Here is a 54,331-nt window from a genome sequence, read left to right on the forward strand (position 1 = left end):
GGCCCCCCGGTTCCCCCCCCCCGCGGGGGGGGGGGGGGGGGGCCCCCGGGGGGGGGGGGGGGCCCGAGACTGGGCGCTGTGCCGGCCATCGCCCCCTCCGTCACGGCGCTGATAGCGCCGCGCCACCTCCCCCGTTGCACGGGGGAGGAGCCGCCAGGCGGCTCTTAGGCAATAATATCCGGGGTCACCTGGTCTTCCAGGCGCACGATCTCGTCCTTCAGGGCCAGCTTGCGGCGCTTGAGGCGGGCGATCTGCAGCATGTCGGGCTGGGGGCGTTCCTCCAGGGCCGAGACGGCGTCGGACAGGTCCTGGTGCTCCTCGCGCAGCGTCGCCAGGCGACGCTCCACCGCGATGATGGTGTCTTCCGAAGGATCGTCGTCATTCATGGACGTTCCTCCCGTGGGCCCCTGTCCGAAGGCGGTGATAGATAGCAAAGCCTGACGGCCGGTAAAGGTCCCTCGCGGCTCTTCAGGCGAGGGCGTCGGCAAGTCGCGCCAGGGCCGCCTCGCGCGGCGGGTCGCCGGTGGCGCGGGCCGCCGCCAGCAGGGCGCCGTAGACGTCGCGCGTGGCGTCGACCGGGCCGCAGGTCGTCTCCAGGCTTTCCATCAGCACCTTCTCGCCCGCCAGTTCGGCCGCCTTGATCTGCTCGCGGAAGGCGTCGCGGGCGGTGTCGTCCACGTCGCGACGCGTAGGCTTCAGCGCCCGGCGCACGCCGCGCAACGGCGCGCCGACCTCTGCGTCCCAGGCGCGCACCAGGGCGGCGGCGCGCGGCAGGTCGACGGGGCGTCCCTCCAGCGACGCCCAGGCGGCCCACAGCAGGAACGGCACGTTCTGGCCGTGGGCGTCCTGCAGGTGCAGGCACGCGGCTGCGACAGGCTGTCGCGCATAGACGGAAAGAGCCCAGTCCCAGAACCGCATGGCCGTTAATTTTCGTCCGCTTGATTGACGGTTGGCAGATCCTCGCCCCAGCGCTTCACCGGCCCCCAGGTGAGGCCGAAGAGATCGAGGGCGCGGCCGACCGACTGGTCGACCATTTCCTCGATCGAGGCGGGCTTGGCATAGAACGCGGGAACCGGCGGGGCGATCACCGCGCCCATCTCGGCAAGGCGCGTCAGGGTGCGCAGGTGGCCAAGATGCAGCGGGCTTTCGCGCACCATCAGCACCAGCGGCCGGCGCTCCTTCAGCACCACGTCGGCGGCGCGGGTCAGCAGGGACGAGGTCACGCCGGTGGCGATCTCGCTCATGGTCCGCACCGAGCAGGGGGCGACGATCATGCCCAGAGTGCGGAACGAACCCGAGGCGATCGAGGCGCCGACGTCGCCGACGCGATGCACGACGTCGGCCATGGCGGCGACGTCGCCGACCGCAAGGCCGGTCTCCTGGGTCAGGGTCAGGGCCGCCGACTTGCTCATCACGAGGTGGCTCTCGACGCCCAGTTCGCGGCAGGCGGCCAGGGCGCGCAGGCCGTAAAGGGCTCCCGAGGCGCCGGAGACGCCGACGACCAGGCGCGGCTTGGAAACGGGGGCTGCGGCGTCCGTCATGGTGAATTTTCGTCCGTCACGGGATTAAGCGGCGCCACGTCAAGCGCTGCTGGTTGCAATCATATGTGATCTGACAGTCCGGGCCAGCGGGTGTTCACTCCCTCGGTCAACAGCCCAAAAGGAGGCCTCACCGATGGCCATCGAATCCCGTATCCGCGAGCTGGGGTCCCGTCACGAGAACCTCGACCGCACGATCCAGGAGGAGACCAACCGTCCGGGTAGCGACGCCACCAGGCTCCGAGAGCTCAAGCGGCAGAAGCTCAGGCTCAAGGAGGAGATAGAGGGGCTTCGAGCCCGGCTCCATTAGAGCCTGCCCGTTTCCGTCGGAAACGGAAAAGCAGGCTTACAAAAGAACATTTGGAGCGTGGTCAGTCGCGCTCCGGCCCTGAAGGGCAAAGAAAAGGCCCATCCGAGCGTCGGATGGGCCTTTTTGCTGTCCGTTTCGGACGAGGATCAGTCCTCGTCATCCTCGTCGTCGACATTGCCCGAGAACGAGCCGAACACGTCCTCGGCCTTGGGTTCGGCGCGCGAGGCGCGGATGTCGCGCTCTTCCTGCTCTTCCTCGGTGAGGTAGGCGGTTTCGGCCGCCGGGCGCAGGGTCGGATCTTCGGCGACGATGCCCTTCTTGGCGTCGTCCTTGGCCTTCTTCTCGGCCGCCTTCTTGACGAGGGCGTCCAGTTCCAGCTGGCCGACGAGGCCCAGGGTCACCGGGTCGACCGGCTTGATGTTGGCCGCGTTCCAGTGGGTGCGGTTGCGCACCTGCTCGATGGTGGCCTTGGTCGTGCCGAGGATCTTGGAGATCTGGGCGTCGGTCACTTCCGGGTGGTGGCGAATGAACCAGGCGATGGCGTCCGGACGGTCCTGGCGGCGCGACACCGGGGTGTAGCGCGGCGCCTTCTTGGCCGGCTTCAGCAGCTCGGCGTGACGGCTGACCTGCGCCTTCATGCGGTAGTTCGGGTTGCCCTGGGCCTTGTCCAGCTCTTCGCGGGTCAGCTGGCCGTTGCCGATGGGATCGGCGCCGCGGATGTCGCGCGCCACTTCGCCGTCGGCGATGCCGCGAACTTCCAGCGGGTGCAGGCCGCAGAAGTCGGCGATCTGCTCGAAGCTCAGCGAGGTGTTGTCCACGAGCCAGACGGCGGTCGCCTTGGGCATCAGGATGTCGGACATGCGGTCCTCCAGAAATGACGGCGCCCGACCTTTCGGCCGGGCGGGGTTGTTCAACACCGAGCTATAATGCGGTTCCGAGCGAAAGGGAACGGGGATCGATCATCTGTCGTCGGCTTGGCCGTTGGTCGGGCTGAACGCGATGTTCGCTTCTTCGGGCGTTCCCTTCTTCTCCGCACAATCCCCGCGAAAGCGGGGGCCCAGGCTTTTTCTGAAACGCGTGGCGCTCGACGATAAAACACCTGGGTCCCCGCTTTCGCGGGGATTTTACGGAAGTAGAGAGAGCCTTAGGTGGTGAGCACCACCTTGCCCACATGCTCGCCCGCTTCCAGGTGCGCATGCGCCTTGGCGGCGTCGGCCAACGGGAAGGTCGCATCGACGATCGGCGTCAGCTTGCCGGCCGCGATCCACGGCCACACCGTGCGCTCGACCTCGGCGGCCAGGCGGGCCTTCTCGTCGGCGGGGCGGGGGCGCAGGGTCGAGCCGGTGATCACCGCGCGCTTCTGCATCACCTTCATCACCGGCACTTCCAGCGTCCCGCCGGCCAGGGCGGCGATGTAGACGATGCGGCCGCCGGTCTTCAGGGCGTCCAGGTTCTTGTCGAAATAGGCCGCGCCGACCATGTCGAGCACCACGTCGACGCCGCCGGCCGCCTTGGCGACTTCGGCGAAGTCCTCGGTCTTGGCGTCGACGGCCAGATCGGCCCCGAGTTCGAGGGCCTTGGCCTTCTTGTCGGCCCCGCGGCCGGTGGCGATGACGGTGGCGCCAGCCGCCTTGGCCATGGCGATCGCCGTTGTCCCGATACCGGACGTGCCACCATGAATCAAAATGGTCTCGCCAGGCTTCAGCGCGCCATGTTCGAACACGTTGGCGAAGACGGTGAAGACCGTCTCGGGCAGGGCCGCGGCCTGGACGAAGTCGAAGCCTTCGGGGATCGGCAGGGCCTGGCGGGCGTCGACCACGGCGTACTGCGCGTAGCCGCCGCCGCCCAGCAGGGCGCAGACCTTGTCGCCGACCTTCCAGCGTCCCGCGGCGACCTCGACCTCGCCGGCGACCTCAAGGCCCAGCGTGCTCGGCGCGCCGGGGGGCGGAGGGTAGAAACCCAGGCGCTGCAAGAGATCCGGGCGGTTGACGCCGGCCGCGCGCACTCGGATCAGGATCTCGCCGGGGCCCGGCTGCGGGCGTTCGACCTGCGCGGGGCGCAGGGCGTCGGCCGCCCCTTTTCCGCCCTCGATCTCGATCGCGGTCATGGTCTGGGACATCGGCCTGTCGCTCCGTCGCGCTTGCGTTGCGCCCTAGGTAGGCGTCTCATGGCCGGTCGGAAAGGGAGGTCACCCATGATCGAAGAGCCGGTCGAGCCGCGCGCGTTCCGCGGCGACGCGCTGAACACGGCCACGCACGAGGATCTCGAGAGCTACGGCGTGCGCGAACTGGAAGAGCGGATCGAGGCCTTGGAAGCCGAGGTCGCCCGCACCAAGGCCCAGCTCAGCAAGAAGAAAGCGGGACGCGCGGCGGCCGATGCGCTGTTTGGTCGCCTAGACTAACGAAAGGTTTACGCTAGCAGTGGACGCTGACGTGCGCCTGCCGGTCGCACCGAGTCGGGCGGTCGCGAAACGGGACGTTAAGACTTGGCACGGGGGTTGCAGTCTTCCCCGACAAGCGAGACGTCCTCGCGGCCTTTGGGGCATTGAGTAGACATGACCGATCCGAACGCGTCCACGGCCCCCTGGCGGGCGGGAGTCATCCAGGACTTCGCCCGCTCGGAATTGTTCGACCGCACCTTCGACGAGGGCATGCTGCTGGTCGAGGAGACCGCGGCCTATCTCGACGGGGCCGGCCGGCACGACAGCAAGATCCTCTCGCGCAACGCCGCCCTGGCCTATGCGAGCGAGAGCATGCGTCTGACCACCCGCCTGATGCAGGTGGCCTCGTGGCTCCTGGTGCAGCGCGCGGTGAAGGAGGGCGAGATGGCCCCCGAGGCCGCCTGCGCCGAGAACTACCGCCTGGCCTTGGAGGCCGGCGAACAGCAGGCCGCCGTCGAGGACCTGCCCTTCGGCCTGGTCAGCCTGCTGCAGCGTTCCGAGCGCCTGTACGAGCGCGTCCGTCACCTGGACCAGCGCATGTATGTCGAGGCCGCCACCGTCGACGAGGCTCCGCGGCCCGTCCAGGCCCAGTTCGACCGCCTGACCGCCGCTTTCGGCGCGGCCTGAATTTTCTTGACGCGCGCCCGGGACGCGCGCTCGGGCGGGTTAGCCGCTCACACTTAAACCCTGGCGCGCTCGCCCCGTTCAACTGATCCCGAAAGCGGGTTAGGAGAAGCGCGTGACCCAAGCGCCTTCCTCCGACTCGCCGTTGTTCCTGGGCCGCGTGCTCGTCCTGGCCGGATCCGATTCCGGTGGAGGCGCCGGCATCCAGGCAGACATCAAGACCATCACCGCCCTGGGCGGCTACGCGGCCACGGCCATCACCGCCGTCACGGTGCAGAACACCCTGGGCGTCACCGGCGTGCATCCGATTCCGCTCGAGGTGATCGAGGCCCAGGCCCGGGCCGTGCTCGACGACATCGGCGCCGACGCCTTCAAGACCGGCATGCTGGGCGACGTGGGCGTGGTCGAGACCGTGGCCCGGGTGCTGGCCAGCGCGCCGGACGTTCCGGCCGTGGTCGATCCGGTGATGATCGCCAAGGGCGGCGCGCCCCTGCTGGCCGACCGGGCGATCGACGCGGTGAAATCGCTGATGATCCCGCGCGCGGCCCTGCTGACCCCCAACGCTCCCGAGGCCTCGGCCCTGACCGGCTTGCCGGTCGAGACCCTCGACGACCAGCGCCGCGCCGGCGAGGCCCTGCTGGCCCTGGGCGCCCAGGCCGTGCTGATGAAGGGCGGCCATGTCGCGGGGGAACGGGTCGTCGACCTCCTGATCACCCCGCAGGGCGAAACCAGCTTCGAGGGCGAGCGGATCGACACCCGCCACACCCACGGCACCGGCTGCACCCTGGCCAGCGCGATCGCCACGGGCCTTTCGCAAGGCCTGCCGCTGACGCAGGCCGTCGCCCGGGCGTGGAACTACGTCCACGAGGCCATGCTGCGCGCGCCGGGCCTCGGGCAGGGCCACGGCCCGCTGGACCACGCCTGGCCGGTGCGCGGATGAGGCGCGCCGGGCTCGCGGTGGGCCTAGTCGTCGCGAGCCTGGGCCTGTGCGGCTGCATCCGGGTCGATGGCGTGGACATCACCAAGGCCCCGGGCGAAGTGTCGCTGGCCAAGGTGTTCGGCGACGACGCCGACGTGGTCTGCGTGCACGATCCCGCCCCGCCGTGGTTGCTGGACGTGGAGCCCGCCGTCGATCTCAAGGGCTCGCTGCGACGCTCGAACCTGGCGGCCGAACTGAAGCCCTACTGTTCACGCCTGGGCGGCCTCTGGTGGCGGGGCCGCTGGGTCGCCCCTTACGAAACGCTGGTGCTGCGGATCCGCGACTGCAAGGTGATCGGCGTGCGCAGGGTGACCGTCGAGGGCTCGTATCCGATCGACGGCGCCCCCGACGAGTTCTGCACCAAGCCCGATCGCCTGGCCGCCATCCGCCCGGCCTGGTCGCCGACCCAAACCGTCCTGATCGACACCCAGAGAAGACCCGATGCCGTTGGAAGAACGCCTCGTTGAAATCGTCCGCGCCACGCCGACGACCATGCAGGTGCTGCGCACCGTCCGTGCTCTCGACCTGCCTGACTGGATGATCTTTTCCGGGGCGGTCTACCAGCCGGTGTTCAACTCCCTGACCGGCCGGCCGCTGGACTACGGCATCAAGGACTACGACGTCGCCTATCACGACGACAGCGACACCTCCTACGAGGCCGAGGACGTGGTGATCCGGCGCGTGGCCGCCGCCTTCGAGCCGCCGCTGCGCGAGCTGGTCGAGGTGCGCAACCAGGCCCGGGTGCATCTATGGTTCGAGAAGAAGTTCGGCGCCGACGAGCCCTATCCGGCCCTGCGTTCCAGCGCCGACGCCCTGGAGCGGTTCGTGGCCACGGCCTTCTGCGTCGGGGTGCGGCTGGAGGCAGACGAGACCCTGCGGGTCTGGGCGCCGTTCGGCCTGGACGACCTCTTCGCCATGCGCCTGCGGCCCAATCCCCTGCGGGTTAAGGGCGCGGGCGGCTGGGAACGCACCACCGGCTCGGCCAAGGCCCGCTGGCCGGAGATCAGCGTCGAGGGGTGAGCGCTCTGGACGCGGCGGTCGCCGCCCTCTACGGGAATTGATAGCGCTATCATTTTCGTGAGCGACCCCATGGCCCTGCCGCGCCGCACCCTGTTCAAAGGCCTCCTGGCGGGCGCCGCCGCCGCGCCGGCGCTAGCCGCGCAGGCCGCCGAGACCAAGCCGGCGCGGAACCCCGCGCCGACCTGGGGCAAGGGTCCCGACGGCCGCCGCGTCGCCGACCGGGGCGACGGGACGTACCTGAACCCGATCATCAGCGGCGATCACCCCGATCCCACGATCCTGAAGGACGGCGAGGTCTACTACATGACCTTCTCGTCGTTCCTGGCCTATCCCGGCCTGGTGATCTGGAAGTCGACGGATCTCGTGAACTGGACGCCGGTCGGCCCGGCTCTGCGCAAGCCGCTGGGCACGATCTGGGCCGTCGACCTCGTCAGGCACGAGGGTCGCTACTTCATCTACATCCCGGCCGATCCGACGGGGCAGGGCTGGTCGATCTTCGCCATCTGGGCCGACAGCATCGAGGGGCCGTGGAGCGATCCGGTCGACCTGAAGATCAGCGGCTGCATCGATCCGGGCCACGTCGTCGGCGAGGACGGCAAGCGCTATCTGTTCGTCAACGGCGTGCGCAAGATCCGCCTGACCGACGATGGCCTGGCCACCGACGGCCCGCTGGAGAAGGCCTACGACCCCTGGCGCTATCCCGACGACTGGATCGTCGAGAACTTCGCGCCCGAGGGCCCCAAGCTGCTGCGCCACAAGGGCTGGTTCTACCTGATCACCGCCGTCGGCGGCACGGCGGGCCCGGTGACCGGCCACATGGTCATCGCCGCCCGCTCGCGCTCGGTGCACGGCCCCTGGGAGCACTGCCCGCACAATCCGCTGGTGCGCACCCGAAGCAAGGACGAGCCCTGGTGGTCGCGCGGCCACGCCAGCCTGGTCGAGGGACCCGCCGGCGACTGGTGGATGGTCTATCACGGCTACGAGAACGGCTACTGGACGCTGGGCCGCCAGACCCTGCTGGAGCCGATCGAATGGACCGCCGACGGCTGGTTCCGGCCGCTGGGCGGGGATCTCTCCAAGCCGATAAGGAAGCCGGGCGGCGGCAAGGCCGGGCCGTCGGGCATGTCGCTGAGCGACGACTTCTCGGTTGATCGCATGGGCGTGCAGTGGGCCTTCCATGAGCCCAAGCCCGACGAGGCGTCCCGCGCCACCTATGGCGGCAAGGCGCTGACGCTGAAGGGCAGGGGAACCTCGCCGATCGACAGCTCGCCGCTGACCTGCATCGTCGGCGACCGGTCGTACGAGGCCGAGATCTCGCTCGAACTGACCGGCGAGGCCGAGGCCGGCATCCTGCTGTTCTACAATCACAAGGCCTTCGTGGGCCTGGGCTTCACGCCGACCGACCTGAAGACCTTCCAGTACGCCGAGGAGCTGGCCTGGGCGCGGATCAAGCACGACGCCCGCCGCCTGCGCCTGAAGATCCGCAACGACGAGCACGTCGTCACCTACTGGTATTCCCACGACGATGGACGCACCTGGACCCGTCACGGCACGCGGATGGAGGTGTCGGGCATGCATCACAACGTGTTCGGCGGCTTCATCAGTTTGAAGCTGGGAATCTACGCTGCCGGAAGCGGGCAGGTGCGGCTGCGCGACTTCGTCTACCGGGCCAATCCGCCGAAGGTGGTCGAGAGCGCCTGACGGCTCGCTCAGGGAGTATTGTCATAGTGGCAATACTCCTTTTGCCTCATGGATCATTGCCCGTTACCGCTGTGGCCTCGCCCTGATGAGGAGGCTTTGGTGCGGATCGCGGTCCTGACGTTCGACGGCTACAACGAGCTCGACTCGTTCATCGCCGCCGCGATCCTCAATCGCATGAAGGCGCATGGCTGGGCGGCCTACATCACCGCGCCGACGCCGCAGGTGACCTCGCTGAACGGGGTGACCGTGCAGCGACAGCAGCCCTTGGAATTCGCCGCCGAGGCCGACGCCGTGCTGATCGGCAGCGGCTCGAAGACCCGACAGGTCGCTTCCGACGAAAGCCTGCTGTCGCGGATCCGTCTCGATCCGTCGCGCCAGCTGATCGGCGCGCAGTGCTCGGGAACCCTGCTGCTGGCCAGGCTCGGCCTGGTCGGCGACCTGCCGGCCTGCACCGACCTGACGACCAGGCCCTGGGTGGTCGAGGCCGGGGTTAAGGTGCTGGACGCGCCGTTCGTCGCCCACGGCAATGTCGCCACCGCCGGCGGTTGCCTGGCCTCGCAGTACCTGGCCGCCTGGACCATCGCCCGCCTGGCGGGCCTGGCCGAAGCCGAGGCCGCCATCCACTACGTCGCGCCGGTGGGGGAGAAGCAGGCCTATGTCGCCCGCGCCCTGGCCGCGATCACGCCCTATCTGCCCGCCGCCGACGCCGCCTGACTGAAGGAGCTCCCATGCGCCAGTGGACCATCGACGCCTTCGCGTCCGCCCCCTTCAAGGGCAACCCGGCCTGCGTGGTCGAGCCCTTCGACCTCTGGCCGTCCGACGCCTGGATGCAGGCCCTGGCGGCCGAGAACAACCAGGCCGAGACGGCCTTCCTGCTGAAGACCGCCGACCCGGCGCGCTTTGGCCTGCGCTGGTTCACCCCGGCCATCGAGGCGCCGCTGTGCGGCCACGCCACCCTGGCGGCGGCCCACGCCCTGTTCGCCGAGCTGGACGTCGAGGTCGGGGAACTGGCCTTCGACACCCTGTCGGGCGAACTGCGGGTCAAGCGCGACGGCGAGCGGCTGGAGATGGACTTCCCGGCCGATCCGCCCCGCCGGGTCGAGACGCCGGAGGGCCTGGCCGAGGCGCTGGGCGCGGATGTGGTCGAGACCTGGGCCGGGGCCTATCTGGTCGCCGTGATGCGGGACGAGGCGACAGTGCGCGGGCTCAAGCCCGACTTCGGCGCCCTCAACCGGCTGGACGGCGGCGCCAGCGCGGGGCCGGGCCAGGTGGTCGCCGTGGCCACGGCCGATCCCGGCCTACCCTATGCGGTGGTCAGCCGGTTCTTTGCCCCGGCCTTCGGCATTCCCGAGGATCCGACCACCGGCTCGGCCCACTGCATCCTGATGCCGCTGTACGGCGACAAGCTGGGCAAGCCGGCGCTGGAGTTCCATCAGGCCTATCCGGGCCGGGGCGGGGACCTCTCATGCGAAAGCCGCGGCGCGCGCGTGATCCTGCGCGGCCGCGGCCTCACCGTGGTGGAAAGCCGGCTCCGGGTGGAGCCGGCCTAGTGGTTACCAACGACCGCGGTGGTCGTTACGGTCGCCGCGGCCGTAGCCGTGGCCGTAGTCGCGGTCGTTGCGCTCGTAGCGGATCTGGGCGCTGATGCGGTCCAGGCGACGGTCGAGGTCGGCGCGTTCCCAACCGTTCAGGCCGCCGGCCCGATAGCGGTATTCGAGACGGGCCACTTCGCGCAGCTCGCCTTGCAGGCGGCGGGCTTCGTGGCGGTTCAGGTCGCCGGTGCGCACGCCGCGGTCGATCCGCTGCTCGAGCTGCGCCTGGCGCTGGTTGATGGGCTGGGCCATGGCCGCGGCGGGGACGGTGGCGGCCGCCAGGGCCGAGACCGCAACGATCGGCAGAATGATCTTCTTCATCGGTTCGGTTCCTTTCAACTGGTCCGTCGCCGGTCGCGACGACGTTGAAGACAAGAAACCACGTCCCGCCTGAAGCGGTTCTGAGCCCGTCGTTATGTTGAGTTCATCTACCTGAAGTCGTTGTCATGTCGCCGATCAGGCGGCGGCGGCCTCGGCCGCGGCCAGGCGCGCGGCGGCGGCCACGGCGTCCTCGATGGCGGTGTAGAGCTTGGTGACCTCGATCGGCTTGGCCACGTGGCCGTCCATGCCGGCCGCCAGGTAGCCCTCGACCTGATGGACCAGGGCGTTGGCGGTGACCGCCACGATCGGGGTGCGGGGACGGCCCTCGGCCTTCTCCAGCGAGCGGATGGTGCGGGCGGCCTCGACGCCGTCCATCACCGGCATGTGGATGTCCATCAGGATCACGTCGTGACCGCCGGCGCGCCAGGCCTCGACGCAGGCCGCGCCGTCGGCGACCAGCGCCACCTCGGCGCCCAGCGGCGCGAGCACGGCGGCGATGACCTTCTGGTTGGTCAGGTTGTCGTCGGCGGCCAGCACGCGCAGGCGGCGTGGGGCGCTCTCGTCGAGCGGTTCGACGGCGACTGGCGCGGGGACCTGGATCTCGCCCTTGCCGCGCGGCATGGCCACGACGACGGTGAAGGTCGAGCCCTGGCCCTCGCGGCTCTGGACATGGATGCCGCCGCCCATGACGGCGGCCAGTTCGCGGCAGATCGACAGGCCAAGGCCCGAACCGCCGAAGCGGCGGGTGGTCGAGCTGTCGGCCTGGACGAACTTGTCGAACAGGCGCGGCACGATGTCGGCGGCGATGCCGATGCCGGTGTCGGTGACGTCGATGCGCAGGCCAGAGCCGTCCTCGGCCGAGGCGAAGCGCACCGAGACCGCGCCCTCCAGCGTGAACTTCAGGGCGTTCGAGACCAGGTTGGTGAGGATCTGGCGCAGGCGGTCGACGTCGCCATGCCAGCCGCCCAGCGCCTCGGGGGCGACCATGACGCCGAACTCCAGGCCCTTGTCGCGGGCCTGGCCGACGAAGGTCTCGCGCAGCGAGGCGGCGAGGGCGGAAAGGTCGAAGTCGCGCTCGACCAGCTCCAGGCGGCCGGCCTCGATCTTCGACAGGTCGAGCACGTCGTTCAGCACGGCCAGCAGCAGACCGCCGGACTCGCGGATCACCGACAGGCGCTCGCGCTGCTTGGCCGACAGGTCGTCCATGGCCATCACTTCGGTCATGGCCAGTACGCCGTTCAGCGGCGTGCGGATCTCGTGGCTCATATTGGCCAGGAAGTGCGACTTCAGCACGTTGGCGGCGTTGGCGTCGTCGCGGGCCTTGACCAGCTCGCCCATGGCCGAGCGCAGGTCGTGGTCATTGGCTTCCAGGCGCGAGACCAAGTGGTTGAAGCTATCGGTCAGGCTGTGGAAGACGTCGTCGTCGCTGGCCTGCTGGACGGGGCTGTAGCGGCCGCCCTGGGCCATGTCGTGCATGGCGTCGGACAAGCGCTGCATCGGCTTGGTCATCCGCCGGGCCAGGCTGTTGGCCAGGAGGATGGCCAGGCCCGCCGCGCCGAAGAACAGGGCGCCGGTCAAGGCCAGGTCGCGGGCGAGGATCTCGACCAGGCTGGGCTGGCGGGCCACCAGGGCCAGTTCGCCGACCTTGCGGCCTTGCAGCACCACGGGGCGGGTCAGGGTCTCGACATTGGCCTCGTTGTCGACGCCGATGCGCGCGACGGTCTGGCCGGAAAGATCGACGAGGCGCGCGCCGGCCACGTGCGGGGCGCGGATGACGGCGTCGAGGGCGCGGCTGGCGCCGACGGCGTTGTGGTCGGCCAGGGACGGGGCGGCGCCGGCCGCCACCATCTCGGCCAGGACGCGGTGGTTCTCGCGCGCTTCCTGCCGCGCCACGCTCCACTGCTGGAGCATGAAGCACAGGCATGCGGCGGTGAGCGCGGCGACCGTGGTGCCCAGCGCCACGCCGGCGATTCGCGCCTGCAAGGGCGCGTGAGCGGCGGCTTCCGAATTGCGGCGCGTGTCGTCCATGGCCCTTCCGCAGGTCAAACATGGCCATTTTGCCGCAAGGTTCCTAACGACTCGCTTCCAGTCCCAGGTGCAGTCGCGACAAAACAACGCTAGGGCGCATTTTCGATTGCGGCCGCGTTAATGATTCGTTTACCTATTCACTCGGTTCTCTGGAGGAGTCGGGTGTGGAAAAAGTTTTCGTAGCTCAACGTGTCGCCAATAAGCTTTTCGCGACCGAGAACGCCGTAGATACGGCGATGATGGAAGCCGCCGAACTGATGGCGGACATGCTGAAGGCCCGTAAGGACCTCGGCCTGTCGGCGGTCGTCGGCGACAAGGCCAGCGCCAAGCTGGTCGAGGCCCTGGCCGCGCTGGGAGAAGCCCGCAGCGCCATGGTCGACATGCATGGCCAGCTGAACGAAGTGAAGCTGCGCATGGGCATCCGCACGAAGCTGGCGGGCGTCGAAGACAAGTCGGGCGACCTCGGTGGCACGACCGGTCACGCCGAAGGTCTTCGCACCGTCGCCTGACGGCAAAGTTGCAAGACTTTAACTTAGCAGGGCCCCTAATTTGCGTTAGGGGCCTTTCGCATGCTTGCTAGCGCCATCTCCGCCGCGATCTGGATTGCGATCGTCTCGCTGGTGGCCTTCGCATGGCTGAAGGGAAGTCGTCCCGAACGCATGGGATCCCTGGCCGTGCTGCTCGGCGCCCTGGCCGTGATGATCACCCACAAGCTGTTGCCGGAAGGCGTGCAGGCGGTCGTGCTGCTGGTCATCGACGCGGCCCTGGCCGTCGCCTTCCTGATGCTGGCCATGCGCTTCGTCAGCCAGTGGCTGGGCGTGGCGATGATCCTGCAGGCGGTGCAATTCAGCCTGCACGCCTACTATCTCGTGGTCGAGAAGCCGCACGACTACCTCTACAGAAGCGTCAACAACATCAACACCATCGGCGTGCTGCTGGCGGTGCTGGTGGGCACGCTGCTGGCCTGGCGCCGCAACGCCCGCGCTGCAAAATAATTGCTCTGGCCGGACCATCGGTCGCGGCCCGTGGAATAAAATTTCAAAATTTCGGTCTTGCCTTCCGAGCGAAAACGCGGTTTTTCGCCGGCGGGCCACGCCCCCCCAACGGGGCGCAGTCCATCTGTAAGGATGGGAGACATCGCCATGACTACCCTCGCCAAGCCGGCAATCCGTCCGGCTCGTCCCGAGTTCTCTTCCGGCCCCTGCGCCAAGCGCCCCGGCTGGTCCCCCGAAAATCTGAGGAATGCGGTCCTGGGCCGCTCGCACCGCTCCAAGCTGGGCAAGGCGCGCCTGAAGGCCGCCATCGACCAGACGCGCGACGTGCTCGAAGTGCCCGCCGACTTCCTGATCGGCATCGTCCCCGGCTCGGACACCGGCGCCGTCGAGATGGCGATGTGGTCGATGCTGGGCGCTCGCCCCGTGCAACTGATGGCCTTCGAGTCCTTCGGCAAGGACTGGGTCACGGACGTCACCAAGCAACTGAAGCTGCCCGACGTCGAGGTGCTGAGCGCCCCGTACGGCGAGCTGCCCGACACCGCCAAGGTCGATCCGGCCAAGGACCTGGTCTTCACCTGGAACGGCACGACCTCGGGCGTGCGCGTGCCCAACGCCGACTTCATCTCGGCCGACCGTGAAGGCATCACCATCTGCGACGCCACCAGCGCCGCCTTCGCCCAGGACCTGGACTGGACCAAGCTCGATGTCGTGACCTTCTCCTGGCAGAAGGCGCTGGGCGGCGAGGGCGCGCACGGGATCCTGATCCTGTCGCCGCGCGCCGTGGCCCGCCTGGAAAGCTACGTCCCGGCCTGGCCGATGCCCAAGCTGTTCCGCATGACCAAGAACGGGAAGGTCACGCTCGACCTGTTCGAGGGCGCGACGATCAACACCCCGTCGATGCTGTGCGTGGAAGACGCCCTGGACGCCCTGCAATGGGGCGCCTCGATCGGCGGCCTGCAGGCCATGCAGGGCCGCGCCGACCAGAACCTCAAGGTCCTGGCCGACTGGGTCGAGAAGACCGAGTGGGTCGACTTCCTGGCCGCCTCGCCGGAAATCCGCTCCAACACCTCGGTCTGCCTGAAGGTGGTGGACGCCCAGATCGCCGCCCTGCCGGCCGACGCCCAGGCCGACTTCGCCAAGAAGCTGGCCAGCGTGCTGGAGAAGGAGGGCGCGGCCCTCGACATCGGCGGCTATCGCGACGCCCCGGCCGGCCTGCGGATCTGGTGCGGCGCGACGGTCGAGGCCTCGGATCTCGAGGCCCTGACGCCGTGGCTCGACTGGGCCTTCGCCGAGACCAAGGCGGCCACGCTCCAGGCGGCCTGAAGCCGGTGTTCGCCGATCCCCTGACGCAGCGCCTGGCCGACTTCGTCGTCGGCATCGGCATCGACGTCACGGCGGGCGTGCTGCCCGACGACACCTTCCTTCCCGGAGTGGACATCCGCTTCGGGGGGCTGGTGATCGACGAGCAGCGCCTGGCCCATCCCGGCGACATCCTGCACGAGGCCGGCCACATCGCCGTCACCGAACCGGAAGGCCGCAAGGCCGAACGGCTCGAACCCTCCGACGGCGAGGAGATGGCTGCCCTGGCGTGGTCCTGGGCCGCCCTGACCCACCTGGAGCTCGACCCCGGCGTGGTCTTCCATCCGGAAGGCTACAAGGGCGACGCCGGGTGGCTGGTCGAGACCTTCACGTCCGGGGGCGCCATCGGCGTGCCGCTGCTTCAGTTCTACGGCCTTGCCCTCGAGCCGCGACTGGCGGCCGAGCGCGGGGTCGCTCCCTTCCCGCACATGCTGCGCTGGCTTCGCTGAGCGCGGCTTTCGAAACAAAGACACAAGCGCGGTCCGACCGCCGACAAGGAACACCTGATCATGGCTCCTCGCGTCCTCATCGCCGACAAGCTTTCCCCCGCCGCCGTCGACATCTTCAAGAACCGCGGCCTCGACTTCGACATCAAGGTCGGCCTGTCGAAGGACGAACTGATCGCCGTCATCGGCGACTATGACGGCATCGCCATCCGTTCGGGCGCCAAGCTCGACAAGGACGTGATCGCCGCCGCCGACAAGCTTCAGGTCATCGCCCGCGCGGGCATCGGCGTCGACAACGTCGACATCCCGGCCGCCACCGCCAAGGGCATCGTGGTGATGAACACCCCGTTCGGCAACTCGATCACCACGGCCGAGCACGCCATCGCCATGATGTTCGCCCTGGCGCGCCAGATCCCGGCCGCCGACGCCTCCACGCAAGCCGGCAAGTGGGAGAAGAACCGCTTCATGGGCGTGGAGCTCTACGCCAAGACCCTGGGCCTGATCGGCGCCGGCAACATCGGCGGCATCGTCGCCGACCGCGCCCTGGGCCTGAAGATGAAGGTCGTGGCCTACGACCCCTTCCTGAGCCCCGAGCGCGCCATCGAGATGGGCGTCGAGAAGGTCGAGCTGGAAGAGCTGCTGGCTCGCGCCGACGTCATCACCCTGCACACCCCGCTGACCGACAAGACCCGCAACATCCTGTCGGCCGAGAACCTGGCCAAGACCAAGAAGGGCGTGCTGATCGTCAACTGCGCCCGCGGCGGCCTGGTCGACGAAGCCGCCCTGCGCAAGCTGCTGGACGAGGGCCACGTGAGCGGCGCGGCCTTCGACGTGTTCGTCACCGAACCGGCCAAGGAAAACCCGCTGTTTGGCAGCGACAAGGTTGTGGCCACCCCGCACCTGGGCGCCTCGACCTCGGAAGCGCAGGAGAACGTGGCCCTGCAGGTCGCCGAACAGGTCAGCGACTACCTGCTGACCGGCGCCGTCACCAACGCGCTCAACAGCCCCTCGGTCAGCGCCGAGGAAGCCCCGAAGCTGAAGCCGTTCGTGGCCCTGGCCGAGAAGATCGGCGCCCTGGCCGGCCAGATGGTCGACTTCGGCATCAAGGCCATCGACATCGCCTTCGAGGGCGAGGTCTCCAACCTCAACGTCAAGCCGCTGACCTCGGCCGCCCTGGCCGGCGTGCTCAAGCCGATGCTGGCCGAGATCAACATGGTCTCGGCTCCTGCCGTGGCCAAGGAGCGCGGCGTGACCGTCTCCGAGAGCCGCCAGGAAAAGAGCCCGACCTACGACTCGCTGCTGCGCGTGACCATCACCACCGAGAAGGGCAAGCGCGCCTTCGCTGGCACGGTGATCGCCGGCGCCCCGCGCGTCATCGAGGTCAAGGGCATGGAGCTGGACGCGGGCTTCTCGCCGGCCATGCTCTACATCAACAACCTCGACAAGCCGGGCTTCATCGGCGCCCTGGGCATGCTGCTGGGCGAAGCGGGCGTCAACATCGCCACCTTCAACCTCGGCCGCGTCTCGGCCGACGAAGACGCCATCGCCCTGGTCGGTGTCGACCAGGCTCCGAGCGAAGAGCTGCTGGCCAAGATCCAGGCCCTGCCGCACGTGAAGGAAGCCCGCGCGCTGACCTTCTAAGGGTGAAATGGCGGCGGATGGGGAAGCCCTGTCCGCCGTTCCTTTCTCTTCCAGCCTCTCTTCTGCCTTCCTGGGCCCTGTGCCCAGGATCCATCGTTCAGCCGCCCAGGCCTCGACAGGTCGGCTGGGGTCTGAGCGGTCTTAGACATGGGCCCTCGCCACGAGGGCGAGGGAAGCGGTGAGGGGTACGGCTTCTTGTCCCGTCTCCCCCGCAAATGCAGATCCCGTGCAGTGCGCGACAAGAATGGCCGCCAACCATCCGCCGCCATTTTCACGCCCCAGGTGAGCGGCTAGGGCAGGGGCTCGCCTCGTCCAGGAGCCCGAATGTCCCGCAGCTTCAAGCGCAAGATCAACTGGCTGGCCTTCGCCGTGTTCGCGGCGGCCGCCGCCTATGCGTTCTGGAAGGCGATCACGCCGGGCGACGACAGCGTCGGCCTGATCCCGTGGGACAAGGCCAAGCACTTCATCGTCTTCTACGTCCTGGCCGTGCTGGGCTGCCTGGCCTTGCCCAAGAGCCGGCTGTGGCGGATCGGCTTGGTGCTGGTGGCGTTCGGCGGGCTGATCGAGATCGTGCAGCACTTCACCGGGCGCGACATGTCGTGGGGCGACCTCGTCGCGGACTTCTGCGGCGTAACGGCGGCCTACGCCTACAGCCTGGTCGGCGCGATCCGGCGCAAGCTGCCCGCCGGCTGAGCTTGACCGTTTCCGGTGGCGCGCTCACCACTGGCGCGTGAAACCGTTTCCGCCGCTCAAGACCGATTCCGACGACATGCTGCACCTGGACGCCCTGCGGGCGCTGGGGGCGGTGCTGATCGTCGTCTTCCACTTCAACCGGTTCATCAATATCGACGGCCGCTGGCAGGCGGTGGACGACACGGTCAAGAGCTTCAGCCTGCTCGTCGACCTGTTCTTCGTGATCTCCGGCTATGTGATCAGCGCCGTCTATACGGGCCGGATCCGTACGCTCTCGGACTTCCGATGGTTCCTGCAGAAGCGGGTGGCGCGGCTGATGCCGCTGCACTGGCTGACGCTGGCGGTATTCATCATCATCGCCATCGCCGGGGTAATGGGCCTGGTCAACGACCGCGACCCCAGCCGCTACGACCCCGCCTGCGTCGTGCCCAACCTCCTGAACCTGCAGGCGTTTGGCATCTGCCGGGCCCAGACCTTCAACTTCGTCAGCTGGTCGATCAGCGCCGAGTGGGCGATGTATTTGGCTCTGCCTCTGCTCTTCTGGCTGGCGATGCGGGGAACGGCCTGGCTGACCCTGGTCACGGCGGTGATCCTGGCGGCCCTGTTCGCGATCCCGTCCGAGCAGCCCTTCCACATGTGGACCGCCGATTTCGGCGTCGCCCGGGCCGCGCCCGGCTTCCTGGTCGGCATGATCGCCTACAAGGTCCGCGGGCCGCTGGGCCGCCTGCCGGGCGCGCGCTGGTGGTTCTTCGCCTCGTGCGTCGCCTTCATCGCCGGCTGCGCCGTGCAGATGGAACGCGGCCTGCTCTTGTTCGTCTGCTATGCCGTCGGCCTGCTGGGCGTGGCGGCCGACAACGCGCCGGCCAAGCCCGGCCCGGTGGTGCGCTGGCTGGCGCCCTGGGGGCAGCTCTCCTACTCGATCTACATGCTCCACCCGATCGCCCTGAAGATCGCCCTGAACTGGGTGGGCCTGGGCATGCTGCACCTGACCGGCGACGTCATGCGCCTGTGGTGCCTCTTCTGGGGCCTGGTGCTGATCCCGGTGAGCTACGCGTCGCTGATGTATTTCGAGAAGCCCGCGCGCGATGCGATCGCGGGGTGGGGGAAGGCCAAGCGCTGAACCCTCTCCCTGAAGGGAGAGGGAGGGGCCCAGGCGATAGCCTGGGAGGGTGAGGGGTGACGGCGCCTGACGTCGTGCCGGCACGCCGCCTTCAGTTCCTAACCCCTCATCCGGCGCTTCGCGCCACCTTCTCCCTATGGGAGAAGGGGTCTCGACACGTGATCCACGAACGCTGGCAGTTCGCTGATCGAGGCCAGCTCCACATAGCGATCGTGCCCGACCGGCGCCTCGGCCGCCTCGTGGGCCCAGACCAGCGGGTAGGGGATCAGCGCGCCCCAGGCGCCGGCCTCCAGCGCCGGCAGGATGTCGGACCGCATCGAGTTGCCGGCCATCAGGCCCTGCTCGGCGCCGGTGCCGTAGCGTTCGAACACCCGGCGATAGGTGCCAGCATCCTTCTCCGAGACGATCTCGACGGCGGCGAACAGGTCGCCCAGGCCCGAGGCGGCCAGCTTCTGCTCCTGGTGCAGCAGATCACCCTTGGTGATCAGGATCAGGCGATAGCGCTTGGAGAGCTCGGCCAGGGCCCGCTCGACGCCCGGCAGGGGCTCGACCGGCTCGGTCAGCATCTCGCGGCCCACGGCCAGGATCTCGCGAATGACGCGGGTGGAGACCGCGCCGTCCGTCAGGTCCAGCGCGGTCTCGATCATCGACAGGGTGAAGCCCTTGGCGCCGTAGCCGTAGACTCTCAGGTTCCGCTTCTCGGCGGCGGCCAGCTGGCTGTTGATCCGCTCCTCGTCGCCGAAGTCGGCCAGCAGCTGGACGAACCGCTGGTGGGTCAGGCGGAACAGGCTCTCGCAGTGCCAGAGGGTGTCGTCGGCGTCGACGCCGACCGTGGTGATGAGGCTCATCCCGTCCGTCTACATCAGCGCAGGGCGCGCTTGTAGAGGTCCAGGAGGTTGGTCCAGGCCTGTTCGGCGGCGGCCTCGTTGTAGACTTGGCTGCCCTTGACCGTCCAACCGTGCGCGGCGCCGGCGAAGACCTCGACCTTGGCCGGGCGCTTGGCCTGCGCGAAGGCCGCCTTCAGCTTGTCCTTCACGTCGGGTTCCTTCTTGTCGTCGTTGTCGGCGACCTCGATCAGGTACTCGGCGTGAGTCTTGGGGATCAGCAGGTGCGGGCTGGTCGGCTCGGCCGTGACCAGGCCCCCGCCGTGGAAGCTGGCGACGGCGGCGATGCGGCCCGGCGCGGCGGCGGCGGTGCGGAACGACAGCGGCCCGCCCATGCAGTAGCCCTGCACGCCGATCTTCCTGCCCTTGTCGGTTTCCTTCTGGGCGTCGAGGAAGGCCACATAGGCCAGGGCGTCGCGGTCGGTGCCCTCGGGCGTGACCGTGGCCCGCAGCGGCGTGATCTTGGCGCGGTCTTCGGGATTGGCGAAGTTGAAGGTCCCGTCGATCACCGGCGCTTTCTTCACGCGATAATAGAGGTTGGGGACCAGCACCACGTAGCCGGCGGCGGCCAGGCGGCGGCCCATGTCGCGGAAGACGGGTCGCAGGCTCATGACGTCGGGCCAGATCAGCACGGCGGGCCATTTGCCCTTGCCGGCCGGCTTGAACAGGGCCGCGTCGGCCTCGCCGTCGGGCGTCTTGATGACGACGTCGGTCTCGACGACCTTGTCGTCGGCATGGGCGGCGGTGGCGGCCAGCCCGCCGACGGCGGCGGTCATCAGGCCGAAGGCGCGGCGCGAGACGCGGGGGTCATGAACCAGGCCAGGGTGGATGTCGTCGTCGCACATCGCGCGGGCTCCTTGCTGAACAGAGGCGCCCGCACGGTGCACGACCTGACGCCGAAGGCAATCGGCGGCTCGCGATAAGGTTCAGAAGCTGAGGACGACGAAGACCACGCCGCTGACCACCACGCCCAGGCTCAGCATCAGGCCGAGCGCCTGGCCGGCCCGGGACTGACCCGGAAGGCGCGCCCAGGCGATCTTCGGCGCGCGCTTCTGGGCGGCTCGATCGTGGACGGCGGCGGTCATGATTCCATCTCCTCGTTTAAGCCCAAGCTTGTGGGGCCTGACGAGTTAACGACCATGAACGGCCGGCGGATGCAGGCGTGCGACCGATTGATCCAGGGTGCGCCTAAAGGGTCACACTCCAGCCGTCACGACCGCTGCCCGGGGCGACCGGAGGCGGGGGCCTGGCGCAGGCCGTATGGGCCTTGGTGACCCGCCGCAGCGAGGCGGGAAAGCGGTGCAGCTTGCTGTCGGGGCGGATCGGCCGCGCCACCAGGTCGCCCTCGCAGTTGGGGCAGACGCCCTGGAATCGATTGTCGGCGCAGTCGACGCAGAAAGTGCATTCGAAGGTGCAGATGCGGGCCTCACCGCTGTGGGGCGGCAGGTCGCGGTCGCAGCACTCGCAATTGGGGCGCAGTTCGAGCAAGGGCCGTCCTCCCGTGTTCTTATGCGTTGAAGCCCCGCACCATAAGGGCTTGAGGGCCGCCGGCGCGAGGGGGTGCGTTCGCAGATCACGGGAATGTGGCGACCGCCTCGAAAACCCGTGATCCGAGGGGTTGACCCCCCCGCCCGCGACCCCTAAACACCCCGCCGTTTGCGCGGCGGGCGGGGTTCTCCCTGGCCCGCCTTTTTGCAACAATAACCACGCGTTCTGGAGGCGCTTCTCGAGATGTCCCAAGACCTTCTCCCCGGCGTCACCGGCGTTCTCGTCCTGGCCGACGGCACGGTGCTGCAAGGCGTCGGCTGCGGCGCGGTCGGCGACGCGGTCGGCGAGGTGTGCTTCAACACCGCCATGACCGGTTACCAGGAAATCCTGACCGACCCGTCCTACATGGCCCAGATCGTGGCCTTCACCTTCCCGCATATCGGCAATGTCGGCACCAACAGTGAAGACGTCGAGCAGGTCACCGGCGTGGCCGAGACGGCCGCCCGCGGCGCGATCTTCCGCGACGTCCCGACCGATCCGGCCAACTGGCGCGCCAACAGCGACTTCGACGGCTGGATGCAGCGTCGCGGCGTCGTGGGCCTGGCCGGCGTCGACACCCGCGCCCTGACCCGCAAGATCCGCGAGACCGGCATGCCGCACGGCGTCATCGCCCATGCGCCGGACGGCAAGTTCGACCTCGACGCCCTGAAGGCCAAGGCCCGCGACTGGTCGGGCGTCGTGGGCCTCGATCTGGCCAAGGACGCCTCCACCACCCAGACCTTCACCTGGGACGAGGGCCTGTGGTCGTGGCCGGAAGGCTACGCCAAGCTCGAGACCCCCAAGTACGAAGTGGTGGTCATCGACTACGGCGTGAAGCGCAACATCCTGCGCGCCCTGGCTCACGTGGGCGCCCGCGCCACCGTCGTTCCGGCCAGCACCTCGGCCGAGGATATCCTGGCCCGCAACCCCGACGGCGTGCTGCTGTCGAACGGTCCGGGCGACCCGGCCGCGACCGGCGAGTACGCCGTGCCGGAGATCCAGAAGCTGGTCGCCAGCGGCAAGCCGGTGTTCGGCATCTGCCTTGGCCACCAGATGCTGGCCCTGGCTCTTGGCGCCAAGACCGTGAAGATGGAACAGGGCCACCACGGCGCCAACCACCCGGTCAAGGACCTGACCACCGGCAAGGTCGAGATCGTGTCGATGAACCACGGCTTCACCGTGGACAGCGAAAGCCTGCCCGAGCCGGTGCAGGAGACCCACGTCTCGCTGTTCGACGGCACCAACGCCGGCATCGCCCTGAAGGACAAGCCGGTGTTCAGTGTCCAGCACCACCCGGAAGCCTCGCCCGGCCCGACCGACAGCCTCTATATCTTCGAGCGCTTCGCCGGCCTGATGGACAAGGCGAAGTAACAGGGCGAAGTAAGACGAAACGCCCCGCTGAGAAGCGGGGCGTTTTTCGTTCCGGGTCCTGTCACGAAACCATCGCCCAGGGTTCACGCACCGCTTTAGTGACCCATGTTAGCGTTTCCGCCGTTCCCCCAATCTCGCGAGGACGGCATGACGGCCTATGAACGCATCGGCGGCGAGGCCGCCGCCCAGTCGGTGATCGACGACTTCTTCCAGCGCGCCCAGGGCGATGCGCGCCTTGCGGGCCTGTTCGGCGGCGAGATCCCGCCCGGCGCCCGCGCCGTGGTGGCCGGCGCCCTCGACCCCGAGGCCGGCGAGGCCCGCGGCGACCTCGAACTGGCCCAGGTGTGGTTCGGCGCCAACGCGCTGGAGGACGACGAGCTCGACCTGATTATCGGCCACCTGGCGGCCGCCCTCGAAGCCGCCGGCGTCGACGACGAGATCACCGCCGACGTCGCCGACCAGATCGAACTCCTCCGCGACCTGGCCCTGGGCCCGGACGAGGAAGACTACGACGACGAGGATGAAGACGAAGAGGGCGAAGTGGCGGCCTGAATTTCACCTTCTCCCATAGGGAGAAGGAGGGGCCGGCGCCCGAAGGCGTGGGAGGATGAGGGGTTACGAGGTCGGCCGGCGTGCCGGCGCGATCCAGGGCGATGCGGTGAGGGTGTAACCCCTCACCCTCCCATGTTGCGCATGGGCCCCTCCCTCTCCCTATGGGAGAGGTTACTTGTTGTGCGGCCTCACCCTACGTCCCGAACTGCGTGAACGGCACCTTGTTGAACAGCTCCCGCTCGGCCCCGCGCGGATCGTCCTGCATGCGGGTGGTTTCGTCGAACACCAGGGTCTGGCGGCGGGGCAGGGTGTAGGGCTCCCACCTGGGAACGGCCGCGCAGTTGGGATCGCCGGTGCGGGCGAAGGCGACGAAGGCGTCCATCATGGTGTCGGACATCGCCTGGCTGCGGGCGTCGGTCCCCACGATCGCGCCCTTGGCGTCCAGCGTGCCGAAGACGAGGCAGATGTCCAGCGTGTGCGGCGCGCCCCAGATCCCGCCGTCCTTGGGCGACTTCCAGTCCAGCTGGTAGACCCATGCGGGCGCGCGGGTCGGGGCGCGGGCCTCGGCCTGCAGGATCGCCGCCTTCCACGAGCGCCCGGCCGTCGAGGCGGCGAAATAGACGTCCGACGGCGAATAGTGCGGGTACAGCCTGCGATAGGCCGCCACCACCGTGGCCGGGTCGATGTCGATGCGGGCGTTGAACTGGCCGGGCAGCTTCTCGACCACCTGGTCCCAGGTCATGTCGAACACCTTGGGATCGGAGCCGACGAAGCCGCGCGTCTCGTCGTGGGTGTTGCCGCAGATCAGCGGCACGTCCAGGCCCAGGGGCGAGGCGTCGGGGAAGAACGGGTGGCGGGTCAGCGATCGCTCGTCCAGCACCGGGCCCATATAGACCCCGCCCGATCCGGCCACGGGATCGATCGCCTTCAGCCCGTTCAGCAGCTGGTCGGCGGGTAGGGCGCGCAGGGCCGCCAGGTTGCTGATCCCCAGCTTGTCGAGGAACAGCTTGGCGCGCTTGGTGGCGTTGAATGGCCCGCCGGCGGTGACCTGCTGGCCGCTCATGGTGGCGGTGCGGTGGAAGAGGCCCTTGGCGCTGGGCATGGCCAGCAGGGTGGCGATCTTGGCGCCGCCGCCCGACTGGCCAAACAGCATGACCCGGTCGGGATCGCCGCCGAAGGCCTCGATGTTGTCGCGCACCCATTGCAGGGCCAGGACGAGGTCCATCTGGCCGACATTGCCGCTGTCGGCGACGCTGGGGTCGTCGAACAGGCGGGCGAGATAGAGATAGCCGAAGGCGTTCAGGCGGTGGTTCACCGTCACCACCACCACGTCGCCGCGCTTGGCCAGGCGGGTCCCGTCGTACCAGGGGCTGCCCCCCGACCCGCCGTTGTAGGCGCCGCCGTGGATGTAGAACATCACCGGCCGCTTGCCGCCATCGGCCAGGCCGGACTTGCCGGCTTTCGCGGGCGTCCAGACGTTGAGGAACAGGCAGTCTTCCGACAGCGTCTCGCCTTCCTCGCCCCTGCCGGTCTGCATCGAGGCCGCGCCATAGGCCAGGGCGTCGGCGACGCCGGTCCAGGCCTGGGGCTTGCGGGGCGGGGCGAAGCGACCTTCGCCGCCGGTGTCGGCCCCATAGCGCAGGCCCTTGAACACATGGACGCCGTCGGCGGTGGTCGCGCCGCGCACCTTGCCGGCGGCGGTGGTCACGATCGGCGAGCGGGCAGGGCCGGTGGGCTTGGCGGCTTGGGCGGGCAGGGCGCTGGCGGCGGCGGCCGCGCCGAAGGCCAGCAGCAGGCTGCGACGATCCATGGGGTCTTCCTCCGGCGCTTCTGACGAGCTTGCGCCATGGCTAGCACGAACCATGACACCGGTGACAATCCATTTTGCACGCGCAATCCTCCCCCTGAAGGGGGAGGTGGTCCGAGTGACCGGAGGGGGAGGCGCCTGATGAGGTCAGAGGGCCTGTAACCACTTCCCCCTCAGTCGCTCCGCGACAGCTCCCCCTTCAGGGGGAGCATCCGGTGGATCACCACATCGACGCGGCCGCCCGCGCGGGCCAGGTCTCGTCATAGATCGGTCCGCCGACCTCGCCGTCGGTGATGGAGGCCAGCATCGCCCCGGCGCTGGGCAGGCTCTTGGGATCGACGTGGGCCTCGGCATTCCACAGCCCGGCCCGCATCACCGCCCGGGCGCATTGGAAATAGCACTCCTCGATGGTGACGATCAGCGCCGTGCGCGGCACCTTGCCGTCGACCGCCAGCCCCGCCAGCAGGTCCGCATCGACGCTGATCACCGCGCGGCCGTTGACCCGGAAGGTGGTTCCCGAGCCAGGGATCAGGAACAGCAGCGCCACGCGCGGGTCGCGGACGATGTTGCGCAGGCTGTCGATGCGGTTGTTGCCACGCCGGTCTGGCAGGATCAGCGTGCGGTCGTCGGCGATGGCGACCAGGCCGTGGGCGTCGCCGCGCGGGCTGCAATCCAGGCCTTCGGGACCGACCGTGGCCAGGGCCAGGAAGGGCGAGGCCTCGACCAGCCGGCGATAGTCGGGGGTCAGCCGATCGCTGACCTTGGCGGTGGAGGCCGCGACCGGCGTCGGGCTGTAGATCGCTTCCAGCGCTTCGAGGGTGTCGATGATCGCCATGCGTCGTCTCCCGTTCGCCGGGAGCCTAGCAGGGGCGTGCGGCGCCTGTCAGGCCCGGCGGTCCAGGGCCTGCTGGCAGGCCTCGGCCAGGCGGCGCGGCGAGATCGGCTTGTCGACGATGGTGCGGCGGGCGTCGGCCAGCTGGTTGGCGTTGCCGGTGACGAACACCGTCGGGATGCGTCCCAACTTGGCCTCGATGGCCTCGACCGCCTCCAGCCCCGTGCCGCCGATGATGCGGAAGTCGGCGGTGATCAGGTCGGGCGCGCGGGCCAGGGCGCAGATCAGCGCTTCCTGCGGACTGTCGGCGATGTCGAAGCTTGAATAGCCCTGAGCGGCCAGGAGGGCCTCGACCTCGAGCGCGATGAGGATCTCGTCCTCGATGATGAGCGCGTGGCCTTGGGACCGTTTCACTGCACTTAACGCCAATCCGCTGTCGTCCCTTACAAGACTACAACCCGAACTTTCAGTCCTCGCCAATCGATTTTCCGTGTTGGCCATCAGAAATGTGTTGCTGCACGCACGGACGGTCACGCCGCCGTGATGGCGCCGCCCGCCCCGCGAGAGCGCCGAGGGGCTGTTTCCCTCCCTGGCCGAAAGCCTTTATGCAGTGGGAAAAACAAGACGAACAGGAGCGCCCCGCCCATGACCCAACCGCTGGTCCTCACCGAGAAACGCGGCCATGTCGCCATCCTCACCCTCAATCGCCCCGAGGCGATGAACGCCCTGGGCGCGCCCGGCGACGGCGACCAGGTGGCGGCCGCCTGCGAGGCGATCAACGACGACCAGGATATCCGCTGCGTGATCCTGACCGGGGCCGGCAAGGCCTTCTCGGCGGGCGGCGACGTCAAGGCGATGAAGGCCCGCGAGGGCGCTTTCGGCGGCAACGGCGTGGCCGTGCGCGACGGCTACCGCAAGAACATCCACCGCATCGTGCGGGCCATCTACGGCCTGGAGGTCCCGTCGATCGCGGCCGTGAACGGCGCGGCGATCGGCCTGGGCTGCGACGTGGCCTGCATGACCGACATCCGCATCGCCGCCGATACGGCGAAGTTCGGGGTGACCTTCCTCAAGCTCGGCCTGATCCCCGGCGACGGCGGCGCCTGGCTGATGCCGCGCACCGTGGGCATGAGCCGCGCGGCCGAACTGCTGTTCACCGGCGACGTCATCGACGCGGCCAAGGCGGCCGAGTGGGGCCTGATCAGCCGCGCCGTGCCCGCGGCCGACCTGATGGGCGAGGCCCTGGCGCTGGCCGAACGGATCGCCCAGCAGCCGCCTCACGCCTTGCGCATGGCCAAGAGTCTGCTCAAGCACGGCCAGACGGCGAGCTATGACACCCTGATGGAGATGAGCGCCGCCGCTCAGGCCATCGCCCACCACACCGAGGATCACATGGAAGGCGTCGACGCCATTCTCGAAAAGCGCCAGCCCACGTTCCGGGGCGCCTGAGGCATGGGCAAGGAAGCGCGCGCCTGGGGCCAGCTCAGCGACGGCGAAAGCGACGGCAAGCTCCTGTGGGAGCCGCCCAAGCTGATCTTCCGCGGGGCCGTGCGCGGCATCTACCAGGGTCATGCCCTGCGGGATATCCGCGCCGAGGGCAACGACATCGTCCTGTCCGACGGCACGCGCTTCACCCTCGATCCCGGCCAGGCCGACAAGTGGGTGCACGCCATCCTCAATCCGCCCACGCGGCTGGACAAGCTGGGCGTCAAGCCGGGCATGAGCGTGGTGGTCGACGGCGTCGACGACGAGGACTTCCTCGAAGAGCTCTCGACCCGCGTCGAGGCGCAGGTCGGCGCCGGCGAGGACTTCGAGGGCGTGGACCTGCTGTTCCTGGCCGCCGACGACCTGGGGCAGCTGGACCGGCTGGAGGACCTGCAAGGGGCGCTGGCCGAGAAGGGCGCCATCTGGGTCGTCTCGCAGAAGGGCAAGACCGCGCCGCTGAAGGATGTCGACGTGCTGGCCGCCGCGCGCGGGGTCGGCCTCTCCGACACCAAGGTCTGCGCCTTCTCCAAGACACACACGGCTCTGCGGTTCGTGCGGCGCAAGGGCTGAGGATTGGGCGCCGTCTTCCAGTCTTCCCGTCATTCCCGCCCTTGTGGCGGGAACCCCTCTGTCAACCGCAAGGGTGGGAGGGGCGGCGTGCCGGGCACGCCGCTGGCCTCGCAATTGCGAGCGGAACCAGAGGTTCCCGCCACAAGGGCGGGAATGACGGGAGAAGAGAGGGTGGCGGGGCGAGGCGTTCGGCGGTTTGGCCGGCGGTCCTGCGAACGGACGCCGTCAGACGGAGCGGGATCATGATCGTTGGGCGTCGCGCCGGCCTTTTCGAAATCGCCTTCGCCCTGCGCGGCTCGATCCTGCCCAGCATCGCCGGACGGCTGGCGGTGCTGTTGCTGGTGTCGCTCGGCGCGGTGCTGACGGCCCAGCGCTATCCGGCGGCGCTGGAGCGGCTGAGCGCCTTGCCCTTCACGCTGATCGGCCTGTCCCTGTCGATCTTCATGAGCTTTCGAAACAACGCCTGCTACGACCGCTGGTGGGAGGCGCGAAAGCTCTGGGGCGGCCTGATCATCGCCGCGCGCAGCTTCGCGCGGCAGACGCAAGGGCTGTCACCCGAGGCGCGCGAGCCGCTGCTGCTGGGCCTGGCGGGCTTCGCCTGCGGACTGGCGGCGCGCCTGCGGGGCCAGGACGAGCGGGCGGCGATCACGCGCTGGCGCGAGGTTCCGAACCTGGCGGCCGCGCCCAACCCGACCGACGCGGTGCTGGCTGCCGTCGGCGCCGACTGCGCCCGGCTGGAAGGGCAGGGCGCCGTGACCGCGATCCACCTGTCGGTGCTGGAGGCCCGGCTGACCGAGCTCAGCCACGTCCAGGCCGCGTGCGAGCGGATCAAGGCCACGCCGTCGCCCTTCTCCTATTCGCTGATGCTGCACCGCACGGCGCACGTCTTCTGCCTGCTGCTGCCGTTCGCCCTGGCCCACGCGCTGGGCTGGTGGACGCCGGCCCTGGTGCTTTTGATCGGCTACACCTTCTTCGGCCTCGACGCCCTGGGCGATCAGTTGGAGGACCCGTTCGGCCTGGAGGACAACGACCTGCCGCTGGACGCGATGGTCCGCACGATCGAGCGCGACCTGCTGTTCTCGCTGGGACGCGAGAACCTGCCGCCGGTGATCGAGGCCAAGGGGTACCGGCTGACGTAGAAAATCCTTCTCCCCTTGCGGGAGAAGGTGGCGACGAAGTCGACGGATGAGGGGTCTCTCAGAACCCGGAAGTCTCGCCTAGTCGTTCGATCGTCGCGGCGGACAGGGCTTTTGACCCCTCACCCGACCCGCTGCGCGGACCACCCTCTCCCGCAAGGGGAGGGTCTTCTGGCCTAGAACCGCTGCTTGCAGCCCTGCTTCTGGTGCACGCCGCGCAGGAAGCCGCGACGAGCCAGGCCGGCGTCGCCCAGGGCCTCCAGGTGGCGGTCGGCCGGGGCCGCCCCCGAGATCTCGCGCACCAGGCTGCGGAACGGGATGATCGAGTTGACGATCGCCTTGCCGCCGGCCTCGGCCAGCTTGCCGGTGCGGTTTTCCGTGTATTCGTTGCCGGTCTGGTAGTCGGGGCCCAGCACGTCGTTCAGGCGCTGGATCTCGGCCACGAGCTTGGCGCAGGTCTTCAGGCCCTTGAGGCTGTAGGGATCGGCCAGAGCCTCTTCCAGCACCGGCGGGATCTTCTTCTTCGACAGGCCGACGTCGCGGGCCGGCTGCGTGCCGATCTCCATGGACTTCTCGCGCCAGCCGTCAGGCCGGCCGTCGCCGTCCGAGTCCTTGGCGGGGGGCGGAGGCGGCTTGCTGGCCGTGGTCGACTGGGCCGGCTTGGCGGGATAGGCCGGCTGGGCCGTGGCGCAGCCCGTGGCCAGGGACGCCGCCGCGCCCAGGATCGCAATCTTCGTCAGAACCGCCCGCATGACACCCCGCTCCACTGCTTCGCGCCCATCATAGGCTGATGAACGCCGATCAGGAACGGCAAGCTGGACCTTGGGTTCCATGACCCGTCCGTCATTCGTCACATTGATTTACATTGCTGTAAATTGTACCGGTGGTTGTGCGAAAACAAACCAATTGCTGGGGAGGCAATGATGTCCTGGATCTCGCGTTTTCTCGCGCTCGTCCTGATGGCGGGAGCGTTCGTCGCCAGCGGCGCCCAAGCCCAGGTGATCACGCCCAATCCGACCACCTTCACGGTCGCCGGCGTGATGAACTTCGAAGCCTGGCCGTCCTGCAACTTCACCATGACCTTCGACGTACCGGCGGGCGGCGCCTCGGCCACCGTCACCAGCGCCGCCGTCACGGGCGGCGCCGGCTGCGAGCAGCGGAGCTTCACGGGCTTGCCGTGGACCGTGCGGGTCGGACCGCAGGTGCTGCACATCGACAATTTCGAGATGCTATTCGGTCCCGCCTATCCGACCGGCAAGCAGACCCTGGACGTCTACTGGTCGAACTATCCGGGCTATCCGAGCTCGGGTTTCTTCTCCGCCAGCATCGGCCTCTCCTCGACGATGGGCTTCATGGAGGTCACCTCGGGTCAGACGATCGCCATCAACTGACGCGCGGGGCGGCGGCTCTCAGGCCGCCGCCTTGGCCCGCTTGCGCCAGAACCGCATGACGCCGTCGTCGAGCTTGCCCAGGCGCAGGGCCGCCAGGTCCAGCGCGTAGTTCTGGTGCACCTTCCAGGGCGCCTTGGTTCCCTGCTTGGGGAACTTGTCCATGGCCCGCTGCACGTAGCCCGACGAGAAGTCGAGCCAGGGCGTGGCGGCCATGTCCGGCTGGTCCAGGTGGGGGACGCAGATGTCCATGCCCGCCTTGTCCATGTGGTTGAGCAGCCGGCAGACATATTCGCTGGTCAGGTCGGCCTTCAGCGTCCACGAGGCGTTGGTGTAGCCGAAGGCCGAGGCCAGGTTCGGCACGTCGCTGAACATCATGCCCTTGTAGCTGAAACCCTTGGCCAGATCGACGGAGCGGCCGTCGACCACCACCTCCATGCCGCTCAGGAGCTGCATCCGCAGGCCGGTGGCGGTGACGACGATGTCTGCCTCCAGCGTCTTGCCCGATTTCAGCTCAAGGCCGTCCTCGGTGAAGCTGTCGATGTGGTCGGTGACCACCGAGGCCGAGCCGTTCCGGATCGAGTCGAAGAGGTCGGCGTCCGGCACGAGGCACAGCCGCTGGTCCCAGGGATTGTAGCGCGGCGTGAAATGGGTCTCGACGTCGTAGTCCTTGGGCAGCTGGTCGCGCACCAGGCTTATCAATCGTTCCTTGGTCTTCTCCGGCTTCTTCCGGGCCAGGTTGAAGAACAGCATGGTGATCAGCACGTTCTTCCAGCGCGTGATCCCGTAGGCGGTCATGGCCGGGAGACGGCTGCGCATCCAGTTGGCTAGGCCGTCTTCCGCCGGGCGCGAGACCACGTAGGTCGGCGAGCGCTGCAGCATGGTGACGTGGGCGGCGGTCCTGGCCATCTCCGGCACGATGGTCACCGCCGTCGCGCCGCTGCCGATCACCACGACCTTCTTGCCGGCGTAGTCGAAGTTTTCGGGCCAGTGCTGCGGGTGGACGATGGTCCCCTTGAAGCGCTCGGTCCCCTCGAAGTCGGGGGTGTAGCCGGCGTCATAGGCGTAGTAGCCGGCGCACATGTAGAGGAAGCCGCAGGCGATCTCGACCGTCTCTCCGGTGTCGACCCGCTCGGCCCGAACGGTCCAGCTGGCGGTCTCGCTGCTCCACTCGGCGCGGCGCACCTTGTGGCGGAAGCGGATGTGCTCGTCGACGCCGGCCTCGGTCGCGGTCTCGCGCACGTAGTTCAGGATCGACGGGCCGTCGGCGATGGCTTTCGCCTGCCGCCATGGCTTGAAGGCGTAGCCCAGGGTGTACATGTCGCTGTCGGAGCGGATGCCCGGATAGCGGAACAGGTCCCAGGTGCCGCCGATGGCGTCGCGCGCCTCGAGAATGGCGTAGGTCTTGCCCGGGCAGCGCCGCGTCAGGTGATGGGCCGCGCCGACGCCCGACAGGCCCGCCCCGACGATCAGGACGTCGAAATATTCCGTGCTCATGGCCGTCTCCGTCCCCGTGGTCCGGTGAGCCCGGATCCTGTTTTAAGTGAACGATGTTCACCAGCAAACGACCGTTTGGACCCGACGTCAATTGCGGCGCGTGCGATGGCGTCGGTTTTCATTGCGCATGGTCCTCGTGCCCGCGTATGCGGAGGGCCATGTCCCTACGCGACTTCGGCCTGTTGGTGCTGATCTGCCTGATCTGGGCCAGCAACAACATCGTCTCCAAGATCGTGGTCGCCCACTGGGGCGTGCCGCCGCTGTTCTACGCGGCGGTGCGTTTCGCGTTGGTCGCGGCGGTGACCCTGCCGTGGCTGCTGCCCGCGCCCCGGCCGACCTGGCGGATGCTGGTGGTCGGCGTGCTGATGGGGGCGGGGGGCTTTGCGCTGCTGTTCATGGGCTTCAAGACCGCCTCGCCCTCGGCCGCGGCGGTGGTGGTGCAGGCGGGCGTGCCCTTCACCACCCTGCTGTCGGTGCTGATGCTGGGCGAGAAGATCCACTGGCGGCGCGGCGTCGGCATAGCCCTGACCCTGGCCGGCGCGCTGATCGTGATCTGGAACCCGCACGGCTTTTCGCTGTCGGTCGGCCTGTGGCTGGTGGTGGCCTCGGCCCTGGCCGGTTCGCTGGGCGCGGTGATGATGAAGCAGATCCAGCGCGTGAAGCCCTTGCAGTTGCAGGCCTGGGTGGGCTTCACCTCGGTGTGGCTGCTGGCGGCGGCCAGTTTCGCCCTGGAGCCCGGCGCCAGCGACAAGGCTTTCGAGGCCGGCTGGCCCTTCGTGGCGGCGGTGGCCTATTCGGCGCTGGTGGTGTCGGTGATCGCCCACACCGGCTATTACGGCCTGATCCAGCGCTACGAGGCCAACCTGATCGCTCCGCTCACCCTGATGACGCCGCTGATGACCATCGGTCTTGGCGTGGCCATCACCCATGACCATTTCGACCTGCGCATGGGCCTGGGCGCGGCCCTGGCCCTGGCCGGCGTGCTGATCGTGGCCCTGCGCCGCAACCAGGTGACGCCGCTGTTGATGTTTCTCAAGGACCGCTCGCAATGACCATCGTCGAGGCCCCATCGCCCAACTTCGACGCCCGCAAGGCCGTGCCCGACACCGTCGTGCTGCACTACACCGGCATGGAGAGCGGCGAGGCGGCTCTAGAGCGCCTGCGTGATCCCGAGGCCAAGGTCAGCGCCCACTACCTGGTCGAGGAGGATGGCCGGGTGTTCCGCCTGGTGGCCGAGGAGCGGCGGGCCTGGCACGCCGGCGCGGCCTTCTGGAAGGGCGTGCGCGACATCAACTCGTCCTCGATCGGCATCGAGATCGTCAATCCGGGCCACGAGTTCGGCTATCGCGCCTTTCCCGACGCCCAGATCGCCTCGGTGATCAACCTCCTGGCCGACATCCGCTCGCGCTGGACCATCGACGACGACCGCATCATCGGCCATTCCGACGTGGCGCCGGCCCGCAAGATCGATCCGGGCGAGCTGTTCCCCTGGAAGCGCCTGGCGGAAAGCGGCCACGGCCTGTGGGTCGAGCCGCCGTCTTCGCCCGGCGCGCCGCTGGGCCGGGGCGAGGAGGGGACCGGCGTCTTCGCGTTGCAGGCCGGCCTGACCCGCCTGGGCTTCGACTGCGCCCCCTCGGGCCAGTACGACGAGTGGACCGAGACCGTGGTCGCCGCCTTCCAGCGCCACTGGCTGCAAAGCCGCTTCGACGGCGTCGCCGACGGCGAAACCCGCGCGCGCCTGGTGGGCTTGCTGCGGGCGGCGGCCGGCGCCTGATGCACCCGGCCGGGGCTTTCCACGTCGAGGACCGCGCGCGGCTGCTCGCCTTCCTCGCCGAGCATTCGTTCGTGACGCTGTGCGCCAGCGTTGGCGGCCGGCCCTTCGTGGCCCAGGCGCCGGTCGTGGTGCGCGACCTCGGCGACGACGGCCTTTTCCTCGACTTCCACCTGTCGCGGATGAACGCCGTGGCCGGGGCGGTGGTGACGGGCTTCGCCGCCGTCGCCCTGGCGAGCGGTCCGCACGCCTATGTCAGTCCCGACTGGTACGGGACCGACGACCAGGTCCCGACCTGGAACTACGTCGGCGTCGAGGTCGAGGGCTTCGTGACGCCGCTGTCCGAAGCCGAAACGATCCAGCTGCTCGACGACCTGTCGGCCCAGGAAGAAGCGCGCCTCGCGCCCAAGCCCGCCTGGACGCGGGACAAGATGACGCCCGCCAGGTTCGACGCCCTGCTGCGCGGCGTCGTCGGCGCCCGCCTGCATGTCGAGCGCCTCGAAGGCACGTTCAAGCTCGGCCAGAACAAGCGCGACGCCGAACGCGCGGGCGTGATCGAAGCGCTGGGCGATCACCCGGTGGCCGCCTGGATGCGGGGCGAGGGGTAGGCTCGGGCCATCCCATTTATCCCGTCACTCCCGCCCCGAGGGCGGGAATGACGGGAGGTTGGGGAAGCGATCCCTGATTGACCTCGTCGCCTTGGCGCCGCAAACAGCGCGCGGACCAGATGGCCGGGCGATCGCGGTATCCCGTAAGGGAGTCGAGGAAAGTCCGGGCTCCACGGTGACAAGGCGGTGGGTAACGCCCACCGGGAGCAATCCCAGGGAAAGCGCCACAGAAAGCAAACCTCCTCCCTACGGGGCGGGAAGGGTGAAAGGGTGGGGTAAGAGCCCACCGCGGACCTGGCGACAGGGACGGCATGGCAAGCCCCGCCTGGAGCAAGACCGAATAGGGATCCCGCGCCGGTTCGCCGGCTAGGTCGTCACTGGCCGAGAGGATCCGGGTTGGTCGCGAGAGTCGTCCAGCAATGGGCGGCCAAGAGGAATGATCGTCGCGTCCCTTCACAGGGGCGGCACAGAACCCGGCTTACAGGCCGTCTGGTCCATCACATTTTCCGCAACCCCAAGCGCCCCAAGGCCCGTCGAAATGGGCCGCGATGGGATGCGTCTGTGCGCGAGTCTGTGGATAGAAATTCAGTTGTCTGTATGTTCCCAAATTAACCTTTTTGAACGGTGCGATATTACCGCTAGCGCCTTTGAATTCCTGGTGAAATGGCCCCTGGTGTCATTGTTTCCCACTTCATCCCATGTTAACCCATTCGGGCCGGTCGGACTCGTGCTGGGGCGACCGTGGTTTGGGCAAGGGTTGGCGGGGTGTTCCTCTCGACGTTCGAGAAGCAGCTGGACAGCAAGCGGCGCCTCGTGGTGCCGCAGGAGTTCCGCGCCGCCGTCTCGGGCCCCTTCGACGGCATCTTCTGTTTTCCCTCGATCGAGGCCGACTGCCTGGAGGCCGGCGGCAAGGCCCTGTTCGACCGCTACCAGGCGGTGATCGACGAGCTGCCCTTCGGCGATCCGGTGCGTTCGGCGCTGGAGACCAGCGTCCTGGGCGGCATGGCTCGCCTGTCGTTCGACACCGCCGGCCGCATCACCCTGCCCGACGTGCTGTGCGACATGTTCGGCCTGACCGACGAGGTCACCATCGTTGGCCTGGGCGAGCGCTTCCAGATCTGGTCGCGCGACGCCTTCCAGGCCCACCGCGCGACCCAGCGCGAACTGGCCCGCGACGGCCTGGCCGCCCTGCGCGCCCAGCAGCGCGCCGCTCGCCTGGGAGGCGCCGCATGAGCGCCGCCCCGCACATCTCGGTCCTGCTGAGCGAAGTCGTCGCCGCGCTCGACGCCAAGCCGGGCGACATGATCCTCGACGGCACCTTCGGCGCCGGCGGCTACACCCGCGCGATCCTGGGAAGCGGCGCCTCGGTGACGGCCTTCGACCGCGATCCGACGGTGCAGCGCTTCACGTCCGACCTTCCCGCGACGGATGGTCGCTTTCGGCTGATTCAGGACCGTTTCTCGCAAATCACCGCCTATTTTGGGCCTGCGTCGGTGGACGGCGTAACCCTGGATCTTGGCGTGTCTTCCATGCAGCTCGACGAAGCCGAGCGCGGCTTCTCCTTCATGCGCGACGGTCCGCTGGACATGCGCATGGGCGACGACGGCCCCACGGCGGCCGATCTGGTCAACACGCTCGACCAGGTCGAGCTTGCCCGCATCCTCTATGTCTACGGCGAGGAGCATGCCTCGCGCCGCGTGGCCAGCTTCATCGTCAAGCGCCGCGCCGAAGAGCCGTTCACCCGCACGCTCGACCTAGCGGCCGTGATCGAGCGCGCGCTGGGCGGCCGCAAGGGCGCCAAGGTCCACCCGGCCACCCGCTCGTTCCAGGGGCTGCGCATCGCCGTCAACGACGAGCTGGGCGAGCTGGAGGCGGGTCTCGCCGCCGCCGAGGCCGTGCTGAAGCCGGGCGGCCGCCTGGCCGTGGTCACCTTCCACTCGCTGGAAGACCGCATCGTCAAGAATTTCCTGGCCGAACGCGCCGGCCGCACGCCGGGCGGCTCGCGCCACGCGCCGCCGACCGCCCAGGGGGCTCCCCCCAGCTTCAAGCTGATCTCGACCAAGGCCATCGCGCCGGGCGAGGAGGAGCTGGCCGTCAATCCGCGCGCCCGCTCATCCAAGCTGCGCGCCGCCGTCCGCACCGAGGCCCCCGTCTGGGAGGCCTCGGCATGAGGATCTCGGAGGTCTTCCATCGCCGCGTGCGCGGCTTTCGCGTCGTCGACATCGTCGGCGTCGGCGTGCTGTTGACCCTGGTGCTGGGCGTCTACATGGCGAAGGCCTTCGCCGGCCGCGAGCGCGCCGAGATCGCCTCGGTCGAGCGCCAGATCGAGGAAGAGCGGATCAAGGTGCGCCTGCTGAAGGCGGAGGTCGCCCACCTGGAGCAGCCGCGCCGGATCGAATCCCTGGCCCAGGCCGCCCAGCTGGCCCCGATCGCGCCCGACCGCGAGACCAGCGAGGACGCGCTGATCGACGTCGCCCGCAAGCCGATCCCGGCTTCGAAGCCGCTCGCCCCGCCGGTCGCCGCCAAGGCCGACCCGGCCCTGGCCGCCGCCGATGCGCCCGACGGGGTCAGCGCCGGCGCCGAGGAGGCTCCGCGATGAGCCTGGCCAACCTCGTTCCCCACGGCGGCGGTCCGGCCTGGCGCTGGCTGATCGAGCGCGTCTGGCGCCTGGAGCACGCCTTCGAGCGCTCGCGCGCCGCGGCCAAGCCCGAAGACGACACCAGCATCCGCATCTTCTTCGTCCTGGCCCTGTTCGCCTGCGCCTTCATGGTGCTGGCCGTCGGCGCCACCTGGGCGGCGGTGTTCTCCAGCGCCGGCAAGAACGGCGGCTTCCTGGCGGCCATGGAAGGCGCGCGCGGCGATCTCGTCGACCGTGAAGGCAAGCTGCTGGCCGTCGACCTGACCCACTACGCGCTCTACATCGACCCCAAGGAAGTGTGGGACGCCAAGGCCACCCGCGCCGCCCTGGGCAAGGCCCTGCCGCAGGTGCCGGCCAAGCGCCTGGACAAGGCCATCTTCGGCGATCGCCGCACCTTCCTGCTGGGCGGTCTCGACCCGGCCCAGAAGGACGCCATCTTCAACCTCGGCCTGCCGGGCGTGGAGTTCGAGGAACAGGCCCGCCGCGTCTATCCGCTGGGCGTCTCGGCCGCGCACTTCGTCGGCTTCGTCGACGGCGGCGGCAAGGGCCTGGCCGGCGCCGAGGGCGCGCTGAACGACGACATCCACGCGGCCGCCGCCAAGGGCGAGGGCGCGGCCCCGATCGCCCTGTCGATCGACCTGCGCGTCCAGGCCGCCCTCGAGGACGAGCTGCGCAAGGCCGCCCTCGAATTTGGCCCCAAGGGCGCGGTCGGCATCGTCACCAACGTCCACACCGGCGAGATCCTGGGCCTGGCCAGCTATCCGGACTTCGATCCCAACGATCCGGGCAAGGCCAGCGACGACGCCAAGCTGAACCGGGCGGCCGCCTCGGTCTACGAGATGGGCTCGACCTTCAAGGCCTTCACCGTCGCCATCGGCCTGGATACGGGCGTGGCCACGCCCAGCTCGACCTTCGACGCGCGCGAGCCCTACAAGCTGGGTTACCGCACGATCCACGACTACCACGCCTCGCGGAAGATCCTGACCCTGGTCGAGGTGTTCCAGCACTCGTCCAACATCGGCACCGCGCGCCTGGCCGAGGGCGTCGGCGCCCAGCGCCTGAGCCAGTATTACGGCAATCTGGGCCTGACCAAGCCGGCCAAGGTGGAGCTGCGCGAGTCCGCCCGTCCGCTGACCCCGAAGAAGTGGGACACCGACGCGGTGGCCTCCACCTCGTTCGGCCACGGCATGAACGTCAGCCCGCTGGCGCTGGCCCGCGCCTTCGGTCCGCTGCTGAACGGCGGCACCATGCCGCCGCTGACCATCCGCAAGCTGCCGCCCGGCGTGCGTCCGGAAGGCCCGCGCGTGCTGTCGGAAGAGACCTCCCAGCAGATGCTGCAGATCATGCGCGCCAACGTCACCGGCGGCAGCGGCAAGACCGCCGACGTCAAGGGCCTGTCGGTCGGCGGCAAGACCGGCACCGGCGAGAAGTACGATCCCACGATCCGCGGCTACAACCACCAGCGCCAGGTCTCGTCCTTCGCCGCGGTGTTCCCCACCGAGGGGCCGCTGGAGGCCGACCGTTATTTCGTCCTGATCCTGATGGACGAGCCGCACGGCACGGCCAAGACCTTCGGCTTCTCGACGGGCGGCTGGGTGGCCACGCCGGCCGCCGGCCGCGTCATCGACCGCATCGCTCCGTTCCTCGGCGTCCAGCGCCGGAACGAACTCATCATCGCCGGCGCCCAGCCGAAAGCCACCACGCCAGGGGCGGGACTTTGACCAAGACGCTTTCACAGATCCTGCACCGTCCGTTCGACGCTGACCCGGCCATCGCCGGCGTCACCGCCGACAGCCGCAAGGTGCGTGAAGGCTTCCTGTTCGCCGCCCTGCCGGGCAGCAAGGTCGACGGCCGCAGCTTCATCCCCGGCGCCGTCGCCTCGGGCGCGGCCGCCATCCTGGCCCCCGACGACGTGACCGATCTCTCGGTGCCGACCGCGCACGCCGCCGACATCCGCCGCGCCTACGCCCTGGCCGCCGCCGAGTTCTGGGCGCAGCAGCCGGCCACGGTGATCGCGGTCACCGGCACCAACGGCAAGACCTCGGTGGCCGGCTTCGCCCGCCAGATCCTGGCCCTGCTGGGCAAGAAGGCCGCCAGCATGGGCACGCTGGGCGTCGTCGTCAGCGCCCCGGGCGTTCCGGACGAGCAACTGACCCCGCCGGGCCTGACCACGCCCGACGCCGCCGACGTCGCCGAGATGGCCGCCAGGCTCGCGGCCATGGGCGTCACCCACCTGGCCGTCGAAGCCTCGTCGCACGGCATCGACCAGCGTCGCCTGGACGGCCTGAAGATCCGCGCCGCCGGCTTCACCAACTTCACCCAGGACCACCTGGACTATCACGGCACCATGGGCTGCTATCGGGCGGCCAAGCTGCGGCTGTTCGAGGCCCTGCTGCCGCGCGGCGCGACCGCCGTGCTGAACGCCGACAGCGACGCCTTCCCGGCCTTCGCCGCCGCCGCCGTGACCTCGGGCGAGACCATCCTGTCGGTGGGCGAGCAGGGCCAGGGCCTGAAGCTGATCTCGCGTGAGCCGACCCCCTGGGGCCAGCTCCTGAAGATCGCCGCCCAGGACCGTCAGTTCGAGGTGAGGCTGCCGCTGGCCGGCGACTTCCAGGCCTCCAACGTGCTGGTCGCCGCGGGTCTCGTTCTGGCCACCGGCGAGGATCTCGACGCCGTGCTCGCCGCCCTGGAAAAGCTGGAAGGCGCGGCCGGCCGGCTGCAACGCGTCGGCAAGGGAACCGGCAAGGGCGAGGCCTATGTCGACTACGCCCACACCCCCGACGGCCTGGAGACGGTGCTGAAGGCGCTGCGTCCGCACGTCCGGGGCAAGCTGGTGGCCGTGTTCGGCGCCGGCGGCGACCGGGATCGGACGAAGCGTCCGCAGATGGGCGAGATCGCCGCCCGCCTGGCCGACGTCGCCATCGTCACCGACGACAACCCGCGTTCGGAAGATCCCGCCAGCATCCGCGCCGCCATCCTGGCCGCCGCCCCCGGCGCGCGCGAGATCGGCGACCGCCGCGAGGCCATCCGCGCCGGCGTCGCCCTGCTGGAAGACGGCGACGTGCTGGTCGTGGCCGGCAAGGGCCACGAGCAGGGCCAGATGGTCGCCGGCGTCAACCATCCCTTCGACGACGTGGCCGAGACCCTGAGCGCGCTGGAGGCCGTCAATGGCTGACGTGCTCTGGACCGCCGAAGAGATCGCCGCCGCGACCGGCGGTCAGGTCGCCGGCGATTTTTCCGCTACCGGCGTCTCGATCGACAGCCGCACGGTCGAGCCGGGCGACCTGTTCATCGCCCTGGCCGGCGTGCGAGACGGCCATGAGTTCGTCGCCCAGACGACCGAAAAGGGCGCGGCCGGCGCGCTGGTCTCGCAAGCCGTCCCGACGCCCGCCGTCGTCGTGCCCGACACCTTCAAGGCCCTGGAAGCCCTGGGCGTCGCCGCCCGCGAACGCGCGCCACAGGCCCGTCGCGGCGCCGTCACCGGCTCGGTCGGCAAGACCAGCGTCACCCGCGCCGTCGAGGCCGGCCTGCGCCGCGCCGGCAAGGCCCACGCCTCGGTCAAGTCGTACAACAACCACCTGGGCGTGCCCCTGACCCTGGCCCGCATGCCGCGCGACACGCAGCGGGCGGTGTTCGAGGTCGGCATGAACCATGCGGACGAGATCACCCCGCTGTCGAAGTTCATCCGCCCGCACGCGGTGGCGATCACCACGGTCGGCCCGGTGCACCTGGAGAACTTCGCAGACGGCGAGATCGGCGTGGCTCGCGCGAAGGCCGAGATCTTCGACGGCCTGGAACCGGGCGGCGTCGCCGTGCTGAACGCCGACAATCAATGGTTCAACCTGCTGCGAGAAGAGGCCGAGAAGGCCGGCGCGACCGTGCGCAGCTTCGGCCGTGACGGCGCCAGCGCCCGTCTCGTCGACTTCGTGGTCGAAGGCGCCGGCGCGACCGTCGTCGCCGAGCTGGACGGCCAGCCGCTGTCGTTCCCGATCCGCCAGACCGGCGTGCACTGGGGCCCCAACAGCCTGTGCGTGCTCTTGATGCTGGAAGCCCTGGGCGTCGACCGCGCTACGGCCCTGGCGGCCCTGGCCGAGTTCGCGCCGATCGAGGGCCGCGGGGCCGAGCAGACGGTGGCCATCGACGGCGGCGCCTTCACCCTGGTCGACGAGAGCTACAACGCCAATCCGGTGTCGATGCAGGCGGCCCTGGCCACCCTGGGCGCGCGCAAGGTCGCCGGCCGCCGGATCGTGGCCCTGACCGACATGCTGGAGCTGGGCCCCGACAGCCCGCGCTTCCATGCCGAACTTGCGGGCCCGATCGCCCAGGCCGGCATCGATCTGGTGTTCTGCGCCGGGCCGTTAATGATGTCGCTGTGGAACGCGCTTCCGCAGGAGCGCCGGGGCGGCTATGCGGACGCCGCGCCCGCGTTGGCGCAGCAGATCGCCTCGGCCATGCAGCCGGGCGACGTGGTGATGGTGAAGGGGTCGAACGGGTCACGGGCCGGCGCTATCGCCGCCGCCCTGTCCGCGCTCGGCCGGCGGGAACAAGTCTGATGCTGTATTTCCTCTATGAATGGCTCTCGCGCGGCGGGCATGAGCACGTGCCGGTCCTGAACCTGCTCAAGTACCTGACCTTTCGCACCGGCATGTCGATGCTGACGGCCTACATCGTGGCCGTGGCCATGGGCTCGCGCTTCATCCGCTGGATGAAGGCCAAGCAGGGCAAGGGCCAGCCGATCCGCACCGACGGCATCGAGCGCCACGTTCTCGAGAAATCCGGCACGCCCACCATGGGCGGCTTCATGATCCTGGCCGGCCTGTTCGTCGGCTCGCTGCTGTTCGCCGACCTGCGCAACGTCCACGTCTGGGTGGTGCTGGGCATCACCGCGGCCTTCGGCGTGCTGGGCTTCATGGACGACTACGCCAAGGTCACCAAGCAGACGACCGCCGGCCTCTCCAGCGGCCAGAAGCTGGTCGCCCAGTTCATCGTCTCGATCCTGGCGGCCATCGCCCTGATCGTCTTCGCCCCGAAGTCGCAGATGACGCCGGGCCTGGAGACCTCGCTGGTCTTCCCGATTCTCAAGAACCTGGTGATCAATCTTGGCTGGTTCTACGTGGCCTTCGCCGCGATCACGATCGCCGGCTTCTCCAACGCCGTGAACCTGACCGACGGCCTCGACGGCCTGGCCATCGTGCCGGTGATGTTCGCCGCCTCGACCTTCGGCCTGATCGCCTACCTCGTCGGCAACTACAAGTTCGCCGACTACCTGAACCTGCACTTCGTGCCGAGCGTCGGCGAGCTGGCGGTGCTGTGCGGCGCCATCATTGGCGGCGGCATGGGCTTCCTCTGGTACAACGCGCCGCCGGCCAAGATCTTCATGGGCGACACCGGTTCGCTGGCCCTGGGCGGCGCGCTGGGCTCGATCGCCGTCTGCGCCAAGCACGAGCTGGTTCTGGGCATCGTCGGCGGCCTGTTCGTGGCCGAGGCGCTCTCGGTGATGATCCAGGTCGCCTACTTCAAGAAGACCGGCAAGCGCATCTTCCTGATGGCGCCGATCCATCACCATTTCGAAAAGCTGGGCTGGGCCGAGAGCACCGTCGTCGTCCGTTTCTGGATCGTCGCCATGATGCTGTCGTTCGTCGGTCTCGCCACGCTGAAGCTACGGTAAGGGGAGGGCGTAGGATGATCCCGGTCCGTGGGTTCGAGGACAAGACGGTCGCGGTGTTCGGCCTGGGCCGCACCGGCCTGACGGCCGCGCGCGCCCTGATCGCCGGCGGCGCCAAGGTGGCGTTGTGGGACGAGAAGGAAGCCGGCCGCGAGGCCGCGCGCGCCGAGGGCCTGCCGGTCGTCGACCTCTCGACCGCGGACTGGAGCCAGTTTTCCGCCCTGATGCTGTCGCCGGGCGTGCCGCTGACCCATCCCAAGCCCCACTGGACCGTCGAGGCGGCCAAGGCGGCCGGCGTCGAGATCCTGGGCGACGTCGAGCTCTTCGCGCGCACGGTCAACGCCGCGCCCGAGCACAAGAAGCCGAAGATCATCGCCATCACCGGCACCAACGGCAAGTCGACCACCACGGCCCTGATCGGCCACCTGTGCCAGCAGGCAGGACGCGACACCCGCGTCGGCGGCAATATCGGCGCCGGAATCCTGGGCCTGGAAGACATGCATGGCGGCGCGGTCTACGTGCTGGAGCTGTCGAGCTACCAGCTCGACCTGACCTCCAGCCTGCACGCCGACGCCACGGTGCTCTTGAACCTGTCGCCCGACCACATCGACCGCCACGGCTCGATGGAGGGCTACATCGCCGCCAAGCGCCGCATCTTCCTCAACCAGGGCAAGGGCGACACGGCGATCATCGGGGTCGACGATCCCTGGTGCCAGCAGATCTGCACCGAGATCACCGCCGCCAACCGCCGCACCATCTGGCCGATCAGCGCCGGCAAGGCGATGGGTAGAGGCGTCTACGCCCTGCAGGGCGTGCTGTACGACGCCACCGGCGAGCGCGTGACGGAAATGGCCGACCTGCTGCGCGCCCGCAGCCTGCCCGGCCGCCACAACTGGCAGAACGCCGCGGCCGCCTACGCCGCAGCCATCGCCATCGGCATCCCGCCGGTCCAGGCCGTCGAGGGCCTGATGACCTTCCCCGGTCTGGCTCACCGCATGGAGACGGTCGGCAGGATCGGCAAGGTCGCCTTCGTCAACGACAGCAAGGCCACCAACGCCGACGCCGCCCGCCAGGCGATGTCGTCTTATCCCAAGTTCTATTGGATCGCCGGCGGCGTGCCCAAGGCCGGCGGCATCGAGGACCTGGCCGACCTGTTCCCGCGCGTCGCCTGCGCCTACTTGATCGGCCAGGCGGCCGAAGCGTTCGGCAAGACCCTGGACGGCAAGGCCCCGGTCAAGCAGTGCGGCGACATCGAGACCGCCGTCGCCGCCGCCCATGCCGACGCCGCCGCCACCGGCCAGGACGCCATCGTCCTGCTGTCGCCGGCCTGCGCCTCTTTCGACCAGTTCAGCGACTTCGAGGCCCGCGGCGAGGCGTTTCGCGCCGCGGTGAACGGCCTGGTCAAGCCCAAGGCCAAGCGGGCTTAAGCGCTCTATCTCCCGTCATTCCCGCCACGAGGGCGGGAATGACGGGCAGATGGCCCCTACCGCAGCACCCCCCGTTTCCCCATCGCCCAGGCGTACCACGTGAAGAACGCCAGCAGGGCGGCGATGACGGCGCTGGTGATCGCCATCTGCTGGCCCATCACCTTGCCGCCATCGGTCAGGGCGTAGGTGTAGAGCAGGCTGACCAGGAACGCCCCCAGCGAGACGGCGAACACCGGGAAGGCCAGCTTCCGGCGCAGCAGCACCAGCACCGAGGCGCCGAACGCCCCGAACACGCCGATCGCCCACACGCCGGTCATCCAGGCGGGCATCTGCCGATAGTGCGCGATCTGCTCGGCCGTCATGCCGGCGCTGGCCATGTAGGCCTCGCCCTGGGTCATGCTCATCACGAAGTCGAAGACGCCGATGGCGTTGAACAGGACGGCGACCACGCCGACCAGCCAGACATGCCACGGGGTCTTGGCGGTTCCACCGCCCAAGCTGTTCACAGCGGTCATCAAGCCCTCCCAAGCTGGACCGTTAAGCCGACAGCATCCGCCGGTTTCAGCGATCCGTCCAGCAATCGAAGATCGTCGGTATCTCAAGATCCTCCCCCTGAAGGGGGAGGTGGCCCGAAGGGCCGGAGGGGGGAGCGCCTGATGAAGTCAGTTCTCCGGCAAAGCTCGCAGTCCCTTCCCCCTTCAGTCGCTCCGCGACAGCTCCCCCTTCAGGGGGAGCGTCTTGATGGAGAGGCTCACGACAGGCGGTCGCATCTGAAAATTACGCTTGTAGAATCTATCGTATCCATTGCAGTCTACGATTGTAAATTCATCAGGGGCAATGCATGGGCACTCTCAAGACATGGCTGCGCCGGGGCGCGATCGGCGTAGCGGCGGCAGCCATCGCGGTCGGCGGGGGCGCGGCGGCGACGCGGGCGTTCTTCCAGCACCAGACGGCCGAGCGGCTGCGGATCGACGCCAAGGACGGCATCCAGGACAGCGCCTTCGTCAAGCTGCCCAGCGGCGAACAGTGGGTCGTGATCCGGGGCGAGAACATCGCCAATCCGGTGCTGCTGGTCGTCCACGGCGGAGGCATGCCGACCTCGCTGTTCGCCGAGGACTACAAGAGCTGGGAGAAGGACTTCACGGTCGTCCACTGGGACCGCCGCGACCACGCCAAGAGCCTGGCCCGTGCGGGCGGCCGCATCGATCCGAACCAGGGCGTGGACAGCTTCGTCGCAGACGGCCTGGCCCTGACCGACCATCTGCGAAACAAGCTGCACAAGCCGCGCATCGCCCTGCTGGGCTGGTCGTGGGGCTCGCGCGTGGCCCTGACCATGGCCCACCAGCGGCCCGACCTGTTCTCGGTCTATGTCGGCACGGGCCAGGCCGTGGATAACAGCGCCCGCGACCGCCACATCTACGACCACATGCTGGCGGTGGCCAAGACCGGCAAGCATCCCGAGCTGCTGGCCAAGCTGACCGCCCTGGGACCGCCGCCCTACGATCCGCCCAGCCGCTGGAAGGAGGTCGACGTCCTCGAGCCGGTCTATCTGAAGACCGAAGGCCCGAAGAAGAGCGAAGGCCAGCTCTACCGCCAGGCGCTGGCCATGCCCGACTGGAGCCTAACCGATCTCCTGACCCACAAGGACGCTGGCAGGACCATCCGCCGCCAGCGCTCGCTGGCCGTCTACAACGCCAACCACGTCTGGAAGGCCGCGCCGCTGGGCCGGGACTTCGCCATGCCGATGGTGCTGATCCAGGGCGAGTACGATCATCCCGACTTCGTGCGGCCCTGGTTCGACGGCCTCCGGGCGCCGGGGAAGGACTTGGTGGTGCTGCCGGGTACGGGCCACGCCGCCATCCAGATGCAGTCGGTCCGCTTCGGCCAGGCCCTGCACGACCACGTGCTGCCGTTGGCCAGGTCCTGGGAGTACGGTCGTCCGGCCGACACGCCGGTCGTCCAGCCCGAGGTCAAGCCTGTGGAATAGCGGGGAAAAATCGCGCCGGCCGTGATTTGGTCGCGGCCGGCGGCAAGACTCGATTAACCGTAACGCCCGACTCTTGCCCGCATGCGCCAGCAGACCGCCCACGCCTTCGCCCGGACCGACCGCTCGCCCCTCGGGGTGTGGTGGTGGACGACCGATCGCTGGCTGCTGGGCGCGACGGCGATCCTGGTCACCCTGGGCGTCCTGCTGTCGTTCGCCTCCAGCCCGGCGGCCGCCCAGCGGATCGGCATCGACGACCAGTTCCACTTCGCCATCCGCCAGCTGGTGTTCGGCGTGGGCGCTGCGACCATCGTGCTGGCGGTGTCGATGCTCAGCCCCAAGGGCATCCGGCGGGCGGCCTTCTTCATCTACATCGTCGCGATCGGCGTCATGGCGGCCCTGCCGTTCATCGGCCACAGCGCCAAGGGCGCGGCCCGCTGGCTGATGATCGGCGGCTTCACCTTCCAGCCGTCGGAATTCATGAAGCCGGCCCTGATCATCCTGGTCTCCTGGATGTTCGCGGAGGGCCAGAAGGGCGAGGGCGTGCCCGGCGTGTCGATCGCCTTTGGCCTCTATTTCATCGCCGTGGCCCTGCTCTTGATGCAGCCCGACGTCGGCCAGACCGTGCTGATCACCATCGCCTTCGGCGCGGCCTTCTGGATGGCCGGGGTGCCGATCTCGTGGATCATGGGCCTGGGCGCGGTGGCGCTCGGGGGGCTGGCCTCGACCTATTTCCTGTTCGACCACGTGCACGCCCGCGTGCAGAAGTTCCTCAGCCCCGACCAGGCCGACACCCACCAGGTGACCCGCGCCGCCGAGGCCATCCATGCCGGCGGCCTGTTCGGACGCGGCCCGGGCGAGGGCGTCATGAAGCGCCACGTGCCCGACCTGCACACCGACTTCATCTATTCGGTCGCCGCCGAGGAATACGGCCTCGTCTTCTCGCTGGCCCTGATCAGCCTGTTCGCCTTCATCGTGGTGCGCGGGCTCTACAAGTCGATGAAGCTGGCCGACCCCTTCGAGCAGGTCGCTTCGGCCGGGCTTTTCGTCCTCCTGGGCCAGCAGACGTTCATCAATGTCGCTGTGAACTTGAACATGATCCCGACCAAGGGCATGACCCTACCGTTCATCAGCTACGGCGGCTCGTCGATGCTGGCCATGGGGCTTACCCTGGGTATGGCGCTGGCGCTGACGCGCAAGCGGCCCGGGTCCTATGGCGGCGGCGGACCGTTCGGCCAGACCGGCGCCTTCGACTGAAGGCTCTCGGGTTAGGGAGACTGCAGTTGCGTAACACCTTCCTGGTTTCCGCCATGCGTGCGGCGGATCTGGCCTGATGAGCGGCAAGCTGGCGATCGTCGCCGCCGGGGGCACCGGCGGCCACATGTTCCCCGCCCAGGCGCTGTCGGAGGCCCTGATCGGCCGCGGCTGGCGCGTGGTGCTGGCCACAGACGAGCGTGGCGCGTTCTACGCCGACAAGTTCCCGGCCCAGGAGCGGCTGGCCCTGTCGGCCGCCACCGCCAAGGCCAACGACCCCGTCGGCATGGTCAAGGCCGGCGTCGCCGTGTTCCAGGGCGTGATGCAGGCCAGGCAGGCCTTCGCGCGCCTGAACCCGTCGGTGGTGGTCGGCTTCGGCGGCTATCCGGCCCTGCCGGCCCTGCTGGCAGCGCTGCTGGAAAAGCGGCCGACCGTCATTCACGAGCAGAACGCTGTGCTGGGCCGCGTGAACCGCTTCCTGGCGCCCTATGTCACCGAGGTGGCCTGCGCCTTCCCGACCTTGCAGATGGCCAAGCCGGCCGTGAAAGCCCGCGCCCACGTGGTCGGCAGTCCGGTGCGCCCGGAGATCCGCGACTTGGCGCAGGTCGCCTACCTGCCGCCCGAGGTGCAGCTTCGTATCCTGGTCACCGGCGGCAGCCAGGGCGCGCGCCTGCTGTCGGAGCTGGTGCCGGAAGCCATCGCCAAGCTGCCCGAAGAGATGCGCGGCCGCATGAAGGTGTTCCAGCAGGCCCGCGCCGAGAGCATGGAGCACGCCCGCAAGATCTATCGCAACGCCATGGTCGACTGCGAGGTCGCGCCGTTCTTCCGCGACATGGCCGGCCGCCTGCGCCAGAGCCACATCGTCGTCGGCCGCGCCGGCTCTTCCACCTGCTGCGAGCTGGCCGTGGCCGGTCGTCCGTCGATCCTGGTGCCGTTGAAGATCGCCGCCGACGACCACCAGCGCTTCAACGCCAAGCTCCTGGAAGAGGCGGGCGGCGCGGCCGTGTGCCTCGAGGACGAGCTGACGGTCGACGCCCTGGCCGGGGCGCTGAACGCCCTGCTCAAGAGCCCCGAGCGCCTGGCCCGCATGGCCAAGGGCGCCCGTTCGGTGGCCGTGCCCGACGCGGCCGAGCATCTGGCGGACCTGGTGGAGCGCACCGCGCGTTAGGTCTGGCGGGGCTGGAGCGCGAAACATGCTTAACCGCCCGTTAAGCAACGCGCCCCAAACCGGACAAGAAGACCTGTGACAGTGCAGACACGTTCTATTTGCGGGAAAGACACATGGACCGCCGCTCGCTGATCCTCTCCGGCATGGCCTCGGGCCTGACCTCCGTCGGCCTCGGCGCCTGCGCCAGCACCTCGCAGCCGCGCAATCCCGATCCGAACGGGCCGGCCTACGACACCGGCGCGGCGGCGACCTATTCGGCCGACGAGATGGTCCGCGCCACGTCCGATTTCCTGGGCGTCACGGCCGAGAGCGCCGGCGCGGCGATCGAGCGGATCTTCCGCGAGCGCGGCCAGCCCACGGGCTACGTGGCCGGCGAAGAAGGCTCGGCCGCCATCGCGGTGGGCCTGCGCTACGGCCGCGGCCTGCTCTACATGAAGAACCGTCCCACCCAGGAAGTGTACTGGCAGGGCCCGTCGGTGGGCTGGGACTGGGGCGGCAACGCCAGCCGCGTCTTCACCCTCTGCTATAACCTGCAATACCCGGACGCCATCTTCCGCCGCTTCCCTGGCGTCGAGGGCAGCGCCTATCTCGTGGGCGGCCTGGGCGTGAACTACCAGAAGGCCGACACCATCGTCCTGGCCCCGATCCGCGCCGGCGTCGGCCTGCGCCTGGGCGCCAACATCGGCTACCTGGCCTACAGCCGCCAGCGCAACATCCTGCCGTTCTAGGCGCAAAGCCGGTCTTCACCGACGACCGCTCAGTCGTCGGTGAAGTATTCGGCGATCGCGGCGTCGACGGGCTCCAGCTTGAAGTCCGGCGAGGCCGCCTGGTTCAGCGCCCGGCGCACCTGCCAGGCGCTGCGGCCGACATGCAGGCCCATGCCGCGAAGTTCGGCGACGATGGCCTGCCGCGTCGCCTCGTCCACGCCCTTGTTGCTGCGCAGCCGCGCCTGGTCCAGCCGCCAGCCGAAGAAGCTGTCGGGCGTCAGCTCGATCACCGCGCCTGGCGCGGGCAGCCACTCGTAGATGGCGCTGCGCTCGTCGAGGGCGTGGTCGACATAGCCCTCCAGGCAGTTGCGATAGCGCCGGGCCGCGTCACGGATGGCCGCCACGGTCTCCAGCGGCTTCAGCCGTTCGGTGCCCGGGTGCGGCGGCTTGGGCAGTTCGTGGCGGAAGTCGTCGGCGACCAGTCCGAACAGCGCCCGGGCGTTGGCCGCCAGGGACCAGGCCCTGATCCGTTCGGCCAGCACCGCCGGTTCCAGCCGGCGCGAGAGCATGGCGTGGGCCTCGGCGAGCAGTTCGGCCTGGGCCGGCGTCATCCGCACGGCCGCGCCGCCGGCGTCGCGGACGGCCGCGGGCAGGGCGCCCAGCGTGCGGACCTGCTCGGCGGTGATCGCCTCGGCATGGCGCAGCTGCTTGGCCGTGGCCGGTTCGGCCAGCAAGGCCGACAGGGCGCGGTAGTCGGCCGGGCTCCAGGCGATCTCGCCCAGGCGCTCCAGCGCCCGGCGCAGGCCGTCGGGCGCGGGGTCGAGCACCAGGCGCACGGCCTTGCGCAGCGGCTCCTCCAGCAGGCGGGCGACCTCCAGCGGCGCGGAGCCGGCGGGTTCGATGGCCAGCATCAGGCAGACCAGGTGGCGGCGCGCGGCGGGCGCGGTCAGGAACGGCGCATGGGGCGCGGGCCACAGGGTGGCCAGCGTGTCGGCGTAGTCGGGCGCGATCAGGCGCAGCAGCGGCGAAGCCGTCGTGGACGGCCCGGCCAGGGGCAGGATGGACATCGAAGAGCTCCGGACGCGGCCGGAGCGGTCGCGATCAGCGGTTGGAAACGGTGGGGCGAAGGGCCGGGCGCGCCTTGGTCGACGCGCGCCATTCCGCCATCATCGGCGGCTTCAGCTGTGCGGCGAGAAAGGTCATGCGGCGGTTCGGCTCCGGAGATCTGATCGGGAGCGGGCTGATCTCATGCGTCGCGGTTCGCCGCAAGACCGACGTTCGATGATCCGGCGCATCGCAGGGTTGCTGTGGCGCTTGGGACACGCCCGGCTTGCCCGGCGAGCGGGTCAGCCCGCGTGCCTGACGGCGTAGCGGAAGACGCGGGTCTCGCCCGGCTTCAGCGTCACGCGCCAGGCGATCTGGCCCTGGCGGATGTCGTGCTTGGCCGGCTCCGAGACCACCTTGAAGAACTGGACGTTCGGATCGTGGCGGATCTCGAAGGTGACCGGGATCGACTTGCTGTTGGCCAGGTCGACCTCGTAGGTCCGCCGCACCGTCGTCTTGTTGGCGCGCTTGTCCTCGACGAGGCGGGGACGCATGCGGACGTCCATGCCCCAGCCGATCGCCAGATCGACCGGCTCGCCGACCGCCACGTCGCGCACGGCCTGCTCGCCGGCGAAGGCGGGGACGTCGCCGATGGTCTCCATCACCGACAGGGCGCCGGAGGGCAGGGGCTTGCCGAGGCCTTGGGCGGCCTTGTTGTCGAGGCGCAGCACCACCTGCGGCGGCCGCGCGGGCTGATCCTCGCGGTAGTCGTTCCAGGGGCTGACCAACGCGACGTACAGGCGCTGGTAGCGCACGCCCTTCTCGTCCAGGAAGGCCATCTGTTTGGTCTGGCGGGCGGCCACCGTCACGGGTTCGGGCAGGGTGTAGAGCTTGTAGTCGCCCAGGTCGGACTGTGCGGCCAGCGGAGCGCGGCGCATGGCGGTGACGCTCATTTCCGCGACGGGCGGGGGAGGCGGCGGCGGGGGCGGAGGGGGCGGCGCCATCGCGGGCATGGCGCCGACATCGTAGGCGCCCGCCATGCCCGGCTGGCCGTGGGTGGTGGTGTCCATCGGCCAGCAGTCGCGGCGCACGGGGACCACGCGCGGGCGGACGATGTTGACGGGCACGCGTTGCAGCTTGCCGGCCACCAGCTGGGTAGGCGCGTCGGCGAAGCTCGTGCCCGAGCTGTTCATCAGGGTCAGCCAGCCCAGCAGGTCCAGCGTCCGGCCATCCGGGTTGAGGGTGGCGACGTAGTCGGCCTGCCAGTTCACGCCGATCGCCAGGTAGGTCAGGGTCAGCGCGTATCGCCCGGCCATCGGCACGTCGATCTCGGCCGAGAGGCTGGGCTTGCTGGACAGGCCCTCGGGCGCGCGGTCGAACACCAGGCGCTCGGCCCCGCCTGAGCAGCCCAGCACCTCGACGCCCTCGGCGGTCTGGACCATCAGGCCGGACGGGCCCTGGACCAGGGTGGCGTCGACGCTGGACTGGCGGCCGGTCTCGCGGTTGGTGCGCACCACCTTCACCGGCTTGCCCAGCGAGCGCTCGACCAGGGTTCCGGGGCTGAGCAGGGCGTAGTCGTAGTTGCGCTCGACCGCGCCGGAAGGCAGGCCCTCGATGGCCGCGCTCTGCGGGATCAGGCCCTCGGCGACGCCGTCGAAGCGCAGGGTGTGGCGGCCGGCCGGGAGCTCGACCGTGCGGGTCTCGCCGACCAGGATCAGGCCCTTCTCGAAGGCCTGCTGCTTCTGCCAGGGCGACAGCGTCTGCACCGGTCCCTGGCCGTCGCGATAGAGGGTGACGGCGACGGCCTCGGCGGCGGGCGAGGCGATCACGTCGGCCCGGGAGGCGAAGGGCGTGCAGAGCAGGACGAGGGCGGCGAGGGCGGAGCGCAGACCCAGATCCTCCCCCCGAAGGGGGAGGTGTCCGCGAAGCCGACGGAGGGGGGAGCAGCCGCTATCGTCAGCGACCGCACTTCTCTCCGCAGGGACTTCCCCCTCCGGCCCTCCGGGCCACCTCCCCCTTCGGGGAGAGGATCTGGTCGCGCGCCGCATCCTCACCAGCCGTTGTCCACCGTGAAGGTCAGGACGGTCTCGCCGTTGGCGGGGACGGGCACGCTCCAGGCCAGGGTGCGGGCGTCGATGCGGCGGCTGGGCAGGCTTTCGTCGGTGACCTTGCCGTCGCGCCACAGGCCGGCCTGGCGCAGCTCGACCGTCACCGCCTCGGGGCGGGCGTTGCGCACCAGGTACTTCATCACGTAGCGCGAGCGGGTCTTGGAGATCTTCTCCTGCGAGACCAGGGTCGCCTGGCTGGAGACGTCGAAGGCCTCGCCGGTCTTGATCGACAGTTCCGAGCCGGCCGAGGTGTGGCCGATGTTGTTCTCGCCGATGAACTTGGGATCGCCCGCCTGGTCGCGCATGTAGACGCGCATGGTCCCGGCCGGCAGCTGGTCGCCCAGGCCCTTCAGCTTCGAATTGCTGAACTGGATGGCGGTGATGGCCTTCTGCGGGTTGGCGTCGCTGGAGAAGCCGTATTCGCGCACCTCGTAGACCTTCTTGGCCGCGACGCCCTGGGCGCTGAGGAAGCCGACCTGCTTGCTCTGGTTGGAAGCGATCGTGGTCCGCTCGGGCAGGGGATAGATGTAGTAGTCGGCGATGCGCTCGCGGTCGCTGCCCTCGGTCCCGGCCGAGGTGGCGCCGCCGTTGTAGCCGCCGTTGTTGAACTGGTTGACGTTGCCGGCCACCAGCTGGGTCTGGGCGTTCTCGAAGGCCGTGCCGGAGTTGTTCTGCAGGGTGATCCAGCCTTGCAGGTCCAGCGCGCCCTTCTTCTCGTCGAACAGGGCGACATAGTCGGCCGCCCACGACAGGCCCGAGGTCAGGTAGCTGAGCGTCACCGGCGTGGGGCCGGCCCGCTCGGCGTTGACGGTCACCGACAGGGTGGGGCGGGCGCGCAGGGTCTCGGGCACCTTGTCGAAGATCACCCGGGTGGGCACGCCGTCGTCGCGCAGCACCTCGATGCGGTCGCCGATCTTCAGCACCACGCCCTCGTTGGCGGCCAGCACCGTGGCGGTCTCGGTGGTCTCCTTGCCGTCGCCGGGATTGGTGCGGACGATCCTGATCTGCCGCCCGACCGCCTTCTCCATCAGCTTGTCGGGGGTCAGGAGGTCGTAGTCGAAGTTCTGCTCGACCACGGCGAGGGTGGGCGAGGACAGGCTGACGGTCTCGGGCCGGATGGCGGCCGAGACGTCCTTGAACTCCAGCCGCTGGCGGCCGGCGGCGACGTCGATCGTCCGCTGGTCCTGAACCAGGGCCAGGTTGCTGTTGTAGATGGTGACCGAGACCTTGGGGGCGGTCTGGGCGAGCGCCATCTGGAAGGGGGCGGCGGAAGCGGCGGCCACGCAGGCGGTGGCGAACAAAGCGGCGCGAAGCATCGGCGCGGCGTCTCCCTCTATCGTTGCAGCCACGTTTTCATGCGCGCGAAGGAATGTCGAGAGATTAGGTTTGTAAATTTCATGACGCCGCGCTGACCTCCTCCGGCCCTCGGCCGCCTCCCCCTTCAGGGGGAGGATCTATTGGCGTTGGCGCTCTTCAAGATGCTCCCCCTGAAGGGGGAGCTGTCGCGGAGCGACTGAGGGGGAAGTTGCCGCGGCGTCTGAGGCTGTTGCCGGCTCATCAGGAACTTCCCCCTCCGGCCCTTCGGGCCACCTCCCCCAGGAGGGGGAGGATCTTGGGTGCCTCCTTCCCTCTCCCTCTGGGGGAGGGTCTCCGGGACTACTTCCCCCACACCTGCGCCAGCCGGCGATCGCGTCCGCAGCCGGTGCGGTAGAGGTGGTACTCGACCGAATTGTTCCTGGCGTAGTCGCGGTGATAGGGCTCGGCCGGCCAGAAGGTCTGCAGCGGCAGGATCTGGGCCTTCATCGCGCCGGTCTTCAGGCGCTGGGCGGCGAGAGCGCGCGAGCGTTCGGCGGCGGGGCGCTGCTGGGCGTCGACGAAGACGGCGGGGCGGTAGGAGGGGCCGCGGTCGCAGAACTGGCCGCCGTCGTCGGTGGGGTCGACCAGCTTCCAGTAGCGCGACAGGAGAAAGGCGTACTCGATCCTGGCCGGATCATAGGTGACGCGGACGGCCTCGTAGTGGCCGCTGCGCTCGCTGGTCACGTCGCGGTAGGTGGGGTTCTTCACGTGGCCGCCGGTGTAGCCGCTCTCGACCTTCACGACG

General features: G+C 69.2%; 58 protein-coding genes and 1 other RNA gene (1 of these 59 running past the window's edge). 38 read left to right on the forward strand and 21 right to left on the reverse strand.

Annotated elements, in window-relative coordinates:
* Positions 1-164: 164 nt before the first annotated feature.
* From V6S85_RS06685 to V6S85_RS06695, 3 genes are all read right to left on the reverse strand, one after another.
* Positions 165-386: a YdcH family protein gene (locus V6S85_RS06685; RefSeq protein ID WP_116568103.1), complete on the reverse strand. Its 222-nt coding sequence runs from the start codon at positions 384-386 to the stop codon at positions 165-167.
* 82 nt (positions 387-468) lie between these two features.
* A complete protein-coding gene (locus tag V6S85_RS06690; RefSeq protein WP_334348450.1) occupies positions 469-918 on the reverse strand; it encodes a TIGR02444 family protein in 450 nt (149 codons plus the stop codon).
* Between the two features lie 5 nt (positions 919-923).
* Positions 924-1,541 carry a UbiX family flavin prenyltransferase gene (locus V6S85_RS06695; RefSeq protein WP_116568098.1) on the reverse strand — a complete coding sequence of 206 codons (618 nt, stop codon included), beginning with the start codon at positions 1,539-1,541 and terminating at the stop codon, positions 924-926.
* A gap of 133 nt (positions 1,542-1,674) precedes the next feature.
* On the opposite strand from V6S85_RS06695, the gene V6S85_RS06700 reads away from it, so the two are divergent.
* Positions 1,675-1,848: a YdcH family protein gene (locus tag V6S85_RS06700; RefSeq protein ID WP_058346543.1), complete on the forward strand. Its 174-nt coding sequence runs from the start codon at positions 1,675-1,677 to the stop codon at positions 1,846-1,848.
* Between the two features lie 146 nt (positions 1,849-1,994).
* On the opposite strand, the gene V6S85_RS06705 is transcribed toward V6S85_RS06700, so the two are convergent.
* Together V6S85_RS06705 and V6S85_RS06710 are read right to left on the reverse strand one after the other, a co-directional pair.
* A complete protein-coding gene (locus V6S85_RS06705; RefSeq protein ID WP_116490504.1) occupies positions 1,995-2,708 on the reverse strand; it encodes a DUF1013 domain-containing protein in 714 nt (237 codons plus the stop codon).
* Between the two features lie 284 nt (positions 2,709-2,992).
* Entirely contained in the window at positions 2,993-3,967 is a 975-nt protein-coding gene (locus V6S85_RS06710; protein ID WP_334348451.1) for an NAD(P)H-quinone oxidoreductase, read from the reverse strand.
* A 75-nt stretch (positions 3,968-4,042) separates the two neighbouring features.
* Between V6S85_RS06710 and V6S85_RS06715 the strand changes: the two genes are divergently transcribed.
* The 8 genes from V6S85_RS06715 to V6S85_RS06750 all read left to right on the forward strand — a co-directional run bounded on the left by V6S85_RS06715 (position 4,043) and on the right by V6S85_RS06750 (position 10,162).
* Positions 4,043-4,249 carry a DUF1192 family protein gene (locus V6S85_RS06715; protein ID WP_116568094.1) on the forward strand — a complete coding sequence of 69 codons (207 nt, stop codon included), beginning with the start codon at positions 4,043-4,045 and terminating at the stop codon, positions 4,247-4,249.
* A gap of 153 nt (positions 4,250-4,402) precedes the next feature.
* On the forward strand, positions 4,403-4,915 hold the full coding sequence (gene rcdA / locus V6S85_RS06720; protein WP_116490507.1) for a protease adaptor protein RcdA: 513 nt from the start codon (positions 4,403-4,405) through the stop codon (positions 4,913-4,915).
* A gap of 142 nt (positions 4,916-5,057) precedes the next feature.
* A complete protein-coding gene (gene thiD / locus V6S85_RS06725; RefSeq protein WP_116568092.1) occupies positions 5,058-5,852 on the forward strand; it encodes a bifunctional hydroxymethylpyrimidine kinase/phosphomethylpyrimidine kinase in 795 nt (264 codons plus the stop codon).
* Positions 5,853-5,869: 17 nt separating this feature from the next.
* Positions 5,870-6,358: a hypothetical protein gene (locus V6S85_RS06730; RefSeq protein ID WP_334348452.1), complete on the forward strand. Its 489-nt coding sequence runs from the start codon at positions 5,870-5,872 to the stop codon at positions 6,356-6,358.
* The gene (locus V6S85_RS06735) at positions 6,333-6,911 is read left to right on the forward strand and encodes a nucleotidyltransferase family protein (protein WP_334348453.1); all 579 of its coding nucleotides are present in this window, start codon (positions 6,333-6,335) and stop codon (positions 6,909-6,911) included. The genes V6S85_RS06730 and V6S85_RS06735 overlap by 26 nt, the downstream gene beginning before the upstream one ends.
* 69 nt (positions 6,912-6,980) lie before the next feature.
* Positions 6,981-8,612, forward strand: a complete 1,632-nt coding sequence (locus V6S85_RS06740; protein WP_334348454.1) for a family 43 glycosylhydrolase — start codon at positions 6,981-6,983, stop codon at positions 8,610-8,612.
* A 99-nt stretch (positions 8,613-8,711) separates the two neighbouring features.
* Positions 8,712-9,326 carry a DJ-1/PfpI family protein gene (locus tag V6S85_RS06745; RefSeq protein WP_334348455.1) on the forward strand — a complete coding sequence of 205 codons (615 nt, stop codon included), beginning with the start codon at positions 8,712-8,714 and terminating at the stop codon, positions 9,324-9,326.
* A gap of 14 nt (positions 9,327-9,340) precedes the next feature.
* Positions 9,341-10,162 carry a PhzF family phenazine biosynthesis protein gene (locus V6S85_RS06750; RefSeq protein WP_334348456.1) on the forward strand — a complete coding sequence of 274 codons (822 nt, stop codon included), beginning with the start codon at positions 9,341-9,343 and terminating at the stop codon, positions 10,160-10,162.
* 3 nt (positions 10,163-10,165) lie between these two features.
* On the opposite strand, the gene V6S85_RS06755 is transcribed toward V6S85_RS06750, so the two are convergent.
* Entirely contained in the window at positions 10,166-10,525 is a 360-nt protein-coding gene (locus tag V6S85_RS06755) for a hypothetical protein (RefSeq protein ID WP_116568081.1), read from the reverse strand.
* A 135-nt stretch (positions 10,526-10,660) separates the two neighbouring features.
* The gene (locus V6S85_RS06760) at positions 10,661-12,553 is read right to left on the reverse strand and encodes an ATP-binding protein (protein ID WP_334348457.1); all 1,893 of its coding nucleotides are present in this window, start codon (positions 12,551-12,553) and stop codon (positions 10,661-10,663) included.
* Between the two features lie 236 nt (positions 12,554-12,789).
* On the opposite strand from V6S85_RS06760, the gene V6S85_RS06765 reads away from it, so the two are divergent.
* The 7 genes from V6S85_RS06765 to V6S85_RS06795 all read left to right on the forward strand — a co-directional run bounded on the left by V6S85_RS06765 (position 12,790) and on the right by V6S85_RS06795 (position 18,807).
* On the forward strand, positions 12,790-13,062 hold the full coding sequence (locus tag V6S85_RS06765) for a hypothetical protein (RefSeq protein WP_334348458.1): 273 nt from the start codon (positions 12,790-12,792) through the stop codon (positions 13,060-13,062).
* 60 nt (positions 13,063-13,122) lie between these two features.
* A complete protein-coding gene (locus V6S85_RS06770) occupies positions 13,123-13,548 on the forward strand; it encodes a hypothetical protein (RefSeq protein ID WP_116490514.1) in 426 nt (141 codons plus the stop codon).
* Between the two features lie 147 nt (positions 13,549-13,695).
* Entirely contained in the window at positions 13,696-14,871 is a 1,176-nt protein-coding gene (locus V6S85_RS06775; RefSeq protein WP_334348459.1) for a phosphoserine transaminase, read from the forward strand.
* A 5-nt stretch (positions 14,872-14,876) separates the two neighbouring features.
* On the forward strand, positions 14,877-15,356 hold the full coding sequence (locus V6S85_RS06780; protein ID WP_334348460.1) for a hypothetical protein: 480 nt from the start codon (positions 14,877-14,879) through the stop codon (positions 15,354-15,356).
* Between the two features lie 57 nt (positions 15,357-15,413).
* Complete coding sequence (gene serA, locus V6S85_RS06785; RefSeq protein WP_334348560.1) at positions 15,414-16,994, forward strand: phosphoglycerate dehydrogenase; 1,581 nt, start codon at positions 15,414-15,416, stop codon at positions 16,992-16,994.
* 324 nt (positions 16,995-17,318) lie between these two features.
* Positions 17,319-17,687 carry a VanZ family protein gene (locus tag V6S85_RS06790; RefSeq protein ID WP_334348461.1) on the forward strand — a complete coding sequence of 123 codons (369 nt, stop codon included), beginning with the start codon at positions 17,319-17,321 and terminating at the stop codon, positions 17,685-17,687.
* A gap of 37 nt (positions 17,688-17,724) precedes the next feature.
* Positions 17,725-18,807 (forward strand): acyltransferase family protein, encoded by a 1,083-nt coding sequence (locus V6S85_RS06795; RefSeq protein WP_334348462.1) that lies wholly within the window; start codon positions 17,725-17,727, stop codon positions 18,805-18,807.
* 134 nt (positions 18,808-18,941) lie between these two features.
* Here the strand turns inward: V6S85_RS06795 and V6S85_RS06800 are convergent, their stop codons facing one another.
* From V6S85_RS06800 to V6S85_RS06815, 4 genes are all read right to left on the reverse strand, one after another.
* A complete protein-coding gene (locus tag V6S85_RS06800; RefSeq protein WP_334348463.1) occupies positions 18,942-19,655 on the reverse strand; it encodes an HAD family hydrolase in 714 nt (237 codons plus the stop codon).
* Positions 19,656-19,669: 14 nt separating this feature from the next.
* Complete coding sequence (locus tag V6S85_RS06805; RefSeq protein WP_334348464.1) at positions 19,670-20,536, reverse strand: dienelactone hydrolase family protein; 867 nt, start codon at positions 20,534-20,536, stop codon at positions 19,670-19,672.
* Positions 20,537-20,617: 81 nt separating this feature from the next.
* Positions 20,618-20,776, reverse strand: a complete 159-nt coding sequence (locus tag V6S85_RS06810; protein ID WP_334348465.1) for a hypothetical protein — start codon at positions 20,774-20,776, stop codon at positions 20,618-20,620.
* Positions 20,777-20,879: 103 nt separating this feature from the next.
* Positions 20,880-21,179, reverse strand: coding sequence for a DUF1272 domain-containing protein (locus V6S85_RS06815; protein WP_334348466.1), 300 nt, complete (start codon positions 21,177-21,179; stop codon positions 20,880-20,882).
* A gap of 243 nt (positions 21,180-21,422) precedes the next feature.
* Here V6S85_RS06815 and carA point away from each other — a divergent pair, with 243 nt between their 5' ends.
* Positions 21,423-22,589 carry a glutamine-hydrolyzing carbamoyl-phosphate synthase small subunit gene (gene carA, locus V6S85_RS06820; protein WP_116568060.1) on the forward strand — a complete coding sequence of 389 codons (1,167 nt, stop codon included), beginning with the start codon at positions 21,423-21,425 and terminating at the stop codon, positions 22,587-22,589.
* A 147-nt stretch (positions 22,590-22,736) separates the two neighbouring features.
* Complete coding sequence (locus tag V6S85_RS06825; RefSeq protein ID WP_116568058.1) at positions 22,737-23,141, forward strand: hypothetical protein; 405 nt, start codon at positions 22,737-22,739, stop codon at positions 23,139-23,141.
* 193 nt (positions 23,142-23,334) lie between these two features.
* Here V6S85_RS06825 and V6S85_RS06830 read toward each other — a convergent pair whose 3' ends face one another.
* From V6S85_RS06830 to V6S85_RS06840, 3 genes are all read right to left on the reverse strand, one after another.
* On the reverse strand, positions 23,335-24,951 hold the full coding sequence (locus V6S85_RS06830) for a carboxylesterase/lipase family protein (RefSeq protein ID WP_334348467.1): 1,617 nt from the start codon (positions 24,949-24,951) through the stop codon (positions 23,335-23,337).
* Between the two features lie 217 nt (positions 24,952-25,168).
* Positions 25,169-25,783: a pyridoxamine 5'-phosphate oxidase family protein gene (locus V6S85_RS06835; RefSeq protein ID WP_334348468.1), complete on the reverse strand. Its 615-nt coding sequence runs from the start codon at positions 25,781-25,783 to the stop codon at positions 25,169-25,171.
* Between the two features lie 48 nt (positions 25,784-25,831).
* Positions 25,832-26,194, reverse strand: coding sequence for a response regulator (locus V6S85_RS06840; protein WP_243410559.1), 363 nt, complete (start codon positions 26,192-26,194; stop codon positions 25,832-25,834).
* A 231-nt stretch (positions 26,195-26,425) separates the two neighbouring features.
* On the opposite strand from V6S85_RS06840, the gene V6S85_RS06845 reads away from it, so the two are divergent.
* The 3 genes from V6S85_RS06845 (at position 26,426) to V6S85_RS06855 (ending at position 28,974) form a co-directional block, all read left to right on the forward strand.
* Positions 26,426-27,229, forward strand: a complete 804-nt coding sequence (locus V6S85_RS06845) for a crotonase/enoyl-CoA hydratase family protein (protein ID WP_116568050.1) — start codon at positions 26,426-26,428, stop codon at positions 27,227-27,229.
* A gap of 3 nt (positions 27,230-27,232) precedes the next feature.
* Positions 27,233-27,835, forward strand: a complete 603-nt coding sequence (locus tag V6S85_RS06850) for a DUF3052 family protein (RefSeq protein ID WP_116568048.1) — start codon at positions 27,233-27,235, stop codon at positions 27,833-27,835.
* Positions 27,836-28,077: 242 nt separating this feature from the next.
* On the forward strand, positions 28,078-28,974 hold the full coding sequence (locus tag V6S85_RS06855; RefSeq protein WP_334348469.1) for a bestrophin family protein: 897 nt from the start codon (positions 28,078-28,080) through the stop codon (positions 28,972-28,974).
* A 173-nt stretch (positions 28,975-29,147) separates the two neighbouring features.
* On the opposite strand, the gene V6S85_RS06860 is transcribed toward V6S85_RS06855, so the two are convergent.
* Positions 29,148-29,723, reverse strand: a complete 576-nt coding sequence (locus V6S85_RS06860; protein WP_334348470.1) for a hypothetical protein — start codon at positions 29,721-29,723, stop codon at positions 29,148-29,150.
* Between the two features lie 171 nt (positions 29,724-29,894).
* Between V6S85_RS06860 and V6S85_RS06865 the strand changes: the two genes are divergently transcribed.
* The gene (locus tag V6S85_RS06865; RefSeq protein ID WP_334348471.1) at positions 29,895-30,362 is read left to right on the forward strand and encodes a hypothetical protein; all 468 of its coding nucleotides are present in this window, start codon (positions 29,895-29,897) and stop codon (positions 30,360-30,362) included.
* 18 nt (positions 30,363-30,380) lie between these two features.
* On the opposite strand, the gene V6S85_RS06870 is transcribed toward V6S85_RS06865, so the two are convergent.
* Positions 30,381-31,856 (reverse strand): flavin-containing monooxygenase, encoded by a 1,476-nt coding sequence (locus V6S85_RS06870; protein ID WP_334348472.1) that lies wholly within the window; start codon positions 31,854-31,856, stop codon positions 30,381-30,383.
* A 158-nt stretch (positions 31,857-32,014) separates the two neighbouring features.
* On the opposite strand from V6S85_RS06870, the gene V6S85_RS06875 reads away from it, so the two are divergent.
* The 12 genes from V6S85_RS06875 (at position 32,015) to murD (ending at position 43,965) form a co-directional block, all read left to right on the forward strand.
* On the forward strand, positions 32,015-32,908 hold the full coding sequence (locus tag V6S85_RS06875; protein WP_334348473.1) for a DMT family transporter: 894 nt from the start codon (positions 32,015-32,017) through the stop codon (positions 32,906-32,908).
* Positions 32,905-33,630 carry an N-acetylmuramoyl-L-alanine amidase gene (locus V6S85_RS06880; protein ID WP_334348474.1) on the forward strand — a complete coding sequence of 242 codons (726 nt, stop codon included), beginning with the start codon at positions 32,905-32,907 and terminating at the stop codon, positions 33,628-33,630. The genes V6S85_RS06875 and V6S85_RS06880 overlap by 4 nt, the downstream gene beginning before the upstream one ends.
* On the forward strand, positions 33,630-34,235 hold the full coding sequence (locus V6S85_RS06885) for an FMN-binding negative transcriptional regulator (protein WP_334348475.1): 606 nt from the start codon (positions 33,630-33,632) through the stop codon (positions 34,233-34,235). Before V6S85_RS06880 ends, V6S85_RS06885 begins: the two co-directional genes overlap by 1 nt.
* Before the next feature lie 115 nt (positions 34,236-34,350).
* An RNA gene (gene rnpB / locus V6S85_RS06890) (RNase P RNA component class A) lies at positions 34,351-34,732 on the forward strand.
* 268 nt (positions 34,733-35,000) lie between these two features.
* Positions 35,001-35,468, forward strand: a complete 468-nt coding sequence (locus V6S85_RS06895) for a division/cell wall cluster transcriptional repressor MraZ (RefSeq protein WP_116568033.1) — start codon at positions 35,001-35,003, stop codon at positions 35,466-35,468.
* On the forward strand, positions 35,465-36,406 hold the full coding sequence (gene rsmH / locus V6S85_RS06900; protein WP_116568031.1) for a 16S rRNA (cytosine(1402)-N(4))-methyltransferase RsmH: 942 nt from the start codon (positions 35,465-35,467) through the stop codon (positions 36,404-36,406). Before V6S85_RS06895 ends, rsmH begins: the two co-directional genes overlap by 4 nt.
* On the forward strand, positions 36,403-36,834 hold the full coding sequence (ftsL, locus tag V6S85_RS06905; RefSeq protein ID WP_116568029.1) for a cell division protein FtsL: 432 nt from the start codon (positions 36,403-36,405) through the stop codon (positions 36,832-36,834). Before rsmH ends, ftsL begins: the two co-directional genes overlap by 4 nt.
* Entirely contained in the window at positions 36,831-38,594 is a 1,764-nt protein-coding gene (locus tag V6S85_RS06910; protein WP_116490538.1) for a peptidoglycan D,D-transpeptidase FtsI family protein, read from the forward strand. The genes ftsL and V6S85_RS06910 overlap by 4 nt, the downstream gene beginning before the upstream one ends.
* Entirely contained in the window at positions 38,591-40,048 is a 1,458-nt protein-coding gene (locus V6S85_RS06915) for a UDP-N-acetylmuramoyl-L-alanyl-D-glutamate--2,6-diaminopimelate ligase (RefSeq protein WP_116568027.1), read from the forward strand. Before V6S85_RS06910 ends, V6S85_RS06915 begins: the two co-directional genes overlap by 4 nt.
* Positions 40,041-41,426: a UDP-N-acetylmuramoyl-tripeptide--D-alanyl-D-alanine ligase gene (locus V6S85_RS06920; protein ID WP_334348476.1), complete on the forward strand. Its 1,386-nt coding sequence runs from the start codon at positions 40,041-40,043 to the stop codon at positions 41,424-41,426. Before V6S85_RS06915 ends, V6S85_RS06920 begins: the two co-directional genes overlap by 8 nt.
* Positions 41,426-42,541, forward strand: a complete 1,116-nt coding sequence (mraY, locus tag V6S85_RS06925) for a phospho-N-acetylmuramoyl-pentapeptide-transferase (RefSeq protein ID WP_116568022.1) — start codon at positions 41,426-41,428, stop codon at positions 42,539-42,541. Before V6S85_RS06920 ends, mraY begins: the two co-directional genes overlap by 1 nt.
* Positions 42,542-42,555: 14 nt before the next feature.
* The gene (murD, locus tag V6S85_RS06930; RefSeq protein ID WP_334348477.1) at positions 42,556-43,965 is read left to right on the forward strand and encodes a UDP-N-acetylmuramoyl-L-alanine--D-glutamate ligase; all 1,410 of its coding nucleotides are present in this window, start codon (positions 42,556-42,558) and stop codon (positions 43,963-43,965) included.
* 56 nt (positions 43,966-44,021) lie between these two features.
* Here the strand turns inward: murD and V6S85_RS06935 are convergent, their stop codons facing one another.
* Positions 44,022-44,480, reverse strand: a complete 459-nt coding sequence (locus V6S85_RS06935; RefSeq protein ID WP_334348478.1) for a hypothetical protein — start codon at positions 44,478-44,480, stop codon at positions 44,022-44,024.
* A gap of 326 nt (positions 44,481-44,806) precedes the next feature.
* Here V6S85_RS06935 and V6S85_RS06940 point away from each other — a divergent pair, with 326 nt between their 5' ends.
* From V6S85_RS06940 to V6S85_RS06955, 4 genes are all read left to right on the forward strand, one after another.
* On the forward strand, positions 44,807-45,952 hold the full coding sequence (locus V6S85_RS06940; protein ID WP_334348479.1) for an alpha/beta fold hydrolase: 1,146 nt from the start codon (positions 44,807-44,809) through the stop codon (positions 45,950-45,952).
* A gap of 81 nt (positions 45,953-46,033) precedes the next feature.
* Positions 46,034-47,206, forward strand: coding sequence for a putative lipid II flippase FtsW (gene ftsW / locus V6S85_RS06945; RefSeq protein ID WP_101720078.1), 1,173 nt, complete (start codon positions 46,034-46,036; stop codon positions 47,204-47,206).
* A 76-nt stretch (positions 47,207-47,282) separates the two neighbouring features.
* A complete protein-coding gene (gene murG / locus V6S85_RS06950) occupies positions 47,283-48,371 on the forward strand; it encodes an undecaprenyldiphospho-muramoylpentapeptide beta-N-acetylglucosaminyltransferase (RefSeq protein ID WP_116568016.1) in 1,089 nt (362 codons plus the stop codon).
* A 113-nt stretch (positions 48,372-48,484) separates the two neighbouring features.
* Entirely contained in the window at positions 48,485-49,099 is a 615-nt protein-coding gene (locus V6S85_RS06955) for a DUF1134 domain-containing protein (RefSeq protein WP_116568014.1), read from the forward strand.
* 29 nt (positions 49,100-49,128) lie between these two features.
* Here the strand turns inward: V6S85_RS06955 and V6S85_RS06960 are convergent, their stop codons facing one another.
* From V6S85_RS06960 to msrA, 4 genes are all read right to left on the reverse strand, one after another.
* On the reverse strand, positions 49,129-50,145 hold the full coding sequence (locus V6S85_RS06960) for a hypothetical protein (protein ID WP_334348480.1): 1,017 nt from the start codon (positions 50,143-50,145) through the stop codon (positions 49,129-49,131).
* 279 nt (positions 50,146-50,424) lie between these two features.
* Complete coding sequence (locus V6S85_RS06965) at positions 50,425-51,951, reverse strand: DUF4139 domain-containing protein (RefSeq protein WP_334348481.1); 1,527 nt, start codon at positions 51,949-51,951, stop codon at positions 50,425-50,427.
* Positions 51,952-52,172: 221 nt separating this feature from the next.
* Positions 52,173-53,546 carry a DUF4139 domain-containing protein gene (locus V6S85_RS06970; RefSeq protein WP_334348482.1) on the reverse strand — a complete coding sequence of 458 codons (1,374 nt, stop codon included), beginning with the start codon at positions 53,544-53,546 and terminating at the stop codon, positions 52,173-52,175.
* Positions 53,547-53,886: 340 nt separating this feature from the next.
* Positions 53,887-54,331: the 3' portion of a peptide-methionine (S)-S-oxide reductase MsrA gene (gene msrA, locus V6S85_RS06975; RefSeq protein WP_243410568.1), read on the reverse strand. The gene runs 146 nt beyond the window's last position; only the last 445 of its 591 coding nucleotides appear in the window; the start codon falls outside the window, past its right edge; the stop codon is at positions 53,887-53,889.

This window comes from Caulobacter sp. CCNWLW153 (assembly GCF_036889365.1).
GTDB classification, from domain to species: Bacteria; Pseudomonadota; Alphaproteobacteria; order Caulobacterales; family Caulobacteraceae; genus Caulobacter; species Caulobacter radicis.

Coding starts and splice junctions, on each gene's coding strand:
- V6S85_RS06855 (WP_334348469.1), top strand. CDS start 28,078: ATGATCGTTGGGCGTCGCGCCGGCCTTTTCGAAATCGCCTTCGCCCTG.
- V6S85_RS06775 (WP_334348459.1), top strand. CDS start 13,696: ATGACTACCCTCGCCAAGCCGGCAATCCGTCCGGCTCGTCCCGAGTTC.
- V6S85_RS06705 (WP_116490504.1), bottom strand. CDS start 2,708: ATGTCCGACATCCTGATGCCCAAGGCGACCGCCGTCTGGCTCGTGGAC.
- murD (WP_334348477.1), top strand. CDS start 42,556: ATGATCCCGGTCCGTGGGTTCGAGGACAAGACGGTCGCGGTGTTCGGC.
- V6S85_RS06865 (WP_334348471.1), top strand. CDS start 29,895: ATGTCCTGGATCTCGCGTTTTCTCGCGCTCGTCCTGATGGCGGGAGCG.
- V6S85_RS06885 (WP_334348475.1), top strand. CDS start 33,630: ATGCACCCGGCCGGGGCTTTCCACGTCGAGGACCGCGCGCGGCTGCTC.
- V6S85_RS06935 (WP_334348478.1), bottom strand. CDS start 44,480: ATGACCGCTGTGAACAGCTTGGGCGGTGGAACCGCCAAGACCCCGTGG.
- V6S85_RS06825 (WP_116568058.1), top strand. CDS start 22,737: ATGACGGCCTATGAACGCATCGGCGGCGAGGCCGCCGCCCAGTCGGTG.
- ftsW (WP_101720078.1), top strand. CDS start 46,034: ATGCGCCAGCAGACCGCCCACGCCTTCGCCCGGACCGACCGCTCGCCC.
- V6S85_RS06805 (WP_334348464.1), bottom strand. CDS start 20,536: ATGTGCGACGACGACATCCACCCTGGCCTGGTTCATGACCCCCGCGTC.
- V6S85_RS06755 (WP_116568081.1), bottom strand. CDS start 10,525: ATGAAGAAGATCATTCTGCCGATCGTTGCGGTCTCGGCCCTGGCGGCC.
- V6S85_RS06835 (WP_334348468.1), bottom strand. CDS start 25,783: ATGGCGATCATCGACACCCTCGAAGCGCTGGAAGCGATCTACAGCCCG.
- V6S85_RS06850 (WP_116568048.1), top strand. CDS start 27,233: ATGGGCAAGGAAGCGCGCGCCTGGGGCCAGCTCAGCGACGGCGAAAGC.
- V6S85_RS06920 (WP_334348476.1), top strand. CDS start 40,041: ATGGCTGACGTGCTCTGGACCGCCGAAGAGATCGCCGCCGCGACCGGC.
- V6S85_RS06845 (WP_116568050.1), top strand. CDS start 26,426: ATGACCCAACCGCTGGTCCTCACCGAGAAACGCGGCCATGTCGCCATC.
- V6S85_RS06955 (WP_116568014.1), top strand. CDS start 48,485: ATGGACCGCCGCTCGCTGATCCTCTCCGGCATGGCCTCGGGCCTGACC.
- V6S85_RS06685 (WP_116568103.1), bottom strand. CDS start 386: ATGAATGACGACGATCCTTCGGAAGACACCATCATCGCGGTGGAGCGT.
- V6S85_RS06810 (WP_334348465.1), bottom strand. CDS start 20,776: ATGACCGCCGCCGTCCACGATCGAGCCGCCCAGAAGCGCGCGCCGAAG.
- V6S85_RS06830 (WP_334348467.1), bottom strand. CDS start 24,951: ATGGATCGTCGCAGCCTGCTGCTGGCCTTCGGCGCGGCCGCCGCCGCC.
- V6S85_RS06735 (WP_334348453.1), top strand. CDS start 6,333: ATGCCGTTGGAAGAACGCCTCGTTGAAATCGTCCGCGCCACGCCGACG.
- murG (WP_116568016.1), top strand. CDS start 47,283: ATGAGCGGCAAGCTGGCGATCGTCGCCGCCGGGGGCACCGGCGGCCAC.
- V6S85_RS06770 (WP_116490514.1), top strand. CDS start 13,123: ATGCTTGCTAGCGCCATCTCCGCCGCGATCTGGATTGCGATCGTCTCG.
- V6S85_RS06710 (WP_334348451.1), bottom strand. CDS start 3,967: ATGTCCCAGACCATGACCGCGATCGAGATCGAGGGCGGAAAAGGGGCG.
- mraY (WP_116568022.1), top strand. CDS start 41,426: ATGCTGTATTTCCTCTATGAATGGCTCTCGCGCGGCGGGCATGAGCAC.
- V6S85_RS06870 (WP_334348472.1), bottom strand. CDS start 31,856: ATGAGCACGGAATATTTCGACGTCCTGATCGTCGGGGCGGGCCTGTCG.
- V6S85_RS06910 (WP_116490538.1), top strand. CDS start 36,831: ATGAGCCTGGCCAACCTCGTTCCCCACGGCGGCGGTCCGGCCTGGCGC.
- V6S85_RS06750 (WP_334348456.1), top strand. CDS start 9,341: ATGCGCCAGTGGACCATCGACGCCTTCGCGTCCGCCCCCTTCAAGGGC.
- V6S85_RS06700 (WP_058346543.1), top strand. CDS start 1,675: ATGGCCATCGAATCCCGTATCCGCGAGCTGGGGTCCCGTCACGAGAAC.
- V6S85_RS06860 (WP_334348470.1), bottom strand. CDS start 29,723: ATGCGGGCGGTTCTGACGAAGATTGCGATCCTGGGCGCGGCGGCGTCC.
- V6S85_RS06960 (WP_334348480.1), bottom strand. CDS start 50,145: ATGTCCATCCTGCCCCTGGCCGGGCCGTCCACGACGGCTTCGCCGCTG.
- ftsL (WP_116568029.1), top strand. CDS start 36,403: ATGAGGATCTCGGAGGTCTTCCATCGCCGCGTGCGCGGCTTTCGCGTC.
- V6S85_RS06880 (WP_334348474.1), top strand. CDS start 32,905: ATGACCATCGTCGAGGCCCCATCGCCCAACTTCGACGCCCGCAAGGCC.
- V6S85_RS06790 (WP_334348461.1), top strand. CDS start 17,319: ATGTCCCGCAGCTTCAAGCGCAAGATCAACTGGCTGGCCTTCGCCGTG.
- V6S85_RS06800 (WP_334348463.1), bottom strand. CDS start 19,655: ATGAGCCTCATCACCACGGTCGGCGTCGACGCCGACGACACCCTCTGG.
- V6S85_RS06940 (WP_334348479.1), top strand. CDS start 44,807: ATGGGCACTCTCAAGACATGGCTGCGCCGGGGCGCGATCGGCGTAGCG.
- rsmH (WP_116568031.1), top strand. CDS start 35,465: ATGAGCGCCGCCCCGCACATCTCGGTCCTGCTGAGCGAAGTCGTCGCC.
- V6S85_RS06740 (WP_334348454.1), top strand. CDS start 6,981: ATGGCCCTGCCGCGCCGCACCCTGTTCAAAGGCCTCCTGGCGGGCGCC.
- V6S85_RS06695 (WP_116568098.1), bottom strand. CDS start 1,541: ATGACGGACGCCGCAGCCCCCGTTTCCAAGCCGCGCCTGGTCGTCGGC.
- V6S85_RS06875 (WP_334348473.1), top strand. CDS start 32,015: ATGTCCCTACGCGACTTCGGCCTGTTGGTGCTGATCTGCCTGATCTGG.
- rcdA (WP_116490507.1), top strand. CDS start 4,403: ATGACCGATCCGAACGCGTCCACGGCCCCCTGGCGGGCGGGAGTCATC.
- V6S85_RS06715 (WP_116568094.1), top strand. CDS start 4,043: ATGATCGAAGAGCCGGTCGAGCCGCGCGCGTTCCGCGGCGACGCGCTG.
- V6S85_RS06690 (WP_334348450.1), bottom strand. CDS start 918: ATGCGGTTCTGGGACTGGGCTCTTTCCGTCTATGCGCGACAGCCTGTC.
- carA (WP_116568060.1), top strand. CDS start 21,423: ATGTCCCAAGACCTTCTCCCCGGCGTCACCGGCGTTCTCGTCCTGGCC.
- V6S85_RS06760 (WP_334348457.1), bottom strand. CDS start 12,553: ATGGACGACACGCGCCGCAATTCGGAAGCCGCCGCTCACGCGCCCTTG.
- V6S85_RS06970 (WP_334348482.1), bottom strand. CDS start 53,546: ATGCTTCGCGCCGCTTTGTTCGCCACCGCCTGCGTGGCCGCCGCTTCC.
- V6S85_RS06765 (WP_334348458.1), top strand. CDS start 12,790: ATGATGGAAGCCGCCGAACTGATGGCGGACATGCTGAAGGCCCGTAAG.